At 47.1% G+C, this 57,671-nt stretch carries 41 protein-coding genes (1 of these 41 running past the window's edge); 31 read left to right on the top strand and 10 right to left on the bottom strand.

The window, feature by feature from the left end; all coding sequences use genetic code 11:
* The first annotated feature begins 195 nt into the window (after positions 1 to 195).
* The 6 genes from DWU89_RS02600 (at position 196) to DWU89_RS02625 (ending at position 13,672) form a co-directional block, all read left to right on the top strand.
* On the top strand, positions 196 to 3,240 hold the full coding sequence (locus DWU89_RS02600) for a SusC/RagA family TonB-linked outer membrane protein (RefSeq protein WP_115498118.1): 3,045 nt from the start codon (positions 196 to 198) through the stop codon (positions 3,238 to 3,240).
* 14 nt (positions 3,241 to 3,254) lie between these two features.
* The gene (locus DWU89_RS02605; RefSeq protein WP_115498119.1) at positions 3,255 to 4,976 is read left to right on the top strand and encodes a RagB/SusD family nutrient uptake outer membrane protein; all 1,722 of its coding nucleotides are present in this window, start codon (positions 3,255 to 3,257) and stop codon (positions 4,974 to 4,976) included.
* A 106-nt stretch (positions 4,977 to 5,082) separates the two neighbouring features.
* Positions 5,083 to 6,855 carry a DUF6057 family protein gene (locus DWU89_RS02610; RefSeq protein WP_115498120.1) on the top strand — a complete coding sequence of 591 codons (1,773 nt, stop codon included), beginning with the start codon at positions 5,083 to 5,085 and terminating at the stop codon, positions 6,853 to 6,855.
* Positions 6,856 to 6,858: 3 nt separating this feature from the next.
* Positions 6,859 to 8,319 (top strand): TolB family protein, encoded by a 1,461-nt coding sequence (locus tag DWU89_RS02615; protein ID WP_115498121.1) that lies wholly within the window; start codon positions 6,859 to 6,861, stop codon positions 8,317 to 8,319.
* A 572-nt stretch (positions 8,320 to 8,891) separates the two neighbouring features.
* Positions 8,892 to 11,924: a SusC/RagA family TonB-linked outer membrane protein gene (locus DWU89_RS02620; RefSeq protein ID WP_115498122.1), complete on the top strand. Its 3,033-nt coding sequence runs from the start codon at positions 8,892 to 8,894 to the stop codon at positions 11,922 to 11,924.
* A gap of 32 nt (positions 11,925 to 11,956) precedes the next feature.
* On the top strand, positions 11,957 to 13,672 hold the full coding sequence (locus DWU89_RS02625) for a RagB/SusD family nutrient uptake outer membrane protein (RefSeq protein ID WP_115498123.1): 1,716 nt from the start codon (positions 11,957 to 11,959) through the stop codon (positions 13,670 to 13,672).
* 693 nt (positions 13,673 to 14,365) lie between these two features.
* Here the strand turns inward: DWU89_RS02625 and DWU89_RS02630 are convergent.
* Positions 14,366 to 15,652, bottom strand: a complete 1,287-nt coding sequence (locus DWU89_RS02630) for a M64 family metallopeptidase (RefSeq protein ID WP_115498124.1) — start codon at positions 15,650 to 15,652, stop codon at positions 14,366 to 14,368.
* Between the two features lie 157 nt (positions 15,653 to 15,809).
* Positions 15,810 to 16,442 (bottom strand): peroxiredoxin, encoded by a 633-nt coding sequence (locus DWU89_RS02635; RefSeq protein WP_115498125.1) that lies wholly within the window; start codon positions 16,440 to 16,442, stop codon positions 15,810 to 15,812.
* A 164-nt stretch (positions 16,443 to 16,606) separates the two neighbouring features.
* Here DWU89_RS02635 and DWU89_RS02640 point away from each other — a divergent pair, with 164 nt between their 5' ends.
* The gene (locus DWU89_RS02640) at positions 16,607 to 18,460 is read left to right on the top strand and encodes a PAS domain-containing sensor histidine kinase (protein WP_115498126.1); all 1,854 of its coding nucleotides are present in this window, start codon (positions 16,607 to 16,609) and stop codon (positions 18,458 to 18,460) included.
* 15 nt (positions 18,461 to 18,475) lie between these two features.
* Positions 18,476 to 19,252 (top strand): SGNH/GDSL hydrolase family protein, encoded by a 777-nt coding sequence (locus tag DWU89_RS02645; protein ID WP_115498127.1) that lies wholly within the window; start codon positions 18,476 to 18,478, stop codon positions 19,250 to 19,252.
* An 81-nt stretch (positions 19,253 to 19,333) separates the two neighbouring features.
* On the opposite strand, the gene DWU89_RS02650 is transcribed toward DWU89_RS02645, so the two are convergent.
* Positions 19,334 to 19,816 carry a ferritin gene (locus DWU89_RS02650; protein WP_115498128.1) on the bottom strand — a complete coding sequence of 161 codons (483 nt, stop codon included), beginning with the start codon at positions 19,814 to 19,816 and terminating at the stop codon, positions 19,334 to 19,336.
* A 152-nt stretch (positions 19,817 to 19,968) separates the two neighbouring features.
* On the bottom strand, positions 19,969 to 20,397 hold the full coding sequence (locus DWU89_RS02655; RefSeq protein ID WP_115498129.1) for an Hsp20/alpha crystallin family protein: 429 nt from the start codon (positions 20,395 to 20,397) through the stop codon (positions 19,969 to 19,971).
* 242 nt (positions 20,398 to 20,639) lie between these two features.
* Here DWU89_RS02655 and DWU89_RS02660 point away from each other — a divergent pair, with 242 nt between their 5' ends.
* A complete protein-coding gene (locus DWU89_RS02660) occupies positions 20,640 to 22,133 on the top strand; it encodes a DUF4153 domain-containing protein (protein ID WP_115498130.1) in 1,494 nt (497 codons plus the stop codon).
* Between the two features lie 5 nt (positions 22,134 to 22,138).
* Positions 22,139 to 23,371, top strand: a complete 1,233-nt coding sequence (locus DWU89_RS02665; RefSeq protein WP_115498131.1) for a sugar MFS transporter — start codon at positions 22,139 to 22,141, stop codon at positions 23,369 to 23,371.
* 507 nt (positions 23,372 to 23,878) lie between these two features.
* Here the strand turns inward: DWU89_RS02665 and DWU89_RS02670 are convergent.
* Both DWU89_RS02670 and DWU89_RS02675 read right to left on the bottom strand, forming a co-directional pair.
* Positions 23,879 to 25,168, bottom strand: a complete 1,290-nt coding sequence (locus DWU89_RS02670) for an ATP-binding protein (protein WP_115498132.1) — start codon at positions 25,166 to 25,168, stop codon at positions 23,879 to 23,881.
* Positions 25,169 to 25,463: 295 nt separating this feature from the next.
* Complete coding sequence (locus DWU89_RS02675) at positions 25,464 to 26,300, bottom strand: OmpA family protein (protein ID WP_115498241.1); 837 nt, start codon at positions 26,298 to 26,300, stop codon at positions 25,464 to 25,466.
* Positions 26,301 to 26,462: 162 nt separating this feature from the next.
* On the opposite strand from DWU89_RS02675, the gene DWU89_RS02680 reads away from it, so the two are divergent.
* From DWU89_RS02680 to DWU89_RS02690, 3 genes are all read left to right on the top strand, one after another.
* Entirely contained in the window at positions 26,463 to 27,803 is a 1,341-nt protein-coding gene (locus DWU89_RS02680) for a sigma-54-dependent transcriptional regulator (RefSeq protein ID WP_115498133.1), read from the top strand.
* 1,046 nt (positions 27,804 to 28,849) lie between these two features.
* Positions 28,850 to 29,644 (top strand): DUF6261 family protein, encoded by a 795-nt coding sequence (locus DWU89_RS02685; RefSeq protein ID WP_115498134.1) that lies wholly within the window; start codon positions 28,850 to 28,852, stop codon positions 29,642 to 29,644.
* Positions 29,645 to 29,650: 6 nt separating this feature from the next.
* Complete coding sequence (locus tag DWU89_RS02690; protein ID WP_115498135.1) at positions 29,651 to 31,288, top strand: sensor histidine kinase; 1,638 nt, start codon at positions 29,651 to 29,653, stop codon at positions 31,286 to 31,288.
* A gap of 70 nt (positions 31,289 to 31,358) precedes the next feature.
* Here DWU89_RS02690 and DWU89_RS02695 read toward each other — a convergent pair whose 3' ends face one another.
* Together DWU89_RS02695 and DWU89_RS02700 are read right to left on the bottom strand one after the other, a co-directional pair.
* Complete coding sequence (locus DWU89_RS02695) at positions 31,359 to 32,096, bottom strand: HNH endonuclease family protein (protein WP_115498136.1); 738 nt, start codon at positions 32,094 to 32,096, stop codon at positions 31,359 to 31,361.
* Complete coding sequence (locus tag DWU89_RS02700) at positions 32,083 to 33,372, bottom strand: AAA family ATPase (RefSeq protein WP_115498137.1); 1,290 nt, start codon at positions 33,370 to 33,372, stop codon at positions 32,083 to 32,085. The genes DWU89_RS02695 and DWU89_RS02700 overlap by 14 nt, the downstream gene beginning before the upstream one ends.
* Positions 33,373 to 33,735: 363 nt before the next feature.
* On the opposite strand from DWU89_RS02700, the gene DWU89_RS21240 reads away from it, so the two are divergent.
* The 7 genes from DWU89_RS21240 (at position 33,736) to DWU89_RS02735 (ending at position 41,977) form a co-directional block, all read left to right on the top strand.
* A complete protein-coding gene (locus tag DWU89_RS21240) occupies positions 33,736 to 33,816 on the top strand; it encodes a potassium-transporting ATPase subunit F (protein ID WP_115498138.1) in 81 nt (26 codons plus the stop codon).
* Between the two features lie 21 nt (positions 33,817 to 33,837).
* On the top strand, positions 33,838 to 35,550 hold the full coding sequence (kdpA, locus tag DWU89_RS02710; protein WP_115498139.1) for a potassium-transporting ATPase subunit KdpA: 1,713 nt from the start codon (positions 33,838 to 33,840) through the stop codon (positions 35,548 to 35,550).
* Positions 35,551 to 35,587: 37 nt separating this feature from the next.
* Entirely contained in the window at positions 35,588 to 37,630 is a 2,043-nt protein-coding gene (gene kdpB / locus DWU89_RS02715; RefSeq protein ID WP_115498140.1) for a potassium-transporting ATPase subunit KdpB, read from the top strand.
* A 116-nt stretch (positions 37,631 to 37,746) separates the two neighbouring features.
* The gene (locus tag DWU89_RS02720) at positions 37,747 to 38,340 is read left to right on the top strand and encodes a K(+)-transporting ATPase subunit C (RefSeq protein ID WP_115498141.1); all 594 of its coding nucleotides are present in this window, start codon (positions 37,747 to 37,749) and stop codon (positions 38,338 to 38,340) included.
* Between the two features lie 72 nt (positions 38,341 to 38,412).
* The gene (locus DWU89_RS02725; RefSeq protein ID WP_244205838.1) at positions 38,413 to 39,105 is read left to right on the top strand and encodes a TorF family putative porin; all 693 of its coding nucleotides are present in this window, start codon (positions 38,413 to 38,415) and stop codon (positions 39,103 to 39,105) included.
* Positions 39,106 to 39,121: 16 nt separating this feature from the next.
* The gene (locus DWU89_RS02730; protein ID WP_115498143.1) at positions 39,122 to 40,243 is read left to right on the top strand and encodes a sensor protein KdpD; all 1,122 of its coding nucleotides are present in this window, start codon (positions 39,122 to 39,124) and stop codon (positions 40,241 to 40,243) included.
* A gap of 3 nt (positions 40,244 to 40,246) precedes the next feature.
* A complete protein-coding gene (locus DWU89_RS02735; protein ID WP_115498144.1) occupies positions 40,247 to 41,977 on the top strand; it encodes a sensor histidine kinase in 1,731 nt (576 codons plus the stop codon).
* Positions 41,978 to 42,034: 57 nt separating this feature from the next.
* Here DWU89_RS02735 and DWU89_RS02740 read toward each other — a convergent pair whose 3' ends face one another.
* A complete protein-coding gene (locus tag DWU89_RS02740; protein WP_115498145.1) occupies positions 42,035 to 43,348 on the bottom strand; it encodes an anaerobic C4-dicarboxylate transporter family protein in 1,314 nt (437 codons plus the stop codon).
* Between the two features lie 85 nt (positions 43,349 to 43,433).
* Between DWU89_RS02740 and galB the strand changes: the two genes are divergently transcribed.
* Together galB and DWU89_RS02750 are read left to right on the top strand one after the other, a co-directional pair.
* On the top strand, positions 43,434 to 45,938 hold the full coding sequence (galB, locus tag DWU89_RS02745; RefSeq protein WP_115498146.1) for a beta-galactosidase GalB: 2,505 nt from the start codon (positions 43,434 to 43,436) through the stop codon (positions 45,936 to 45,938).
* A gap of 169 nt (positions 45,939 to 46,107) precedes the next feature.
* Positions 46,108 to 46,434 (top strand): hypothetical protein, encoded by a 327-nt coding sequence (locus DWU89_RS02750; RefSeq protein WP_115498147.1) that lies wholly within the window; start codon positions 46,108 to 46,110, stop codon positions 46,432 to 46,434.
* Between the two features lie 163 nt (positions 46,435 to 46,597).
* Here the strand turns inward: DWU89_RS02750 and DWU89_RS02755 are convergent, their stop codons facing one another.
* The gene (locus tag DWU89_RS02755) at positions 46,598 to 47,458 is read right to left on the bottom strand and encodes a PepSY-like domain-containing protein (RefSeq protein WP_115498148.1); all 861 of its coding nucleotides are present in this window, start codon (positions 47,456 to 47,458) and stop codon (positions 46,598 to 46,600) included.
* Positions 47,459 to 47,664: 206 nt separating this feature from the next.
* On the opposite strand from DWU89_RS02755, the gene DWU89_RS02760 reads away from it, so the two are divergent.
* From DWU89_RS02760 to DWU89_RS02800, 9 genes are all read left to right on the top strand, one after another.
* Complete coding sequence (locus DWU89_RS02760) at positions 47,665 to 48,909, top strand: efflux RND transporter periplasmic adaptor subunit (RefSeq protein ID WP_115498149.1); 1,245 nt, start codon at positions 47,665 to 47,667, stop codon at positions 48,907 to 48,909.
* 1 nt (position 48,910) lies between these two features.
* Positions 48,911 to 50,179: an ABC transporter permease gene (locus DWU89_RS02765; RefSeq protein ID WP_115498150.1), complete on the top strand. Its 1,269-nt coding sequence runs from the start codon at positions 48,911 to 48,913 to the stop codon at positions 50,177 to 50,179.
* 20 nt (positions 50,180 to 50,199) lie between these two features.
* Positions 50,200 to 51,468 carry an ABC transporter permease gene (locus DWU89_RS02770; protein ID WP_115498151.1) on the top strand — a complete coding sequence of 423 codons (1,269 nt, stop codon included), beginning with the start codon at positions 50,200 to 50,202 and terminating at the stop codon, positions 51,466 to 51,468.
* Positions 51,469 to 51,480: 12 nt separating this feature from the next.
* Entirely contained in the window at positions 51,481 to 52,755 is a 1,275-nt protein-coding gene (locus DWU89_RS02775; RefSeq protein WP_115498152.1) for an ABC transporter permease, read from the top strand.
* A gap of 17 nt (positions 52,756 to 52,772) precedes the next feature.
* On the top strand, positions 52,773 to 54,044 hold the full coding sequence (locus DWU89_RS02780) for an FtsX-like permease family protein (protein WP_115498153.1): 1,272 nt from the start codon (positions 52,773 to 52,775) through the stop codon (positions 54,042 to 54,044).
* 21 nt (positions 54,045 to 54,065) lie between these two features.
* Positions 54,066 to 55,334 carry an ABC transporter permease gene (locus tag DWU89_RS02785; RefSeq protein WP_115498154.1) on the top strand — a complete coding sequence of 423 codons (1,269 nt, stop codon included), beginning with the start codon at positions 54,066 to 54,068 and terminating at the stop codon, positions 55,332 to 55,334.
* Positions 55,335 to 55,340: 6 nt separating this feature from the next.
* Positions 55,341 to 56,615 carry an ABC transporter permease gene (locus tag DWU89_RS02790; RefSeq protein WP_115498155.1) on the top strand — a complete coding sequence of 425 codons (1,275 nt, stop codon included), beginning with the start codon at positions 55,341 to 55,343 and terminating at the stop codon, positions 56,613 to 56,615.
* A gap of 184 nt (positions 56,616 to 56,799) precedes the next feature.
* Positions 56,800 to 57,465: an ABC transporter ATP-binding protein gene (locus DWU89_RS02795; protein WP_115498156.1), complete on the top strand. Its 666-nt coding sequence runs from the start codon at positions 56,800 to 56,802 to the stop codon at positions 57,463 to 57,465.
* A 15-nt stretch (positions 57,466 to 57,480) separates the two neighbouring features.
* Positions 57,481 to 57,671, top strand: the 5' portion of a protein-coding gene (locus DWU89_RS02800) for an ABC transporter permease (RefSeq protein ID WP_115498157.1). 1,117 nt of this gene lie beyond the right edge of the window; the window shows 191 of its 1,308 coding nt (coding positions 1-191); its start codon is at positions 57,481 to 57,483; its stop codon lies off the right edge, out of view.

Genomic DNA, 57,671 nt, shown 5'->3' on the forward strand with positions numbered 1-57,671 from the left:
CTTAGTTCTGTAGAGACTATGGTAACTTTTGGTTAAGTATATTATATGAAAATGCGTGTAAAATTCTAAAAAACGATAGGCCTATGAGATGAATGTGTAAAAAACTTATCAAGAGGTTGATTCCTCTACAATGAGCTGATGAAGCTTTGGATTTTAAATCTATTTATTATTAACCTTTTTATAATAATACGAAAAATGCAACAAAAACAGAATTGTGACTTTCCCTCAGGATGGAATGGTTCAATATCTCGAGTAACGAAAATCACTTGCGGACTACTCTTTTGCTTGACTACAGGAGTCTTTGCAGCGGGTGAAAATGTTGAATTGTTAACTTCAAATCGAATCGAAAATGCAGCGCCTGATCAGGTAGGAAAAACTGTTACTATTATGGTTCAGGACGAGATGGGGCCTGTTGTGGGTGCCAATGTTGTAGTGAAGGGTACGACAAACGGAAACATTTCGGATGTAGACGGAAAGGTCATCCTGCAAAATGTTCCGAACAACGCGACCTTAGTGATTTCTTATATCGGATATATCACTCAGGAAGTAAAAGTCGGAAGTCTTTCAACAATCAATGTGAAATTGGTTGAAGATGCTAAAACACTTGAAGAAGTAGTCGTAATCGGTTATGGCTCTTTGGATAAAAAACAGGTAACAAGCGCTATCACTTCTTTGAAGGCAGACGATCTGATGGTTGGTGTCAGTGGCGCCGATATTTCGGCTTCCCTGCAAGGTAAAATTGGCGGTTTGGTGATGTATAATTTAGGTAGTGCTAATGCCGGAACAACTTTCCAGTTACGTGGTATGACTTCTATCAATTCCGGAAAATCACCTCTTATCGTGATTGACGGTTTCCCGGGTGGTGATATTCGTTCGTTGACACAGGATGATATCAAGTCTATTGATGTTCTGAAAGATGGTTCTGCCGGTGCTATTTACGGTACTCGTGCGGCTGCCGGTGTGATTTTGATCACTACCAAGAGCGGTTCGGACACAAATGGAAAAGTGAAACTCACATATAGTAATGAGTTTACGAAAAAACAAAACTACAATGCTCCCGAAATGTTGTCCGGGCGTGAATATGCCGAACATAATATCGGTACGGATTACGGTTCGGACACAAACTGGTGGGACGAGATGATCAATAAGGATAATTTCTCGCAAAAACACCATTTGGCATTGGAAATGGGTACGGAAAAAGCACAGGTTTATACCTCTTTCTTTTATGAAAAGAATCAGGGTATCGCTTTGCAGGACGAACGCCAGGATTATGGCGGACGTGTGAATGCATCTTTCAAACTGTTAGACGACTGGTTGGAAGTTCGTCCGGCTGTGGACTATCGCCAGGCTGCCCGTAACAACCACTTCCCGAATTTCCAACAGGCCATGCGTAACAATCCGACCCGTTCGCCGTACGATCCGGAAAGCGAGACCGGTTATAATGTGTGGAACAACGAATCGTTGGACTATAATGTAGTGGCGGATGTTATGCTGGAAGATTTTTATGGATTGGATAAATGGTTCAAGCCGGAAGTAAACCTGAAATTGAATATCAAACCTATTCCGGGTTTGAACTATCAACAGATTGTCGGTTATGAAAACCGCCAATGGGAAGAACATAAATATTGGCCCAGAACGCATCGTAGCGAGATAGACAACTCCCGTAAGGGGCATGGCTATTTGGGTTTCAGCAAGACAGAAAATCTGACTTCGGAAGGATATTTCTCTTATGTAAAAGACTTTAGAGGAGGGCATAACCTGAATGCGACAGCCGGTTATTCTTATTTTGAGAAAAATGGAGAAAGTTTTGGTATGGATAACTATAATTTCTCAGTCGATGGTATCAAGTATTGGGATATGGGTCAGGGTAGCTATCTGTCTGATGGAAAGGCCGGAATGAGTTCCAGCAAATCGGTAACGGAACGTTTGTTCTCTTTATTTGCCCGTGCCAATTATTCTTATCAGGATAAATATATGCTTTCCGCCTCTATCCGACATGAGGGTTCTTCCAAGTTTGCTGCAGACAACCGGTGGGCAAACTTCTGGTCTGCAACGGCAGGTTGGCGTATTTCGAACGAAGAATTTATGAAAGACTTTACTTGGCTGGATGACTTGAAGGTTCGTTTTGGTTATGGTGTGACTGGTAATAACGACTTTAGTGCGACTTATATGGCTAATATGTTAGGCTCGGATACGAACTGGATGATGCCGAACGGCACGTGGGCTTATTCGTATGGAAAGTCGCAAAATGTCAATCCGAATTTAGGATGGGAAGAAAAGAAAGAATGGAACCTGGGTGTCGATTACTCTTTCTTTAACGGTCGTCTGTATGGAAAGTTCGACTACTATCGCCGTAAGGTGGAGAACTTGCTGTTCAGCGTAAAAGTCCCGCAGCCTCCTTATACACAAGGTAGCCAGATGCAGAATATCGGTAGTATGGAAAGTAAAGGTTGGGAATTTGAAGTCGGTGGCAACATTATCCGTACGAAAGATTTCACTTGGTCTTCCAATCTCAACTTGAGCCACAATACCGGAAAAATCCTGACTTTGGAAGGCGATAACTCGTATCATAACGGCAACGGTTTCGTAGCTCCGGGTACTCCGGGCGATGCCGCTCGTATGGAAGCCGGCTCGACAATCGGTTCATTCTATATTTGGAAGTTTGCCGGATTTGATGATGATGGCGGTTTTCTGTTGTATAACAAGGATGGCGAAGTGATCCCGGCTGCCCAGAAAACGGAAAACGACAAACAGTATATAGGTAACTATACTCCGAAATTGGTTATCGGATGGAGCCATACGTTAACGTATAAGAATTTTGATTTAGGTATTAACCTGCGTAGCTGGATTGATTTCGACGTGTATAATACTATTAATATGTATTATGGTATCCAGGGACAAGGCAACCTGAATGTGTTGAAAGACGCTTATGGCAAGTTCAACCATATCAAGGGTGAAAAGCAGGTTTGCGACTATTACCTGGAAGATGGTACATTCCTGAAGATCGATGCCATTACTTTGGGCTATACACTCCCGATGAAGAAATATACGAATAATTTGATCGATCGCATCCGTATCTACGGTACGGTTGGAAACGTATGTACGATTACGGGTTATAGCGGTATGAATCCGGAAGTCAATATTACCGGTTGGGATCAGGGTACGGAAAAATTCTGGGATACAGAACGCTTCTATCCGGTTACCCGTACTTGGACATTAGGTATGCAGTTTAACTTCTAATACAAGATTGTAAGATGAAAAAGAAAAATATATTCCAATTGTTTTTAGCCGGAGTGATCTGTCTGCTGTACACTACTTCGTGTAGCGTTGATCCTGAGTTTTATTCGCAGGTGGTTCCGGAAACATTCTATAGTTCTCAAGATGCCGTATGGCAGCGTTTCAACCGTCCGTTTACACACTGGCGTTGGTATATTGCCCATGATAATCCCCGTTGGGCGTTGCAAGAGTTGGGAACGGATGAATATTGCCTGCCGACACGCGGTAGCGACTGGTATGACGGGGCGAACTATCAGAAGTTCCACCATCATGAATATACGGAAGATATGACACGCGTAGAAACAGGCTGGACCAACTTCGCGATGGGTGTCGCTTTGTCTTGGGATGCATTGGAAGATTTGGAAAATGTCGATTTCGATGCGTTGGGTTTTCCTGAAGGTACACGCGAATCCATGTTGAACCAGCAGCGTACGTTGGCTGCCTCATTCTATATAGACGGCTTGGATTTCTTCGGTGGAGTACCTTTGTACACGACGACTCAGAGCGAGGTGAAAGGACGTTCGACGGATGTCGAGACTTTTAACTTCATCGATTCGTTGTTGAAAGTCGCCGTTCCGAATCTCCCGATCAAAGAAGAATTGGGTGGAATGGAAACCGGTTCGATCAACCGTGCTGCCGGGGCTGCTTTACAGGCTCGTCTGTATTTCAATGCAAAGTCTTATATCGGCAAGGAGATGTTTACGGAAGCGGCCCAGATTTGCCAGGATATTATTGACGGTAAATACGGCCAGTATGCTTTGGAATCGGATTGGACCAACATTTTCGGGTTCGATAATGAGAGATGCCCGGAAATAATCTGGTCTGTACCAAGCCAGAATGCAAAGACCGAGACAGATGCTATGTACTGGGGCTGGCAGGTTCCTTACAATTATAAGAACTATTTAGGCGGTCTGGAAGGTTCCGGTTCAGATAATGGTATCGGTTTGACTCCGAGTTTGGACCCGACCGGCAAGCGTTATCCGTATAAGTTGGGTGGGGCTTATGCCAAGTTCAATGATAAAGATATCCGGAAACAACCGTATGTATATGAAGGTAACGGCAAATATCGTGGAATGTTTATCGTTGGCAAATTGGTGAATCCGTTGAATCCTGAATGGGTTTGTACAGGTACGCGTGAGTATGCCGGCGAGGTCATCACGGTTGTCGACCAGGTAGCTTATTTTGCCAAAGTGGGAAAAGACCCGCAGTATCCGGATCTGGCATCCTTGCCTTCTACGATTGCAACTGCAGAAGAAAACTCTTGTGTACGTGTGACGAAACGCAGCCCGCGTCCTAATCAGGATGAGTTTAAGCGTAAAGGTGATCCGGATTGTCCTGTTATCCGTTTGGCTGAAATCTACTATATGTTGGCAGAATGTAAAATGCGTGCCGGTGACAAGCAGGGAGCAGCCGATCTGATCAATACGGTTCGTAAACGTTACTTTGAAGACGGAGTCGATCCGGATCCGGTGACTGCTGCTAATCTGGATAAATACCGTATGCTGGATGAATGGCAATTGGAGTTTTTAGCTGAAGGACGCCGCCGTACGGACTTGATCCGCTGGGATGCCTATGTGACGGAAGACTGGTGGGATCATAAGGCGACTAACAATCCGAACTTCAACCGTTTCCCGATCCATTACAGTTTGATCGGCGCTAATAACCTGTTGGAACAGAATCCGGGTTATGGTAGTAAATAAGACATAAATAACGATCAGTTCTTTAGATCTCTGAAAGGGAGAGGAATGGCTGCGGATAAGCGGCATCCTCTCTTCTTTTATTTTCAATCTGAAATAATGTTGCTATATGAAATGGAAAACACTTGCTTTCTGGTTGTTTGTCTTTACCGGGATTTACTTTTTCTTCTGCTCTTTTAATCCTTATTTCTATGGGCGGCAGGAAGAAGTGCAATTGTTTTTTCCTGAATGTAAAATCATTTGGGAGATGCTACGTGAACCAGGTGGTTTTTGTACGGTTTTAGGGCAGGCAATTGTGCAATATTATCCTGATTTGTCAGTGGCTTTGATTATTAATAGCTTTTTACTTTGTACTATCGGTTTTCTTAGTTATTCACTCCTGCAGGAAATAGCACCACGTGTTTATAACTTATTTTTAGCTTTAGTTCCGGTTTTCGGATTGATGAAGGTTCATATTCTTTCCGAATACGTGTTGGACGGGACGATCGGGCTCTGTCTGATGATGCTATTATTGTATGTTTTTGTACGTGTCCGGAGGGTGAGGACGCGATTTTGGTTTGGAATAGGCAGCACTGTGGCGCTTTATTTGTTGGCCGGGCAGTTGGCGGCGCTTTATGGGATCCTATTGGTTGTTTTGAGTTATTTATGCGGACGGGAGAAATGGTATCATTTGTTTGTTGCCTTATTGGCCGGGGTAGCCTTGACTTATGCCGGTATTCGCTTGGCTATCTGTATTCCGTTGACAGACGGCATTTATTCGGAGCGCTACCAGGAGGTGCAGATGCAGCCGGATTCTTATATCTATTTTGTATGGATACGTTTTACACTTCTCCTTTTTCTTCTTCTTTTGATTGGAACGGGTATGAAATATCTGCCTTGGAATAAAATTTTACAAAAGGTAATTGTGACTGGTTGTACGGTTGTTGTCCTTTTCTTTTTTTCCTCTTTCTGTTTACCGAATCAATATGATGTGCAAAACATGTTGATGGATAAATTGTCCGACCTGCAGCAGAAAGGAAATTGGGATGCGATCATTCAAATGCATCAGGGGGAAAAAGTAAGAAATTATATTAGCCTTAATTATCTGAATATGGCATTGGCGCAAAAAGGTCGTTTAGGGAATGAGCTGTTTCATTATGACCAGAGAGGCCCGCTAAGTCTTTTGGCTTCCTGGAACAGGACTTACTATATGAGCTGCCTGTTAAGCGATATTCATTATATGATCGGCGATATCAGCCTTTCCGAAGGATATGCAATGGAGGGCCTGACGCTTGCTAAACGGGGCGGGAGTCCGCGTATGCTTCAGCGATTGGTGAAAATCAGCCTGATACGGAATGACTTTGATCTGGCAAATAAATATTTGGATATACTCGACCGGTTACCCCATTATCGCCGGTGGGCGGAAATATATGAGGATTATGTTTACCACCCTGAAAGAATAAAGCAGGATAAAGAACTTTCGGCAAAAACTCTGTCTTCATCCCGGCCGGATAATTTGCTTTGCCTGATTGAACTCGACAGTCTTTGGATGGGACATATTGAGGAATCTGGCACAAACCGGATTGCATGGGAGTATTTAGGTTGTTCTTATCTGTTGGCAAAGGAGATGGAGAAGTTCAAGACGTTTTTGCTACGTACAAGACAACTTCCGGAGGGGCAATCTCTTCCTGTCCATTTTCAGGAGGCTGCTTTAGTCTTGGCTGTAGAAGATGTTTCCATTCTCGATACCGTACCGGTTCGCACTGAAATCTTACAGCGATATAAACAATTCCAGAAAGATATTTTGAAGATCAAAAATAGTAGCGACGGGTTCGTCTGGCTTTATCAGCAATATGGGGATACTTTCTGGTTCTATTATTATTGTAAAAAATTGAATGGATAGCATATGAATTACCTGTATTCTATATTATTGGCTTGTGCGGTTCTTTTTTCTGCTTGTAACGAGGTCTTACCCGATGCGAAAATGGCGGAAGGAGAAGTTGAGATATTTCCGGACTATAAGGAAGTCACTATTCCCTGCAATATCTCCCCTCTGAATTTTAAACTGAAAGAGCCTTCCAAAGCAATCCTTCATTTATCGGGGAAAGATCGGCAAATACAGGTGAAATCCGATCAGGGCTCTTTTCTGATACCGGAGAAAAAGTGGCGTAGGCTGTTGGAATCATCGGCTGGCGGAACAATAATGGCCAAAGTCTATATCTATAAGCATAATAATTGGTATCAATATGAAGCTTTTCCCATTCATATTGCTAAAGAAAAAATAGATCCGTATCTGGTCTACCGCCGTATCGCTCCAGGTTACCGGATGTGGAACGAGATGGGCATATATCAGCGTAATCTGGAAAATTTTACAGAGACTGCTTTCCTGAGTAATAAGCAAACGAACAATAGCTGTATGAATTGCCATTCCTTCTGTATGCAAAGCCCAGACCGGATGCTTTTTCACCAGCGTATGACACATGCGGGGACCTATATACTAATAAATGGCAAAATCGAAAAACTCGATACGAAACTGGAACAAACCATCTCTGCATTGGTTTATCCCTATTGGCATCCCTCCGGACGTTTCGTGGCTTTCTCAACGAACGAAACGAAGCAAGATTTTCACCTTTCGGATGCCAACCGGATAGAAGTGTTCGACAACAGATCGGATATCGTCGTTTATGACGTCGAAAAACATGAGGTTTTTACTACTCCGCTACTGTTTTCCGGGGAGAACATGGAAACTTTCCCTGCTTTTTCGCCGGATGGGAAGCGATTGTATTTTTGTTCTGCACCGGTTAGGCAGATGCCTGAATCTTATCGGGAAATCAAATATAATCTGTTGAGCATTGCATTTGACCCGGAAACCCGCGTGTTCGGACATGAAATAGATACGCTTTATAATGCTGTCCAGGAAGGTCGGAGTGCTAAATTTCCACGTATCTCTCCCGATGGTCGTTATTTGATGTACACGCTTTCGGATTACGGTAATTTTTCTATTTGGCACAAAGATGCCGATTTACGTCTGTTGGATTTGACTTCAAATAAAACAGATACTTTAGCGCAGGTGAATAGTGATGATGTAGAAAGCTACCATTCGTGGAGTAGTAGTAGCCGGTGGTTTGTGTTTAGTAGCCGGCGGGAGGACGGATTATATACGCGTCCTTATATTTGTTATGTCGATAAAAATGGCGAAGTAGGGAAGCCTTTTTTATTGCCTCAAAAAGAACCGGACTATTATGAGTTGTCACTCTTTTCTTTTAATATACCGGAGCTTGTTAAGGGGAAAATCAAAACAGATACTTATAAGCTGATCGATATTAGCAAATATGGAGCAACGACCGGAATCTCCTTTGTAAGGTAAATTGACTGTCTATACGCTGTTAAATATCTTGTGAATGCAATTAATACCGTAGTTTTCATAGGACTATGGCTTTTTAATAAATGCGTCATTTATCGTAAATGAAAATTAATTAAAAACACTTTTATTCATCTTGCTCTAAGATGATCGTTAGGGTTATATCCTCTATCGGATGCAAAATTAAATAAAATACTTAAATAAAATAGCCGAATCCGAAAAAAGTTTAGAGATAACAACTCTTCTATTTCTGTTTATTGTGTATAATATACTATTAAGTAGATACTTATGTGTGTGTAAACTTTTTGTGTTGATAAAAAAATAGACCTTTATTCTTCTTCTCTCATCTAAACAACATCCTTATTAAAGAATAAAAATACCATAGTCCTATGAAGACTATAGTCTTTTTTCTAAAATGTATTTATTAAAAATAGTTTGTGTTAACAATTTAAATTTACGGGCCTATGATATAAAAATAGAGATGACTTACCCAAAGGTTTTATGCCTTTTTATTAAGCTTATGAAGCTTATTGTTTAAAAACTATTTATTATTAACCTTTTTATAATAATACAAGAAAATGCAACAGAAACAGAATTGTGGCCTTCCCTTGTTGCGGAATGGTTCAATATCTCGAATTACCAAGATTACTTGCGGATTGCTTTTTTGTTTGACGACAGGAGTTTTTGCCGCCGGTGAGAATGCAGAATTACTAACCTCTAATCGAATCGTGAATGCTGCTCCCGACCAGGCAGGAAAGACTGTAACTATTACGGTGCGGGATGATATGGGGCCGGTTGTTGGCGCCAATGTTGTGGTAAAAGGAACAACGAACGGGAATATCTCGGATATGAACGGTTTGGTCGTGTTGGATCATGTCTCCAACAATGCGGTATTGGTTGTTTCCTATATCGGCTATGTAACCCAGGAAATCAAAGTCGGAAATCAAAAATCCATTAATGTCAACTTGGTTGAAGACTCACAGGCTTTGGCCGAAGTCGTCGTTGTCGGTTATGGTACGTTGGATAAGAAACAGGTGACGAGTGCTGTCACTTCTTTGTCAGACAAGGATTTGACTGTCGGTGTCAGCGGATCTGATATCTCGACGGCATTGCAGGGCAAGATCGGCGGCTTGGTGATGATCAACAATGGTGACCCTAATGCATCGACTACTTTTCAGCTGCGTGGTATGACTTCCGTGAAGGCGGGCAAATCACCGCTTATCGTAATTGATGGCTTTCCCGGAGGTGATATCCGCTCCCTGAACCAAAATGATATCAAATCCATCGACGTATTGAAAGATGCCTCTGCCGGCGCTATTTACGGTACACGTGCCGCCTCGGGTGTAATCCTGATCACGACAAAGAACGGCGCGAACACGGACGGTAAAGTCCGGATGACTTATAACACGGAACTTCGCAAGCGCCAGTCCTTTGGAAAGCCAGAAATGCTTTCTGCATCGGAATATGTGGAACATGGTTGCGGTATTGATTACGGAGATGATGTGGATTGGTGGGATGAACTGTTGGAGAAAGGCAATTTCTCGCAGAAACATAATCTTACACTGGAAGCCGGAACCGATAAAGCGCAGATATATACCTCTTTTTTCTATGAAGACAATGAAGGTATTTCGATCAATAACTCCCGTAAGGACTATGGCGGACGTATGAACACCAGTTTCAAGATGTTTGACGACTGGTTGGAAATCCGCGCAAATGTTGACTATCGCCAGGCAGATCGAAACAATAACTATCCGAATTTCCAGCAGGCCCTGCGTAATAACCCGACCCGCTCGCCGTATGATCCGGAAAGCGAAACTGGCCTGAACGTCTGGACGAACGAATCACTGGATTATAACGTTGTGGCAGATGCCCGCCTGAGTACTTATAACGGTCTGGACAAATGGTTCAAACCGGAAGCTACCTTTAAACTGAATGTGAAAGCAATTCCCGGATTATCCCTGCAGCAGGTTCTCGGCTATGAAAACCGCCAGTGGGAATACCACTATTTCCGTTCCAAGAATCATCGTGATGAGATCAATAACTCCCGCAAAGGATATGCCAAGCTGGAATTTAACAAAACAGAGTACCTGACATCGGAAGGTTTTGCTACCTATATCAAGGAGCTCAACGGCGGACACAGTCTGAACGTTGTCGGCGGTTATTCCTATTTTGAAAGAAACGGTGAAAGCTTTAGCGAAGAGAACTATGATTTCCCGGTAGATGGCGTTAAGTACTGGAATATCGGTTCGGGTACTTACCTGAGCGACGGTAAAGCCGGTATGAACTCCAAGAAAGAGATTACCGAACGCTTGTTCTCTATCTTTGCACGTGCCAACTATTCCTACCAGGACAAATATATGTTGATGGCTTCTATCCGCCACGAAGGTTCTTCCAAGTTTGCCGAAGACAATCGTTGGGCTAACTTCTGGGCGTTGTCTGCCGGTTGGCGTATCTCCAATGAAGAGTTTATGAAAGATATCAAGTGGGTCGACGACTTGAAAGTCCGTTTCGGTTATGGTGTAACCGGTAACAATGACTTTGGTGCCGACTATACCGCTAATACGTTATCTTCAGATGCCGACTGGATGCTTCCTAACGGCTTGTGGGCTAAATCATACGGAAAATCCAAGAACCTGAACCTTCAGTTAGGTTGGGAAGAAAAGAAAGAATGGGACGTAGGTCTCGACTATTCTCTTTTTGACAACCGCTTGTATGGTAAGTTCGACTACTATCGCCGTAAGATCGACAATATGCTGTATGAAATTAAAGTGCCGCAGCCTCCTTATACGCAAGGTAATATGTGGAAGAACATCGGAAGCATGGAAAGTAAGGGATGGGAGTTTGAAGTCGGAGGCGAAATTATCCGCACAAAAGATTTCAGCTGGAGCTCGAACCTGAATTTAAGCCACAACACGGCTAAAGTTCTGACAATGTCCGGAGATAACACGTACTTGAGCGCTTCCGGTTTCCCTTCTCCGGGTAACCCGGGAGACGCCCACCGTCTGGAAGCCGGTACGACTATCGGTAGTTTCTACATTTATAAGTTTGCAGGTTTTGACGACGACGGAAACTTCCTGCTGTATAATAAGAATGGCGAAATAATCCCTGCCGACCAGAAAGTAGAGCAAGACAGAAGATACATGGGTAATTATATGCCTAAGGTGATTTTAGGCTGGAACCATACGCTGACTTACAAAGAATGGGATTTAGGTATCAATCTGCGTAGCTGGCTGGATTTTGATGTCTATAACACAATTGACATGTATTTCGGTATCCAGGGGGTAGATAATTGCAACGTGCTGAAAGACGCTTATGGCAAGTTTAACAATATCAGAGGCGAAAAGCAGCAGTGTGATTATTACTTGGAGGACGGTTCGTTCCTGAAGATCGATGCGATCACGTTGGGATATACGCTTCCGCTTCGGAAATATACGAAATTTGTGGATAATCTGCGTGTATATGGCACCGTGCATAATGTTGCGACTATTACAGGATATAGGGGCATTAATCCGGAAGTAAACGTTTCCGGTTGGGAAGGCGGTATCGACTGGTTCAGCGGTATCTATCCGCAAGTGCGCACCTATACATTAGGTATTCAGGTTAAGTTCTAATGAGTTGTAAACAGTAAAATGCTAAAAGAAAAATGAAAAGGAATAAATTAAATTATATAGCAGCTGTAGCACTTTTTCTGGTAGCCGGTGCTTCATGCAGTATTGATCCTACTTACTATTCAGAAGTTGTGCCCGATACGTTTTATGCCTCACAGGAAAATGTCTGGCAACGGTTCAACCGCCCTTTTACCCATTGGCGCTGGTATCTTGCCCATGATGCACCCCGGTGGAATATGCAGGAGTTCGGTACGGACGAGTTTTGCTTGCCTACGCGCGGTAGCGACTGGTATAACGGAGGTGTCTTCCAGAAATTCCACCACCATGAATATACCGAAGATATGACCGAGATTGAAACTGGTTGGACAAACTTCGGTATGGGCGTTGCATTAGCTTGGGATGCACTGGAAGATCTGGAGAAAATAGATTTCGACGCCTTAGGCTTTAAAGAAGGCGTTCGCGAATCCATGTTGAACCAGCAAAAGGCACTGGTTGCATCTTTCTACATAGACGGTCTGGATTTCTTCGGAGGCGTTCCTTTGTACACGACGACCCAGACGGAGGCAAAGGGACGTGCCACCGCAGAGGAAACATTTAACTTCATCGATTCCCTGCTGACGGAAGCGATTCCGAACCTGCCGTTGAAAGAAGAACTGGGCGGATTTGAAAAGGGTAGTATCAACCGCGCTGCCGGTGCGGCTCTGAAGGCCCGCCTGTATTTCAATGCGAAGTCTTATATCGGTAAAGAGATGTTCAGCGAAGCGGCTGTGATTTGCCAGGATATCCTGGACGGGAAGTATGGCCGGTATGCCTTGGATACGGACTGGACCAATATTTTCGGTTTCGACAATGAAACATCTCCTGAAATTATTTGGTCCGTGCCGAGTCAGAATGCAAAACTGGAAACAGACGGTATGTTGTGGGCCAACATGGTTCCCTATAACTTCAAGAACTATCTGGGAGGTCTGAAAGACTCCGGTTCCAACAACGGTTGCTGTCTGATACCCAGCCGTGATCCGGAAGGAAACCTTTACAAGTTCAACCTCGGTAATCCTTACGAATCGTTCAACGATAAGGACGTGCGTAAGCAACTCTATGTCTACGAAGGAAACGGTAAATACCGCGGTATGTTTATTGTCGGCGAGCTGAGAAATCCGTTGAATCCGGATTGGGTTTGTACGGGCGACCGCGAGTATAAAGACCAGGTGATCGTAGAACGCGACCAGATTGCCTATTTCGCCAAAGTCGGAAAGGAATATGCAAGCGTGAAAGACCTGCCCTCGACAATCGCTACGGCTGAAGAAAGTTCCGGCGTACGTGTGACGAAGCGCAGTCCGCGTCCGAACCAGGATGAATTCAAGCGTATGTTCGACCCGGACGTTCCAATCATCCGTATCGCAGAGATCTATTATATGCTGGCCGAATGTAAGATGCGCGCTGGTGACAAGCAGGCTGCTGCCGATCTGATCAACACCGTCCGTCGCCGTTATTTTGCTGATGGAGTCGATCCGGATCCCGTAACTGCCGCTAATCTGGATAAATACCGGATGCTGAAAGAATGGATGGTGGAATTCTTGGGTGAAGGCCGTCGTCGTACGGACCTGATCCGCTGGGATGCTTACGTGACCGAAAACTGGTGGGATCATCAGGCGACAAACAATCCGAACCTGAACCTCTTCCCGATCCATTACACGATCATCGGAGCTAATAACCTGATCGAACAGAACCCGGGTTATGGCGGCAAAAAATAAGAAACAATAAATATTCTTTAGGCCTTGACATGTGGGGGGAGAGACACCGATTGGCTGTCTCTCCTCTTTTTTTTCGTTCGGCATGTCTTATTGGTCGAAGAAGCTACTTTTGCGTGAAGGATGTGAATGATGATTTAGCGACGTTGTTTTAGGGCTTACGAGGGAGCCTTATTGTATAAAACGTGTTTTTTATCTCCAAAAGAGATCCGAAACCGAACAAATGTCGCCCCACTTTTCAGCTATCAAAAAGGGGCCTTTTCCTATGATCCGGCACCTTATCGCCGTGAAGAGGGACTTTACCCCTCTGATCCGGAACTTTATTGCTCTGAAGTCGGACTTCATATAGCACAAAGTCAACCATCAGAGCGATGAAGCGTTACTTCACGGCAATTTTCTGCGCACCTCACGGCAACAAGCCTCCAAAATTTTCTTTGGATATTTGGAACGCCGTCCGCCTTCGTTCGCAAATATTCGATTCTCCGGGAGTTAAGCTTTATCACATTGACGGTGTTTCCGGTTTCCGGCAATCAAATTGCACGCTTTTCGGAATGGGCTCGGCACCTCATTTCAGCTATTGTCAGCCGAGCCGGTTAAAACAGTGAAAAGAGTCAATCCAAAATTGATCAGGATTTCGGACGAAATAGAAAAATGGCTGAAATAGGGGTTATTGTATTTTTTTAATTTGCAGAAGGTCTAAAATTCTTTATCCGTCAGGAAATCGATCATCCGTATGATTGCGCGGCTACATGCCGGGCAGAACGGGGCGTAATCGCGCATCATGCAGTGATCCATAGGACGGTAGATACCTTTGGAGATGTAGCCACCGCCTTCGAATACACCGGCTTTATCCTTGTGTGCTGCGTCGAGTGGGGTCGGAACAGGAGTATTGGCCGGCAACAGGTCTTTCCATTTGCTGTCGAAGTCGACCAATGTCGTGATGTTCGGTTCCCACGGTTCGTATTTCAGGTTATAAAAATCCTGGTAAGCCACTTCCGAGGAGAAATACTCGTCAGCTAATCCGGCGAAACTATGTCCGAATTCGTGTGTAAAGACATCCGGTGTGCGGGCATTATCAGCCGTTCCGCAAGCATAGAAGTTATACATACCGCCACCGCCGTACATATCCGTATTGATCAACAGGAAGACCGCATCGCAGGGTACGTTCCAAACGGCATCGCGGATCGGTTTCATATCCTGGGTCGTCAGGTAGCGGTCTACTCCGAACGTGTAATAGCCGGAGTTGAGAGCCGTGTTCTTGAAAATGCCTTTGCCGGAAATATCTGTGCCTGATTCTTCTGAAACCAGTTCGACAGCCCAGACATTGAAGTCATTGCGACGTGTTGTGAAAGGAGGTGTTGCGAATAATGCTTCTGTGAAGCGCTTGGCATCGGCTACGAATTTTTCCTGTTCGGCAGCCGTGTAGCCTTCCGCGATAAAGACGAGGTCTACTTTTTCCGATGAATCCCCGTTATTTTGTATCTGATAGACTTTGTTCTCTTTTAGTTTTCCCCTGTCAATAAAGATACTTTTCGGATCGACTTCCTGTTTCAGCAGCGGGTGGAACTGCATATCGGCTTTGTCCCGTGCCGTGATTTCTACATAAACGGGAGCTTTTGGATAAGGGATGGAAGCGCTGTTCGTCCAGGACTGTGTTTCCGTTTTAGCCTGTTCCGTCGAACGCCATTCTTCAAACAAGGTGTTGAAGCCACGTGAATAAATCAACTTATTGCTCGTTTTGTCATACACGTTAATATAGTAACCGCCATAATTGAACTTGTCGATCAGGTTCTTTACCGGACCGCCCCATGTCGGCTCTTCGCGTAGCTGCTGGATGGCGGCTGCCTGGAATTTGAGATTACCGCTTAGTGCAAAGTCTACCCGGAGACTTTTCTTTTCAAAATATTTATCGAAGTCATTCTGCGCAAATACAGAAATGCTACAGAGAATGGCGATAAGCAAGAGTGAAATCTTTGTTTTCATATTAGTATGCGTTATATGTGTAATTCATATTCGCAAATATAAGGTTTTTTGTAGAATTGGCAGTGACAGCCGACTGCTTTTCCCAAAAAGGTTTGGCGACCAAAACAGAATATACCAAATGAACGGCCAACTGTCAACTGCTTTTCTCTATTGTGAATCAGTGTTTGCTCAGATATCCGGAAACACCTTCGTTCGTTGCCTTCATCGCGTCTTTGCCTTTCGACCAGTTTGCCGGACAGACTTCGCCGAACTCTTCGAAGTGCTGCAAGGCGTCTACCATACGGATCGCTTCGTCCACGTTACGTCCTAACGGCAGGTCGTTGATTACATAGTGACGGATTTTGCCCTCCTTATCGATCAGGAACAGACCCCGGTAAGCAACAGGGGCGCCTGTGGCAACCAGTTCGCCTTCTTCGTTAGTCAGATAGTCGGCTGCCAATACGCCGTAGTTTTCTGCAATTGTTTTGGAGAAGTCTGCAACGATCGGATATTTCACCCCATGAATACCGCCTTTGTTCTTATCCTGATTCAACCATGCAAAGTGAGAAAATTCGGAGTCGACGGAGCAGCCGACCACTGCAACATCGCGCTTCTCAAATTCACCCAGCTTTTCCTGGAAAGCGTGAAGCTCGGTCGGACAGACAAACGTAAAGTCCATCGGATAGAAGAACAGGACGACATATTTCTTCCCTAAGTATTGTTCCAGGGAAAAGTCTTCAACAATCTGATTACCGTTGATAACGGCGGGAGCATGGAACTCCGGCGCCTTTTTACCTATTAATGCTTTCATATTACTAATGTGTATTGTGTATTTAATATTGTCATAACAAAGTATATGCTTCCTTTGTTCCTTGGGACTTTTTCTTTTGGTAATGTTATTTAAGTCCAATATGTGTCCATTGTATTCAAACTTTGATTTACTTTGCATAAATCCTATACAAAACACAGAATATCATGGATGAGACTTCAGCTAAACAAATACTTTTAACAGACTTCTTTACTTATTATCCGGCAGGGGGAGCCTTGTATGACAGTGAGGGAGCTTTGTTGGAAATAAATAAAATCATGTACGAGAAGTTTGCTATTACGGATAAGCATGATTTCGTGTTGAATAATCTTTTTGAAACGGATTATTTATCAGACTTGCAGAAGAATCATCTGAGGAGTGGAAGTGTGTTGGCGGGTAATCAGCCGCTTGGATATTCCATTATTCCGGGGTTTGACAGCGAGGGGAATACTATCGGTTACACCTTGTTGTTGACTGATACCGAATCTTACAATCCGGATCGGGATATGATGCGGTATGACAGCAAGATGAAGGAACTGAAAGATATTTCGGATAAGGTCGCCCAGTCTGTCCCCGATACGATCCTTTTGATTAATAATCAGTTGGTGGTAGAACGTATTATCACTTATGCTTCCGAAACTTGCATTACGCCGGAGGCCTTGAACCGTCGTATAGATGACCTTCCCGGATTTATCTATCCCGAAGCCATAAAAAGGAAGATCGCTTCTGTTGTTCAAAAGAGCCTGGACACTTCGGAAACGGCCAATATGGAATTTTCAATTCCCGGGCACGATGCACCGGTTGTCTATTTTAAGTTGAGGCTGGTCCCGATTCAGCACAAATATGTGGTGGCTTATATCCGGAATGTCTCGGATATGGTGGAGAAGGAAAAGGAAAACCGGCATTTGTCTCACCAACTATCCGAAAGCCGCAGCATGATGGAACTTGCTCTACGGAACAGCCATATTTCGACTTATTCTTTTAATTTCGACTTGTTCCGCGCCTGTGATAAGGAGAGTTGCAATCATTGCTTTCAGTTTTACGGTGCAAATAACGAATTGTTGGAACGAAACCGGTATATCTGCCGTGCCTTGTCTGTGTTGCGCCATCCGGAAGACCGGCAGGACTTCTTTCTTTTGTTCAATGAGATCCGCGATAAGAACCTGGAGGAACATTCGGTTAACTTCCGTTTGAAAAACGATTATGATGATCAATACCGGAGTTATGAAGTTATCGGTAAAGCGTTGGAAAAGGATGCTGAAGGCAAAACGAATCTGATTGTCGGTTGCGTGATCGATAACCAGAAACATGTGGAATATGAAAATTCACTGATTAAAGCCAAAGAGAAAGCTGAAAACGCTGATCTGCTGAAATCGACATTTCTTGCAAATATGACACATGAGATCCGTACTCCTTTGAATGCGATTGTCGGCTTTTCCGATCTGTTGAGTCTGGAAGAAGATCCTGAGCTTCGGGAGACTTATACGGGACTGATCAAGGCAAACAACGAATTGCTTCTAAACCTGATCAATGATGTCTTGGACATATCGAAAATCGAGTCCGATATGCTGACATTTACTTATACAGATGTTCATTTGCCTTCGATGATGCATGAAATACATCAGACGATGCAATTTCGTGTCCCGGAAAACGTCATGCTGATATTGGACCCTTGTCCGGTAATAACTTTAAATGCAGATAAAAACAGGGTTATGCAAGTGCTGATCAATTTACTGACGAATGCAACCAAATACACGGAGAAAGGAAATATCCGCTTCGGTTATGGTATCCGGCGTAACTTTGTCCGCTTTTATGTTACCGATACAGGCCGGGGCATCCCGAAATCCGAATTGGGAAATATCTTCGGCCGTTTTGTCCAGTTGAAAGGAAATAAACAGGGGATCGGTTTGGGCTTGGCCATCTGTAAAGGGCTGGTAAGTAAAATGGGAGGAACGATATCCGCTACTTCTGATGTGGGAAAAGGATCGACGTTTAGTTTTACGTTACCGTTAAATCCGTGATAATCATTAAATGTCATGAAAAGAATTCGAGTAATAGTCAGCTTGTTGTTATGTATAACGTTCTGTAGTTATGCGTTGGGAGAGGAAAAGAAAAATCTGAATATTGTCTTTATCGGGAACAGTATTACGCAAGGAGCCTTATTGGAAGATCCCAGGCATGATGCGCCCCCTGTGAAAGCAGCCCTTTTTCTGCGTAAACAGCCGACGGGCGGAACTGTCCGTTATTCCAACCAAGGTGTGAGCGGAAGCACGACTCTCGATTTTCTGCCCCAAAACGAATCTCTTTTCCCGAAAGTTGTACAGGTAGCCGATCAGTTCAAGGATGAGACTTGGGCAACTTTGATTTTTTCCATTATGCTCGGAACGAACGACAGTGCCATTACCGGACCGAACGGTGCTCCCGTTTCTCCTTCCGATTATTACGGGAATATGAAGTCGATTGTTGACAGGCTGTTAGCTCTGTATCCGGATTGCAAGATCGTATTGCATCGTCCGGTCTGGTACAGCCCGAATACTTACAACGGCGCTAAATATCTTGAAGAGGGATTGAATCGTCTGCAAAGCTATTATCCGCAGCTGCAAGCGTTGGTGCTCGATTATTCCAAACGTTTCCCCGGACAGGTCTTTATGGGTGATACGGAAGGCTTCGATTATTTCAAAACTCATTATGAAACTGAATTATTCCCCGAAGAAGGAAATGCCGGTACTTTTTACCTGCATCCCAATAAAAAAGGCGCAGCCGCCTTGGGGGAACTTTGGGGGAAAGCCATACAGAAAGTAATTGGAAATTGACAATGGACAATTGACAATTAAAAATGTGAGCGCGAAGCTAATTGTCCATTGTCAATTATCCATTGTCAATTGGAAAAAGATTTATCTTTTTCCCAGTCTATGGTCAAGGATGCCGACATGGCATTCGCCATAATTCTTCAACTGTTCTACGATTTCTTTGGCTGTGGATTCTTCTTCAACCTGTTCGCGAACGAACCAGAAAAGGAAGTCTCTTGAAGCGTGGTCTTTATCTTTTTCTGCGATATCGACCATTTTGTCGATCAGTTCGGAAACGTAGCATTCGTGTTTGTAGACATGTTCGAATACTTCTGTGACGCTTCCCCATGCAGTCGGAACAACATTGATCTGGCCGATGGTGACGTTGCCGCCCCGGTCGATAGCATAATCGATCATTTTATGGGCATGTTCCAGTTCTTCTTCCGCTTGTTTTTTCATCCAGTGAGCGAAACCGTTCAGTCCCAATTTCTTGAAATGTACGGACATGGAAAGATACAAGTTTGATGACCACATTTCTGCATTAACCTGTGCGTTAAATGCTTCAGATAATTTCTTGCTTAAAACCATAATTCTGTTTCCTTTCTTTCAGTTAGATTTATAATACAATACAATTTTATACAGGCAAAGATATAGATAAAAAAATAATGGTCTGCTTTAACCGGATATTATTTTTCCTATAAAACAAACCATTATAAGCTTTAGTTTATACGGGCGGACGATTATTTGATTTCAATAATCTTTTCAGCCTTCTTAATGTCTTCCTCACTCTTTTTCGGGATGATGATGTTCAACACACCATTCTCTACCTTTGCTTCGATTTTATTTTTCTCGGCATTGTCAGGAAGAACCATTGTCTGTTGGAACTTGCTATAAGAGAATTCACGTCTCAGATAGCGTCCGTCTTTCTTGTCTTCGTTCTTTTCTTCTTTTTTCTCCATCGATACGACCAAATTGTCGTTTTCGTCGATACGGATGTTGAAATCATCTTTTGTCATGCCCGGAGCAGCAACTTCTACTCGATAGTCCTTTTCCGATTCAATCACATTGATGGCTGGAGCTGTAGAGTTTGCTTTAATCATCCAGTCGTTGTCAAACAAATCATTGAATACATACGGTAACCAATTTTGACTTCTTCTCATCGGTGTCATAATACAGTCCTCCAATTATTTAGTTAAACATTTATTTTATTTCTGCTTTCGTCTCGTTTCCGACCCGGAAGCATTATACTTACTTCAAACAATATGCCAAAGCAAAAGGATGAAAATCTGACAGTTAAAGAATGTTTTAGTATGAGAAAGATTGACAGAAAATGAACCATTTTGGCAGATAGATAGAGGTGGAAAAGTAATAACTCTTATCTTTATCCCCTGATTCTTATATTATCAAGAGTATGAAAAAGAAAATAGAAGCCTTCATCGGGCGTTTGCATATTGCAGTCCGGCATAATCCGGTCGAAGTGATCCTTACAGCTTTGTTTTGCTGTTTTGGCTGTGCATTGTATGAGACGAATAACACAAGACTGATGGCCGTAGTTCCTTATTTTCCGGCTTTCTTCCTGATTACTTACAGTCTAAATTCCCTGACGGAAGGAAAACGCTGGCGGTTTGCTTATTATCTGTCTTTGCTATTCTTTATACCGTTTTTCTGGAGGGAGAAAGATGCCTGGTCTGCCTTTTACTTGGTGACACTCGTCGTGGTCCAACTGCTTTATCTGGTTTGTGACTGGAGACGTGATAACGAGAGATTTGTCAGGAAAGGGCTTCGTTATCTCCGGGCTATGTGCTCGGCGGGATTATTAGCGATGATTGCCTGGCTATTGTCCGTGTCCATCTATTATTCGATCCAGTATATTTTTGAGATATGGCAATATGGAGACCGCCGGTTTATGGCATATTCGTCGAGTATTGCGTTTGCCGGTATAATGCCGTTGCTATTCCTTCTGTTTAACCAGGGAAAAGAAGAAGAAGGGAGTGCAGATAAATTGTTTAATGTATTGCTCAACTATGTCCTCTCGCCGGCACTGTTGATATATGCGGTCATTTTGTATCTCTATTTTATTAAGGTGGCGGTTTTATGGTCTTTGCCTAAAGGGGCGGTTGCGTATATTGTCGTCAGTTTTATATCGGCTACCTTTATTCTGAAGGGTTGTCAGCCATTCCTGAAAAGAAGATATTATGACTGGTTCTACCGGCATTCCAGTTGGGTGGTGTTTCCTGCACTGGCCATGTATTGGATAGGGGTTTTCTATCGGATTAATCAGTATGGATATACGGAAGCGCGGGTTTATCTGGTGGCGGTGGGAGCTGTCCTGACAGGGATTGCCTTGTTGTTTTTGACCAGGCGTACGGGGCATTATCTGTATGCGGCCGTGCTTGCCGTCATTTTGCTATCGGCGGTAACGTATATACCGGGCATAACAGCAAAGGATATAGAACGGATTTCACAGGAGAAACGGGACAATTATCCGATCCGGGAAAACTTCGGAAATTATTATGAATACATCTCCATTTCCGATTATTCGCCTTTGGATATTACAGGCTATGAAACGCTTCAAGCCGTAGGCCGTTATGACGAAGGCCCTATAAACAGCATGATGCAGGCGGATACCTTTTATTTATGCGACAAAAACTTACAGGTGATTTTTGAAGAGGAAAAGGATTCCCTTCTTGTCCGGCAGATGGAAAAAGCAGGACTGGCTCCGACCGATTCGATTCCGGAAGATTTATATCCGTCTATCCTTCGACTGGATATGGATTCAGCCCTGTATGTATTTGGGGAGATTTCTGCTTATCGCAGTTCGCCGGATTCAGCTTATACAGTCTCGCATATGGGTGGAGGTTATTATCTGAAAAAAAGCTTACCTTTGCCGACTGATAACAAATAGCAAGCATGAAAAAGAATAATCAGAAAACTTTGTTTTCCGCACCCGACGGGAAGTCTTATCTGGTCCCGTTTCTGTTGATCACCAGCCTGTTTTTATTATGGGGCTTTGCTCACGGGCTGTTGGACGTATTGAATAAACATTTTCAGGGAGTCTTTACCATGACAAAAGCGGAGAGCGGTCTTGTGCAGTTCTCTACTTATATCGCCTATTTCCTGATGGCGCTTCCTGCCGGTATGTTCATGAAGCGGTTCGGCTATAAGAAAGGAATTATTTTAGGATTATGCTTGTTCGCCATAGGGGCGTTCGCCTTTATTCCGGCGGCTTATCTGCATTCGGCTTCCCCGTTTTTAGTCGCCTTGTTCGTGATTGCCTGCGGGCTGTGTATTTTAGAGACGGCGGCGAATCCTTATTCCACGGTTTTAGGGCCGAAGGAGTCGGGTGCGCAACGATTAAATCTTTCCCAGTCGTTTAACGGATTAGGTTGGATTTTAGGTCCGCTGGTTGGCGGTATGCTGATTTTCGGTGGGGCGGAAGATGATCCGTTTACGCTGACAAAACCTTATATCCTGGTTGGTTCGATTGTCCTGCTGGTCGCTATTCTTTTCTTCTTTACCAAATTGCCGGAAGTGCAGGTGGAAGAAGAAACGGATGGGCATGTAAATGAAAATGCATGCCCATCCGCCGGAATTTTCATGTGGAGGCATCCGCAGTTTGTCCGGGCCATCGTTGCGCAGTTCTGCTATTGTGCGGCGCAGACGGGGATTTTTAGTTTCTTCATTAATTATGTGACGGAGGTCGATTCCTCTATGACGAATATCGAGGCTTCGCGTATCTTAGCTTTCGGAGGAATGGCATTGTTTATGATCGGTCGTTTGTCCGGCAGTTTTACGATGAAATGGATGAAGCCTGCCCGTCTTCTGACCTGGTTTGCATTGGCGGATGCGGTTTGTATGGCGCTGGTAGTCGTTTCCATAGGTACTATTTCGTTGTATGCCCTTTATCTGTCTTTCTTTTTTATGTCTATCATGTTTCCGACAATTTTTGCCCTCGGCCTGGAAGGAATGGGTGCTTATACGAAGAAAGCCTCTTCTTATATTGTGATGGGAGTGGCTGGCGGTGCCTTTGCCCCGATGTTGATGGGGTATATCGGTGCGGAAAATATGGCGATCGGATTCGTGATTCCGCTTGTGGCATTTCTATATATCCTGTTCTTTGCACTGAAATGCAAAAAGGGGTAGCAAAAAAGGGGGTTATTGTAAAAAACGTATTTTTCAGGCTCGAAAGACAGTTGAAAGCAAACAAATGTTAACTCGCTTTTCAGACGTCAAAAAGTAGCTTTTTCCCTTTTTTCGGGAGTTTTTTGCCATTGCGACCGTCCTCTTTGCCATTACGACCGTGCTAATCTTCGCGAGCTGCCGAGTATATCACCCATTAGGACGGTCATCGTGGCGATTACGACCGTCCTCTTTTGAAAAACGACCGTTTTCATGGCAAAAAAGCCCCTAAATTTCCTTTGAATATTTGAGACGCCGTCCGTTTTATTTTGCTACAGGCGATTCTCCAGGAGTTAAGCTTTATCACTTTGACGGCATTTTCATCTTTCGATAATCAAATTGCACGCTTTTTAGAATTGTCCTGGCACCTCATTTCTTCTGTTGTCAGCCATAAAGACGAAAACCGCAAAAAGAGTCAATCCAAAATCGATCAAAATTTCGGACGAAATAGAAAAATGGTCAAAAAGGGGGTTATTGTAATTTTGTTTCGCATTGCAACAACCAATCATATACAGGTCTGACAGCGATGGCATAGCCATTTTCTTCCATATCCTCATATTGGTGGTCGGTAAGCAACAGTAGATTTTTGCAACCGGTTTTTTTGGCTGCAAGGAGTAAACCGGAAATTTCACGCTTTCGGGTCTTGGCATTTGAAATGTCGTAAGAAACCTGGATGCAAAGGACAGTCTCATTTTCTTGGCATACTACAAAATCACATTCTCCGGAACGATCATTGTAATAGTAAATATCCAAACCTTTGTTCCTGCACCTGCGTAACAGTTCAATATAGGTAATGGTTTCCAGGCGCCATCCCAGGTTTTTTCCGACAAAAGCATCTGCCCGTTTGTTCATCAATGCAACATCAATCGGATAGACTTTTTCCCCCACAATACGTTGCTTGCTCTTATGCGAGTATTTACGAAGCCCCACTAAAAGGTAAGCTTGGCGGAGATAGTCGACGTAATTCTTGGAAGTATGTTCTGATTTGAAACCAAACAGTTCTTTCAAGGTATTATCTACCACAATGACAGGAGACACATTTAATAAATGTTGTGCCATTTGCTCAAAAGCTGCTTTGTGGGAAATCTTGAAGCGTTGTTCTATATCTCGTTTTAAGATATTATCCACAAGCGTATCGATATATTCACGGTCACCTGTAATATTTTGCAATTCAGGAAATCCTCCTTGTTGCATATATTCATCGAATGCTGCCCGGCGGAGTGCGATTGCCTGTGTAGTCTGCTTCTTTACATCCACCTGTTTATAGTCACAATATTCGGCGAAAGAAAATGGAAAAAGTGGGATGGAATGATGACGTCCGGTCAGATGGGTGGCTAATTCTCCGCTTAGCAGTTTGGCGTTGGATCCTGTAATGATAATATGCATATTCCGGCGTAAAAGCCTGTTGACAAACAAATACCATTCCGGGATATTTTGAATTTCATCTATGAAAAGATAATTAAAGTCACCGTGTATTTTGTATAAGACCTCCAGCACATCATTCAGGTCTTCTCCCTTTAAGTTGACAAGACGCTCATCATCAAAATTCACATAGGCATATTTGACCCCGGCTCGATGAAGGATATTGTAACACAAGGTTGACTTGCCACTTCGTCGTACTCCGATGACAACTTGCGCCTGCGTGCTTTCCAAATCTACCAGATCTTCCTCTTTTCTTCGGCAGAAACGAATGGACTGTTTCATTTCCAATTCTTCCGACTGGTCGGAAAGGATGGTTTCAAGAATACGTTTATCTATCATAGCTTTAAAAATTGTCCTGTAAAGATACAGTTATTTTCTTTAAATGCGATATTTTACATGTTTTCTTGATTTGGAATACGATAATATGCATAATATTTCATTTCTGAATGCGATATTTTACATGCTTATCCGTGTACGGCTGTCGATATTGTCGTTATTTCGATAGATGGTAAATCTATTTTCAGGGGTAAGATAGAAGGGACGAAGACCTCTCGAAAAGTGAGTGTTTTCTAAACTTGATTTTGGATAGGTTGATAAAGGTATGTTCCGGTGGTGAAGCATACCTTTATTGTTTTTACTGATTCAACATCTGATACAGCTTATCTAACTTCGGAGCCATGATGATCTCCGTGCGGCGGTTTTTGGCGCGTCCGTCGGCCGATTCGTTGTCGGCAACAGGCATGAATTCGCCACGGCCGCAAGGTTGTATCTGCAATGGGTTGACACCGTAGTCTTTTGTCAGGATACGAACGACGGAAGTAGCACGTATCACGCTCAGATCCCAGTTATCTTTGAACTGGACAGTGTTGATCGGCTTGCTGTCGGTATGGCCTTCGATGTAAACGTCGATGTCGGTCTGTTTGTTGAGGACCTCGGCCAGTTTAGCCAAAGCCTCTTTCCCACGTTTGTCTACGCGGGCGCTTCCCGATTCGAACAGGAGTTTGTCCGACATGGCGACATAGACTTTCCCGTCTTTTTCACGCACAGTCAGTTCGTCGCTGCTGAAACCTAACAGGGCGTCTTTCACGCTGTTCAAGAGATTTTGCACCCGTTCGTTCTGGGCGTTGATCATGTCCTGCAATTCGTTGATGGTACGTTCGCGTTCATCCAGTTCACTCATTTTCTGGCTCAACAGGGAGTTCAGTTTTTCCTGCTCCGTCATGTTGGTGTTGAGCATACTCTGGTAGTTACGGATGTTTTTCCCCATACGGGTGGTGTCTCGCTCGAGGGCGGCAAGGCGCGATGAGAGCTGGTCGCCATTGTCGCGGCAGTTCACAAGTTGGTTTTGCAGGTCGTCTCCCCGGGCGATGGCTTCCAGGCGTCCGTTCTCGGCCAGCAGATATTTTTTCTTCGTCACGCAAGAGGTGCAGACAAGCAGTGCGGAGACTGCAACTAATAGAACCTTTTTCATTGCATTCATATTTTCTGCAAAGTAAAAATATATACCTATTACTTGTATCCCCTTTTTAGGGAATTTGGTTGTATTTAATGATTAATAGGTGGTGATAGTCCATTTATTATTGTGGTTTACAAATAATTTATACTTTTGTGCTTCTCTATTGGATGTAAAAAGATGGGAAAAGTATTGATTATCGATGATGAAAAGCAGATCCTGAGCCTGTTGTCCCGCATTATCGGGCTGGAAGGTTACGAGGTGCTTCAGGCGGCAAGCTGCAAGGCCGGGATCAGGCAATCCGAACAGCATAGTCCCGAGGTGATCCTTTGCGACGTCTGCCTGCCGGACGGGAGCGGGGTGGAGCTTGTCTCCGAGCTGAAACGCCTATGCCCCCTTTCGGAAGTGATTCTGCTCACGGCACACGGGAACATCCCCGACGGCGTGCAAGCCATCAAGAACGGCGCATTCGACTATATCACCAAAGGCGACGACAATAACAAAATCCTTCCCCTGATCGCCAAAGCCATGGAAAAGGCTACCGCCGCCTGCAAGCAGCAGAAAGCCGCCACTTCGGTAGTCGGTAAACAATACTCCTTCGATACCATCATCGGCCAATCGCCCGCCATACAGGAAGCCATTGCCCTGGCCCGTAAGGTGGCCGCCACCGATGTCCCCGTCCTGCTGACCGGCGAAACCGGCACGGGCAAGGAGGTCTTCGCCCAGTCCATCCACCAGCACAGTTCCCGTAGCGATAAAGCCTTTGTCGCCATCAATTGCTCGTCCTTCAGCCGCGACCTGTTAGAAAGCGAGATGTTCGGCCACAAGGCGGGAGCCTTCACCGGCGCCCTGAAAGAGACGAAAGGTTTGTTTGAAGAAGCCGACAACGGAACGATCTTCCTCGACGAGATCGGCGAGATGGCGTTCGACCTGCAAGCCAAGCTGCTCCGCATCCTCGAAACCGGCGAATTTATCAAGATCGGCGACACGAAGCCCCTTAAAGTAAATGTGCGCGTGATAGCCGCCACCAACCGCGACTTAGAAAAAGAGATCGCCGACGGCCATTTCCGCGAAGACTTGTTCTACCGCCTTTCCGTTTTCCAGATACACCTGCCGCCGCTTCGTGAACGGACGGGCGACATCCCGTTGCATGTCCGGGCATTTGTTTCCTCCCTCTCCTCCAAGATGGGAAAAGATATCCGGACGATCTCGCCCGATTATATCCGCATCCTGAAGCAGTACCCCTGGAAAGGAAACGTACGCGAACTACGCAACGTCGTGGAGCGCAGCTTGATTATCTCCGAAGGCGACACCCTGACGCCCGACACCTTGCCCCTTAACATGCAGTCCCCGCAGACCGCCGCCGACGGAAGCTATTCAGGCTTCGACCTCAGCGGCGTCGAAAAGATGCATATCCAGAAAGTCTTGAAATATACCAACGGCAACAAGACGGAGACATCCCGTCTGTTGGGTATCGGCCTGACCACGCTCTACCGAAAGATCGAGGAATACGGCCTTTGACCTTCCGCAGTCTTCCTTATTCTTATTATAAACAGTTCTTTCCCCTATTCATATGACTAATATGTCAGAAGTATCCCGTTCCCGCGCTTGACGCGGGATCGCACGAGAGTAAACCTCATCAATTAGTTATTTATATGGTCAGTTTTAATGCGATCCCGCGTCAAGCGCGGGAACGGGATATCTATGAAATATCTCGGTAAAATTGCCTGAAAACGCAAAAGCTGCTTTTTTGCCCTGATTTCACCTTTTTACAGAAGAGTGGTAATTGAAAAGTCCTACCCATCAAAACCCTTTCTACATCAGGGTTCCAACAGATAGGACATCACAAACTGGGAAAGGGGGGCTTTCCCTAAAATCCACAAAAATAAAACGTTAAAAATGGTGGGATGGGGAGTTTCATGCGTTGAAAAACAACGGATGAAATGTTAATGTTAAATGACTAATGAAAACGTTCTTTTTTTTTAGTCATTTGCAAATGTAGAATAAATATTTTAATAATCAAGGGATATCGAAAATAAAATGCGCTTGTAGACTATATTTTGTACATTTTTGTTCCATGATGAATGAAGATATGTAGATATGATTTTTCAACGGAAAAAATGACTAAAAAAAAGGAACGTTTTCGTTAGTCATTTTAGTGTTAACAAACATAAAACAAATAACAGACAAAGGCTCGCAAGGGTCCACCTTAAAAACAAAAAATATGGAAAACACAACAGATGACAGCCCACCCAACCATTCGTAACCTTATCGAAGGGTAAACAGGTAGTCGGTAATCCTTCGATAACCCTATCAATCCGCAAAAGACAAGTCAAAAGCATTTCGATAACCTTACCGAAGTACAAACAACCTGCCGAATACGTATTAATAGTCTTATCGATTGATAAACAGCCTATGCTTAGCGTCTAAAAACAGTATCGAAAGATAATATGACCGGTCTGTGGCGCTATTGTAAGCTTATCGGACTATTTTTTTATGATCCGCCTCCCGATAAACCATAGGCGCCGGAAATAAAACATGAATGGATAATAAAATAGGGTATATACATGTCAAAAATACAGTCATTCGGAACAAAAACACGATTAAAGGTTAACGAACTGTTGGCCTTCGGCAGAGAGATAGAAGATGCCATATTAGATAAAGAGGCTGATACGCTTAAAATTGCAGAGCAATTTTCCGAATATCAGAGGAAGCTTAAGGATTTGGACGACGGGATCGTGATCGTCGCCAAAAGTGCCTATACGGCAGAGATGAATAGCGCCGGAACTTACCGGAATAATATTCATATCGGTATCATCGAACATATCCGTACCGATATGCGTCATTTTAAAGTAGAAATAAAAGAGGCGGCTACCCGTTTGCAACCTCTTGTCTCTACCTATACAGGAGCGCAGACCAGAGGGTTTGACGACCAGACGGGATTTGAATACAATTTCTTACAGGAATTAAAATCAGATAAATATAAGGCGGACGTGACATTGCTTGGACTCGACGAATGGGTTGCGGAACTGAGGAAGGCTAACGACCAATGCGCCCTTCTAACCTCGAACCGTTCAAAAGAAAAAGCTGAAAAAGCCGTCAAAAGCAGTACGGCGGTCAACCGTCCTATTTTTGAGAAGGTATATGATGCATTGGTCGAATATCTGAATGCTCTTGCTTTAGTTAATGGTGACGAACTTTATAAAGATCTGTTTTCTTGGTGGAATGCCCGCATAGACCATTACCGCGTTGTTATTTCTAACAACTTGGGCGCTGGAAAGGGAGGTCAGACAGGCGGCGGTAACAAACCGTCTCTCCTTCCAGACGGGGGAAGCGGTATAGATCGACCAGGAATATTATAAGAATATATGCAGGCCAAAGTTGTTGATATTATGCCCCTAAGCCATCTCCCGATGGCCACCACCAGTTATGATTATGCTTATATCATACAACTGGCCTGCATTTTTATTCTCTTTATCCTTTTGTTTTTCCTTTATCTTGAAAGGAGAAAGTTCATACATAAAGTGAAGGACCTGAAGAGTATCGAGGAAGCGGTAATCACCCGTTTACTCGACTCTATGTCTGCCAATTTTGCTTTCGTAGACCTCGACGGGACTATCCGGTATGTGAATCAACGTGTTTTCAAATATCTGGATATCAACAGGAAAGGTTTGATTGGAAAAAAGGTTACGGATGTGCTCTCGATCTTTCATGGGCAGTCGGATATCCTTCCGGATATATTGGAGGAATTAAGACAGGGGAAGGATTATATAGAATTTAAAACGGACACCTATCTAAGCGAGAAAGATCAGGATGCGGTCCAGTTAGTCGGGGGAGCGGCCTTTGGCATACGGGACCGGAACGGACGCTTGTTGTATATCCTGTTTTTCTTCCGGAATATAAACAAGGAAAAGAGGCAGCAATACACGATGGATATGATTTTGAACCGGACGCATATCTTCCCCTGGACAATCGAGATAAATACCGGCATACTAACGATCGATCCGCGTTATTTCGAATATTTGGGAAGGTCGGTCGAGAATAATACGATTACAATTGATGACTTTCGGGCGATTATCCATCCTGATGATGCTAATGCGGTGTTTGAAGCATTGACGGGACAGTTCTACGGGGCATCGTTGGATGCTTACGTCTCCTACAGGCTTTTGCGTGGCGATGGCACGTGGGAATGGTTTGAGGCCCAGTCCACCTATATGCAGAGCGTGTCGGGGTCCCCTTTCCAGCTTATCGGCATCTGTATGAGTACGCAAAAATACAAGGAAACGGAAATCAGGCTACAGGAGGCATTAGAAAAGGCGAAACAAAGCGAAGAGCTAAAAACCGCGTTCTTAGCGAACATGAGCCACGAGATCCGGACGCCTCTGAATGCGATATTGGGCTTTTCAAATCTCCTCACCGACGAGGATGTAAAGTTGGGTAGTGACGAAGCGAGGGAGTTTTCCAATATCATCAATCAGAACGGGCAGCATCTGCTGGCGCTGATCTCCGATATCCTGGATCTTTCGAGGATCGAATCGAACGAGATGGTGTTCAACATGCAATCGTATTCTTTGAATGTATTGTTGACGGATATCTATAAGGCGCAATCTCTCCGGATGACGCCAGAGGTCGAGTTGATCTTGCAGATGCCGGAATATAACACCTATCTGACGACAGATAGCATGAGATTGACACAGGTGATGAACAACCTGATTAATAACTCCCGTAAATTCACGAAAGAAGGTTCCATCCGGTTTGGCTACCGTCTGGATGACGACGGTAAAAGCGTCTACATCTTCGTGCACGATACGGGATGTGGTATGGAACAGGCAGAGCTCTCCCAAATCTTTAATCGCTTTTACAAGGGAAGCCCGCACGTGCAGGGAACGGGCCTGGGACTCTCTATCTGTAAAACGATTATCGAAAAATTAAATGGAAACATAACAGTTATATCAGAAAAGGGAAGAGGAACAGAGACAATTTTACATTTATTATTGAATCGATGAACTATGTGTCTTTACGTTTTTCGATCACTCAGAGAGCCGCGCCTGCGAAGGTGCGGCTTTTTTCATTTTTTCAGCGTGTCAGGGAACAATATTGTAGCTCGCTTTTTAGAGAATCGCATTCTGTATCCCAATATCGTTTCACGGTCAGATAATCTTCTATCTCCGTAAAGTCCGGACTGGAAAGAATGGTTGTCGAAACAAGTGCTGCATATTCTTCCTGTCTGCGTCCCTCTTTCATCAGGCGTTTGAGCCGCCGGGCGTATGTCGGTAGCTTTTCGTCGGATGAGGCGAGGATGTCTTCTTTCAAATCAGAAAGTGTCCCGTTTATCTTTTCATAAATTCGGTTGCGGGGTTTGACGAAATGTTCGATATCGTTCAACCCTAATTTCCGGATGGTACGTCTGGCGATGTCGGAGTTGTTTTTTACCCGGTAGAAACCATTTTCCATATAGAAAAAGTCTTTCGGATCATCCTCGAACGGATTTACGACCGGCTCCGCTATGGTGTCGTGTTCGCCTTTTGTCGCATTGCATTTCTTACAACTTGGCAGGAGGTTTCCCCACAACAATACTTCATCCGGATAGCGGCTTTTAGGATGGAAATGTTCTATTTCCATATACTTGCTTTCCTCGCCGAGACGTATCTCGGTATAACAGCATTTACCGAACGAGAGGTCGGCAATAGCGACTTTCAACCAGTCAATGTTCCATACCTGCTGCGTGTTGTCGGCATTGTATTTTTCGGTTTTGGATTTGACCAGTTCGTCAGTAAGTTTTTCCGGTTTGGGTTTTAGTTCAAGCTTGATCATCTGGTATGAGTTGTGAGAATTGGATGTCTAATAGTTTTCTTTCTTCACTTTGAGGGTGAAGTATCTTCATGAGTCTGTCGTAGGCTTCTTTACCGGATTTGTAATCGTCGGTATCGATTGCCGCCTCGAACTGTTTCATTAGCTCCTGATAAATGTCTGTCTGTATATTGTCTTCCAATCCCATGATCTCACTGAGGATTTCCTCTATCCGCCAACCGATGAAGGAGCGGACACCGAAGTGTTTGACTTTCGTATGATCGCCCTCGCGTTGCAAAGCATAAAGATTGACCTTTTCCATCGATTGGATGATAAAGGGACTATGCGTTGTCACGATAAATTGGGTTTGGGTAAAGATATCGGACAGATATTTGATGATGCTACGCTGCCATTGCGGATGGAGGTGCAGGTCGATTTCGTCGATTAAAAGGATGGCGGGTTCTTTGAGAGGATTCGGGCTATCCGGGTAACGGTCGAAAAGCTTCTTGCAGAAGTCGACCATCCAGGATAAGGTTGCCTGATAGCCGTAGCCTAAGTCAGAAAGTTTATGCCAACCGTCTTTTGTTCGAAATTCGATATAGTTGTATAGATTAGCATCCGAGATAAAACGGATATCTTCAATTTCGGGGAAAAGATCACCTTTTAATATAGAGATTAATAAATTTCTTCGTTCAATGGCTTTCTGGCGGTTCTCAATCGGTGCGCTGTCGTTTTTCGCTGCATAATCTAATTGGAACAGCCAGTCTTCGAAGTTAAGGAGATCTGTAGTATGAAGTAAGTTACTTACGTTGGATATTTTATCTATTTTTGAATTAATTCCTTTACTCTCGATATTTCTAACGACTCCATATCCGTAAATCAAAAGATTTTTACACCTGCCAGAAGTAGAATTTCCTGACATCAGATATGATTCCATAGGATTTTCCACATTATATTTTAAGGCAATATATAAGTCATAATCAGCTGTGTTATTTATTTTAGAAGCTTTATTACATAATTCAGGAATAGTACTTATTCCAACAAGAGTATCAGAGGATACATTAACAACGAGGAAATAAGGTTCAATAGTGTAATTTTTCGATTTGGGATCAAAATGAGGTTCCATATTTGCAATAGCCTTCAAAAGATTCGTCTTTCCTGTATTATTATCCCCAAGAAAGACCGTCCATCTGTACCAGTTATCATTTTCATCAACAAATTTGAACCTATTTTCGCCAGTGAAACATCTATAATTAGTCACCCCGACCTCTTTAATATAAACAGGAGTATGCTCTGCCATAACTTTGATATCTTTTATATCACAAATTTACAACATTTATTCCATATACTACCGAAATGATAAACTTTTCCATTCTGGAAAGGCAACCTTTTCAAAATGGAAGGGTTTGCATCGTCCCGAAATTTCATACTGAAAGCTTAACTCTTTGATATTCTTCTCTTAATCAAAACTTCCTCCTCTTTGGCACGCCGTTGGCATATAGAACGGCGAGACGATGAATAGTATTAACTCTAAAAGTATTTTGATATGTTGGAAAATGAATTTGTGTCTTTTGGATTCTTGTGCGTGGTGGGGGTGGCCTGCTACTGGTTTTTCTTTAAGTGTGTGGATTGGTTCGAGAAAATTTAGGAAAGGAGGAAGATTATGTTTGCAGCACTGTTTGTACTCTGCTTGGTTATCTTCGGGTATCTGATGTATGTGTTGGTCAGGCCCGAAAAGTTTTAAACAATTAGTTTAGGTGAAAAGATGAATACGGAATTATTAGGTAGCATTATCCAGATCATTTTGATGGTCGTTTTAGCTTATCCGTTAGGTAAGTATATTGCAAAGGTATATAAAGGGGAGAAAACCTGTTTTGATTTTCTGGCCCCGGTAGAAAGATGGATCTTTAAAATCTGCGGGATCGACCCGAAGGAGGAGATGAGTTGGAAAAGTTTCCTGAAGGCGCTCCTGACGGTCAACCTTTTCTGGTTCTTTTGGGGTATGATCCTGCTATGGACGCAACAGTACCTGCCACTGAACCCGGATGGCAATGCCGGACAGTCGTCCCATTTGTCATTCAATACATGTATCAGCTTCATGGTGAACTGTAACCTGCAACATTATAGCGGAGAAAGCGGGCTGACCTATTTCACGCAATTATTCGTCATTATGCTGTTCCAGTTCATTACGGCCGCTACGGGAATGGCCGCCCTTGCCGGTATCTTCAAGGCGATGGCTGCCAAGACGACGAAGACGATCGGTAACTTCTGGGACTTGCTGATGAAAAGTTGCACCCGTATCCTGTTGCCGTTGTCGTTGGTTGTCGGGTTTATCCTGATCCTGCAAGGGACGCCGATGGGATTCGACGGAAAGATGCAGCTTACGACATTGGAGGGCCATGAGCAACAAATCTCGCAAGGTCCTGCCGCCGCCATCATCCCGATCAAGCAGTTGGGGACAAACGGGGGAGGCTACTTCGGCGTAAACTCTTCGCATCCGCTTGAAAACCCCACCTATCTGACCAATATGGTGGAATGCTGGGCGATCCTGATCCTCCCGATGGCGATGGTCTTTGCATTGGGATTCTATCTGAAAAGGAAGAAGTTGTCTTATACGATTTTCGGTGTCATGCTCTTTGCCTACTTGGTTAGTGTGGGTATTAATACCTATTACGAGATGAACGGCAACCCGAAGATCGCTGAAATGGGGATCGACCAGGCAGCCGGAGCCATGGAAGGCAAGGAAACACGGCTCGGTGCAGCCGCCACGGCCCTGTGGAGTTGTACGACGACAGTCACTTCCAACGGCTCGGTCAATGGGATGCACGACAGCACGATGCCGCTAAGCGGGATGATGGAGATGTTGAACATGCAGATCAATACCTGGTTCGGCGGCGTCGGGGTAGGATTTATGAACTACTATGCTTTTCTGATTATCGCCGTCTTTATCAGCGGTCTGATGGTCGGCCGTACGCCTGAGTTCTTAGGGAAGAAGGTGGAGGCGCGTGAGATGAAGATCGCCACGATCGTGGCGTTGGCTCATCCGTTTGTGATCCTGATCGGTACGGCGGTGGCTTGCTATTATTACGTCTATAATCCGGCCTTCGTGGAGGCGGAGGGAGGTTGGTTGAACAATCCCGGCTTTCATGGGCTGAGCGAGATGCTTTACGAATATACTTCTTCATCCGCCAATAACGGTTCGGGCTTCGAGGGGCTTGGCGATAATACCTGGTTCTGGAACTTTACGACAGGTCTTGCGCTGATCATCTCGCGCTACCTCCCGATCGTCGGACAGGTTGCCATTGCCGGTCTGCTGGCGCAGAAGAAGTTTATACCGGAAAGTGCGGGGACATTGAAGACGGACACTGCGACATTTGCCGTGATGACCTTCAGCGTGATCTTTATCGTGGCTGCCCTGTCTTTCTTCCCTGCACTGACCTTAGGGCCGATTGCCGAATATTTTAGCATTTATCTTTAAGTTGAATATCGAGTATTGAAAATTGAAAAGTAATACGATGAAAGAGAATCGATCTGCTTCTTTGTTTCCGAAGGAGCTTGTTATAGAAAGCCTGAAACAGTCGTTCGTCAAGTTGGACCCCCGGACGATGTTCCGCAACCCGATTATGTTTATCGTCGAAGTGGTGACCTTCGTGATGTTGATCGTGACGGTTTGGGCGGCGGCTACAGGCAATACCGCACAGGGGTTGGCCGGGTATAATATAGTTGTTTTCATTGTGCTGTTCCTGACGCTGCTCTTTGCCAACTTTGCCGAAGCGATCGCCGAGGCACGTGGCAAGGCGCAAGCCGACAGCTTGCGTAAGACCCGCGAGGAGACGCCTGCAAAACGGGTGGATGCTAACGGTACGGTCACGACGGTGAGCAGTTCGCAGTTGAAAAAAGGCGATGTCTTTATCTGCGAGGCTGGCGACACGATCCCTTCCGACGGCGAGATCATCGAGGGGTTGGCTTCGATCGACGAGAGTGCCATTACGGGCGAGTCGGCTCCGGTCATCCGTGAGGCCGGGGGCGATAAGAGCTCTGTGACGGGTGGTACGAAAGTGCTGTCCGACCAGATCCGGGTGATGGTGACGACACAGCCGGGCGAGAGCTTCCTCGACAAGATGATCGCCCTTGTGGAAGGCGCTTCACGGAAAAAGACGCCGAATGAGATTGCTTTGACGATCTTGTTGGCCGGTTTTACACTGGTGTTTGTGGTTGTATGCGGTACGTTGAAGCCGCTTGCCGACTATTCGGGAACACAAATCACCATTGCGGCCTTCATCTCCCTGTTTGTTTGTCTGATCCCGACTACCATCGGTGGGCTGCTGTCCGCGATCGGTATTGCCGGTATGGACCGTGCCTTGCGGGCCAACGTAATAACCAAATCCGGCAAGGCTGTAGAGACAGCCGGCGACATAGACACCCTGTTGCTTGACAAGACCGGCACGATCACGATCGGCAACCGTAAAGCGACACAGTTCTATCCGGTGGCCGGGGTCGACGAACATTCTTTCGTACAGGCTTGCCTGATGGCTTCCCTGTCGGACGAGACGCCCGAAGGCAAATCGATCGTCGAACTGGGACGCGAGCGCGGCATCCGCATCCGCGATCTGAGCACTTCGGGTTCCCGGATGATCAGATTCACTGCCGAGACGAAGTGTTCGGGTGTCGATCTGAAAGACGGAACCCGTATCCGCAAAGGCGCTTTCGATGCCATCCGCCGAATGAGCGAGGCGGCCGGAAACAAGTACCCGGAGGAGGTGGCCGGACTGGTCGGGAAGATCTCTGGCAACGGCGGGACTCCGTTAGTGGTTTCGCAAGACGATTTCATCATCGGTGTGATCGAGTTGCAGGATATCATTAAACCGGGCATCCAGGAGCGTTTCGAACGGTTGCGCAAGATGGGTGTCAAGACGGTGATGGTGACGGGTGATAACCCTTTGACAGCTAAATATATCGCCGAAAAGGCCGGTGTGGACGATTTTATCGCCGAAGCCAAGCCGGAGGATAAGATGAACTACATCAGGAAAGAACAGGAAGCCGGCAAACTGGTGGCTATGATGGGCGACGGGACGAACGACGCCCCGGCACTGGCGCAGGCAAACGTCGGTGTAGCCATGAACAGCGGTACGCAGGCGGCTAAGGAAGCCGGCAATATGGTGGACCTGGACAACGACCCGACGAAGTTGATCGAGATTGTGGAGATCGGTAAGCAGTTGCTGATGACGCGCGGTACGTTGACGACCTTCAGTATCGCAAACGATGTGGCGAAATATTTCGCAATCGTTCCGGCCCTGTTCATGGTGGCGATCCCGCAGTTGGCGGCTCTGAACGTCATGCGTTTGCATAGTCCGGAAAGTGCGATCCTGAGTGCGGTGATTTTTAATGCCGTCATTATCCCGATCCTGATTCCGTTGGCTTTGCGGGGGGTGGCTTATAAGCCTATAGGGGCTTCGGCCTTACTGCGCCGTAACTTATTGATCTATGGGGTGGGCGGCGTGATCGCTCCGTTCATTGGAATCAAGTTGATCGACATGATGGTCTCTCTTTTTTTCTAAGTATAAATATCTCTTGACACTGCGCGCCGCCTGGCGGATGTTTCTGCGTGATCCGGAAAGGCTGCCGGGCGGGAGCGGGTGTTTCGCAATTAAGAACGTAAAGAAAATCAAATCATATGATATCGAATCTGTTTAAATCATTCAAGCTGACGATTGCATTTTGCATCCTCTTCAGTGTCAGTTATATCTTCATCCTGTGGCTTTTTGCGCAGGTAGCCGGTCCGAATAAGGGCAATGCCGATGTGGTCGAACTGAACGGCCGTATAGTAGGCGCAGCCAACGTGGGGCAGCAATTCACAAAGGATATTTATTTCTGGGGCCGCCCGTCGCATGCGGGTGACGGCTACGACGCTTCCAGCTCGGCGGGCAGCAATAAAGGACCGTCCAACGAAGAATATCTGGCGGACATACAGGCGCGTATCGACACCTTCCTCGTGCATCATCCTTACCTGAAACGCGAACAGGTTCCTGCCGAAATGGTCACCGCCAGCGGCTCCGGCCTCGATCCGGATATTTCCCCGAAAGCCGCCTATGCGCAGGTGCAACGGGTAGCTGATGCACGTGGCATCTCTCCGGAAAAGGTGATGGCCATTGTCAACGCGAATGTCGAAGGTCCGCTGTTGGGATTGTTCGGCCCGGAAAAAGTCAATGTCCTGAAGTTGAACGTGGCTTTAGAGAAGTTGGAAACAAGTAATCAACAAACCAAATAAGAATAAAATATGAACGCAATAATTAAAAAGGCATTAGCCGCAGTAATAACAGTTTCTTTCTGCTCCTTCGGGATGATAAAAGCGCAGGATGACGAAAGCGGAGCTACATTCAACGTCCAGGGCGACCTGGTCAGCTCCTATATCTGGCGTGGTATGTACCAGACGGGTGCCAGTTTCCAGCCTACATTTTCCTTCGGCATCGCCGGCTTCTCGCTGACAGCCTGGGGATCGACCGACTTCGACGGGTATCAGGCTTCGGAAGGACTTGCCAACAAGGAAATCGACCTGACGGCCGCTTATACGTTCGGCAATTCCGGCCTGACCTTGTCTGTCGCCGACCTCTGGTGGGGCGGACAAGGGGCTAACAAGTACTTTAACTTTAAGAGCCATGAGACGGCACATCACTTTGAGGCAGGCTTGGCTTACACCCTTCCCGTGGAGAAGTTCCCGCTGTCGGTGGCTTGGTACACGATGTTTGCCGGACAGGACAAGGATGCGGAGGGCGGTCAGAACTATTCCTCTTACGTCGAGTTGAACTATCCGTTCTCGGTGAAACGTGTCGATCTGAACGTCACCTGCGGGTTGGTCCCTTACAAGGCACCCCAGTATTATACCAACGGCTTTGCCGTTACGAACGTGGCGTTGAAAGGAACTACCGCGATAAAGGTTACGGATTCGTTTTCTTTACCTATTTTTGCACAGGCCATCTGGAATCCCCGGTTGGAAGATGCGCACCTGGTCTTCGGCTTTACATTGAAACCGTAAACAGTAATTCAGGCAAATGAACAGAGAAGAGAGCGTACAACACTTTTTGGATTTGCTGAAAAAGTCCCGTCGCGGTAACTTCAAAATCTACATCGGCATGATTGCCGGTGTGGGCAAGTCGTACAGGATGTTGTCGGAGGCACACGAGTTGCTTCGCAGCGGGATAGATGTGCAGGTCGGCTACATCGAGACGCATGGCCGGGCCGAGACAGAGGCGTTGGTTAAGGGGCTTCCCCTTATCCCGCGCCGTAAGTCGTTTTACAAAGGCAAGGAGGTCGAAGAGATGGATCTGGACGCTATCCTGAACATCCGCCCCGAAGTGGTGATCGTCGATGAACTGGCCCACACCAACGTGGAGGGCAGCAAGAACGAAAAACGCTGGCAGGACGTGATGGACATTCTGGAGGCGGGGATCAGCGTGATTACCGCCGTCAACATCCAGCACCTCGAAGGACTGAACGAAGAAGTGCAGGATATCGCCGGCATCGAGGTGAAGGAACGCATCCCCGACAGTGTGCTGGAGCAGGCGGACGAGGTGGTGAACATCGATCTTACCGCCGACGAGTTGGTGGCACGCCTGAAAGCCGGTAAGATTTATAAGCCGGAGAAGGTGCAGACGGCGCTGAACAATTTCTTTAAGTCCGAAAACATCCTGCAGCTCCGCGAACTGGCTTTGAAGGAGGTGGCTTTGAGGGTGGAAAAGAAGGTTGAAAACTCTGTCCCTGTCAATACGGGCGTCCGTCATGAAAGATTCCTCGCCTGCATCAGCAGCCACGAGAAGGCGCCTCGGAAGGTGATCCGTAAGGCTGCACGCTTGGCTACGCGGTATAATTCGAAGTTTTTTGTCCTGTATGTCCAGACTCCGCGTGAAAGTATAGACAGGATACCATTGGCTAACCAGCGGTATCTATCGAACCATTTCAAACTGGCTACCGAGCTGGGCGGTGAAGTGATCCAGATCCAATCGGAGAACATCCCGGAAAGTATCGTGCAAGTGTGCAGGGAGAAACAGATTACAACGGTGTGCGTGGGAAAACCTTCGTTTGGCCTTCGTTCTGTACTGGTGTCGATCTTTCAGTACAGGACCTTGTTAAATAGTTTGTCGCAGTTGAATATTGACCTGATAATAATAGCATAGTGTATGGATAAGCTCTTTAGTCTGAAAATAAAAACGAAACTGACCTCCGGTATCGGTTTGTTGTTTACGTTGATTGTCCTGCTTGGCGGTGTGGCGGTCAAGAACATTACGGATATGTCTGCCGACACGCAGAACATCCTGGCGGATAATTATAATTCGCTTCTCTATTCCCGCCGGATGCTGGATGCCCTCGAACGGATTGAGACGGACCCGACAGCACGTGCGGAGTTCGAAAGGAACCTGGAACTGCAAAAGAAGAATATCACCGAGGTCGACGAAAACGTGGCGACGGCGCATCTAATCACGCAGTATGAGGCAATGCATCGTAACCAGAACGACACGACTATCCGGCGTGTCCGGACAGCCCTCAATGACATCATGACCCTTAATATGGCGACGATCTACAGGAAAAGCCAGGTTGCCGGGCATACGGCGGACCAGGCATTACTCTGGATATGTATCATTGCGATGGCTTGTATCCTGATCGCTTTTGCATTCCTGATCCGCCTGCCCCGTTCCATCACGACGCCGATCCGCAAACTGACCGACGGCATAATGGAGATCGCAAACCATAATTACGAAAAGAGGCTTGACTTAGGCGATAATCAGGAGTTCGCCGGAGTTGCCGCCTCCTTCAACCGGATGGCTGAACGGCTGACGGAATACCGGAAGAGTACGTTAGCTGATATCATCCAAGCCAAAAAATACATCGAAGCGATTGTCAACAGCATCACCGAACCGATCATAGGGCTCGACCGCGACCGTTCCATCCTCTTCGCGAATGACGAAGCACTCACCATCCTGAATTTAAAACGGGAAAACGTGATGGGAAAGTCCGCAGCCGAGCTGGCGTTGAAAAATGACTTGCTCCGCCGTTTGGTTCGCGAACTGATCCAGCCCGACGAGAAGAAGGAGCCTCTGAAGATCTATGCCGACAATAAAGAAAGCTATTTCCAGGCAAAATACATCCCGATCCATGTGACGGACAGTGACGGACGCGAAACCGAGTATGCCGGCGATGTCATCCTCCTGAAGAATATCACCGAGTTCAAAGAGTTGGACTCTGCGAAAACAACCTTTATCTCCACCATCTCCCACGAGCTGAAAACTCCTATCTCGGCCATCTTAATGAGCCTGAAACTTCTTGAAGACAAACGGGTGGGAGACATGAACGACGAACAGAAGGCGCTTGCCGAAAGCATGAAGGAAAGCAGTGACCGCCTACTCGAAATCACCGGCGAACTCCTCAAGATGACGCAGGTGGAAACGGGCAAACTGCAACTGAATCCGAAGATCACGAAGCCGATTGAACTGATCGATTATGCTATCAAGGCGAACCGGGTACAGGCGGAGCGTTTCAATTGCCATATCGAGGTGGAATATCCGGAAAAGATTTCCAAACTCTTTGTCGATAGCGAGAAGATCGCCTGGGTGTTGACAAATCTCCTTTCCAACGCTATCCATTACACGCCGGAGAACGGCCGTATCATTATCGGTGCACGCCAGGCAGACAAGACGGTGGAAATATTCGTCCGGGACTTCGGCAAAGGCATCGATCCCCGTTACCATCAAAGTATCTTCGACCGTTACTTCCGTGTCCCCGGCACAAAAGTACAAGGGAGCGGCCTCGGCCTCGCCATCAGCAAAGACTTCATCGAAGCGCACGGCGGCACGATCCGCGTGGAGAGCGAGGTGGGCAAGGGAAGTACGTTTATCATTACCTTTAATGTATAATATCGTTTAGAAGTAACAAAAATACTCTGATAGCCGGTCGGGAAGATCTCGGATCAGTTAGAACAATTGTATCATCAGCAGCCCCAACGCCACCGACACCCCGGTTGCGATCAGTCCCGGCATCATGAACGAATGGTTGAGGATGTATTTGCCGATGTGGGTTGTTCCGGTACGGTCGAAATTGATGGCGGCTACGACTGTCGGGTAGTTCGGGATGAAGAAGTAACCGTTTACAGCCGGGAAAAGCGCGATAAGCATATACGGGGAGATGCCGAGGGCGATTCCTAACGGCAGTAATGCACGGATAGTCGCAGCCTGGCTGAACAGCAGGATGGACATCACGAACAGGGCCAGACCGAACAGCCAGGGCATTTCCGTCACGATATGTTCGATCGAACCTTTCAGTTCGGCCATATTCCCGCCGATGAACGTGTCGCCCATCCAGGCGATACCGAAGATGGCAACTACCGCTTGCATACCGGCGGAGAAGACAGAACCTTGTACGGCCTTTATCCCGTCCGTCCGGGTGATGAGCAGGATCAGGGCGGCGGCCGAAAGCATCAATATCTCGATGATATGCGCCATCTGCATCTGCCGGGTTGCCCCGTCGGCCAGCGCGAACACCGGACGCAATGAATCCATCGAACCGAAGAGGACGATCCCGATGGTCGCCGTAATGAAGATTACCACTGACAGGAGGGCGGCACGATGGTTCTCGACGCCTTTTGACACATATTTGTCATTCGTAAACTCTCCGTTGGCGACGCGGCGCAGGTATTCCGGATCGTCCGTCAGTTCCTTTCCGACGCGGAGGGAATAGAATGCACCAGCCAGAACACCAACCAGTGTACAGGGAACGGAAATCATCAGAATGTTCATCAATGAAATATTATATCCCGCTAACATACTGAGCAGAGCCACCGTTGCCGCCGATATCGGACTGGCGGTAATGGCCTGTTGGGAAGCGATAACGGCAATCCCTAACGGGCGTTCGGGGCGAATCTTTGTCTCTGTTGCGACTTCTGCGATCACGGGAAGGACGGAATAGGCCACGTGCCCCGTTCCGGCAATGAAAGTAAAGACGTATGTAACTAACGGGCTCAATATCGTGATCTTGGAAGGATTCCTGCGTAACAACTTTTCCGCCCACTTCACCATCAGGTCCAGGCCGCCGGCTGCCTGCATACAACTGGCTGCCGCGATGACCGCTACGATCATCAGCATTACGTCGATGGGTGGGGAAGTCGGCTCCAGTCCGAATACGAAAGTAAGGACTGCTAATCCCAGACCGCCCAATACACCTAACCCGATGCCTCCGAGGCGGGCTCCTATTATAATTGCAATTAAAACGAATAGTAATTGTAACAACATGGCTGTAAAATGCAGATTTAGTTTGTAAAGGTCGCAAATTTAGTTATTTTTGTCCTGCTAAGTACTACAAAAACACTAAATACAAATGAAAAGAATCTATTTCGCAGCTTTAGTAGGGTTGTTCGGGTGTGTGTCGGCAATGACGGCGCAGGTCCGTAATGAGTTCTTGTTGGAGAAAAACTGGAAGTTCACCCGCGAGGATAACAATGAGTTTATAAAGCCTGCTTTCGACGACAGCAAGTGGCAGTCTGTGACCGTCCCGCACGACTGGGCCATCTACGGCCCTTTCAGTTCCCAGAACGATAAACAGGAGGTGGCGATTGCGCAAGACGGACAGAAGGAAGCGATGGAGCATGCCGGACGTACCGGCGGTCTTCCCTTCGTCGGTGTGGGCTGGTACCGCACCGAGTTCGAGGTTCCGCAGTTCCAGGCAGGCAAGCGGGCGACGATCCTGTTCGACGGGGCGATGAGCCATGCCAATGTTTACATCAACGGGCAGAAGGTCGGCTACTGGCCGTATGGTTATAACTCGTTTCATTTCGATATCACGAAATATCTGAAAGCCGGACAGAAAAATACGTTAGCCGTCCGTTTGGAGAACCTGCCGGAGTCTTCCCGCTGGTATCCCGGTGCCGGACTCTATCGTAATGTCCATGTGATCGTGACGGACGACGCCTATATCCCGGTTTGGGGAACTTACGTGACGACTCCCTCGGTAAACGAGAAGTTTGCCAAAGTGAACATCCGTACCAAAGTGGTGCTTCCCGAAGGGGCCGATCCTGCTAAATACAGCGTGGAGACCAGCGTCTGGAATCCGAACAAGCAGAAGCTGACGGCTGTCCGCACCTCTCTTGAACAGATGAAATACAACAACGATCAGGCGGAGCAGGAATTTATCATCCAGAGCCCGTCTTTATGGTCGCCGGATATGCCGGCTTTGTATTCGGCTGAAACCCGCCTCTATGAAGGTGACCAGCTGAAAGACATCTATACCACACCGTTCGGCATCCGTTCGATCGAGATTATTCCTGACAAAGGTTTCTTCCTGAATGGTGTGAAGACTGTCTTTAAGGGCGTCTGCAACCATCATGACTTAGGTCCGTTGGGCGCAGCTGTTAACGATGCAGCCATCCGCCGCCAGGTGCGTATCCTGAAAGACATGGGCTGCAACGCGATCCGTACATCCCATAATATGCCCGCTCCCGAACTGATCCGGGCCTGCGACGAAATGGGGATGATGATTATGGCGGAGAGCTTTGACGAATGGAACGTGGCGAAATGCAAGAACGGCTACAACCTGCTGTTCGATGAATGGGTGGAGAAAGATCTGGTAAACCTGGTTCATCACTACCGGAATAACCCGAGCGTGGTGATGTGGTGCATCGGCAATGAAGTGCCTAATCAGTGGAACGAAGGAGATTGCAAGATTGCCAAAAGATTGCAGGATATCTGCCACCGCGAAGACCCGACTCGTCCGGTAACGCAAGGGATGGATGCCCCGGATGCCGTGGTGAACAATAACTTTGCCGCCGTCATGGATGTGGCCGGCTTCAACTACCGCCCGTTCAGATATAAGGTCAACTACAAGAAGTTGCCGCAGCGGATCATCTTAGGCAGCGAAACGGCCTCGACAGTCAGTTCCCGCGGCGTGTATAAATTCCCGGTGGAACGTAAGGCAATGGCGAAATACGACGATCACCAGAGTTCCGGTTACGACGTGGAACACTGCGGCTGGTCCAACCTGCCGGAAGACGACTTTATCCAGCATGAAGACCTGCCGTATTGCATCGGCGAGTTTGTGTGGACCGGTTTCGACTATCTGGGTGAACCGACTCCGTACTATACGGATTGGCCAAGCCATAGCTCCCTGTTCGGCATCATCGACCTGGCCGGTATTCCAAAGGATCGTTACTACCTCTACCGCAGCCATTGGAACAAGGTGGAACGTACGCTCCACATCCTGCCTCACTGGACATGGCCCGGACGTGAAGGAGAAGTGACACCCGTCTTCGTCTATACCAATTATCCTACCGCCGAACTCTTTATCAATGGCAAGAGCCAGGGCAAACGCACGAAAGACCTGAGCGTGGAACTGGACAGCAGCTATACGGAAGCCGCCCAGAAGAGTTTCGAACGCCAGAAGCGCTACCGCCTGATGTGGATGGATACCAAATATGAACCGGGAACGCTGAAAGTGGTTGCTTATGACAAGGACGGCAATGCCGTTGCCGAAGAAGAGGTGCACACGGCCGGCAAGCCTCACCATATCGAACTGACAGCCGACCGGAACCGCCTGACGGCCGATGGCAAGGATCTTTCCTTCATCAATGTCCGTGTTGTCGACAAGAACGGCAACCTTTGTCCGGATGCCACCCATAAGGTGAAGTTCAATGTGCGCGGTGCCGGCACCTATCGTGCGGCTGCCAATGGCGATGCGGCTTCCCTCGAATCTTTCCAGGCCCCGCAAATGTCTCTGTTCAAAGGACAGCTGACCGCTATCGTGCAGACCGAAGAGCAGCCGGGCGTCATCATGTTCGAGGCTTCGGCTCCGGGTGTGAAGAGTGCGAAGATAGAACTGATCAGCGAATAATAAATGAAGATTTATCGGTTCAGTTATGATTCACGTTTCATGCCCATGGAAATCGGATTGCATGGGCATGAAATTCCGAATGGATGGGCATGGATACTTTTTCAATATCCAGGGGCTTATTGTATAAAACGCATTTTTTAGGCCCTAAAAGAGCCCCTAATTTAAACAAATGTTAATCCTCTTTTTAACCGCCAAAAAGGGGAAAAAGCCCTTTTCCAGGGAGTCTATTGCCGGGAAGTCAACCTTTATTTCATTTTCCCGGAACTTTATCGCCCTGAAGACGGTCGCCGTACCCTATGAAGACGGTCGCCATTCCAATGAACACGGTCATTATCGCGATGAAGACGGTCGTCATGGCGACAAGGCCCTGAAACTTCCTTTGCATATTTGGAACGCCCTCCGTCTTCGTTTTGCTACAGGCGATTCTCCGGGAGTTAAGCTTTATCACTTTGCCGGTGTTTCCGGTTTCCGGCTATCAAATTGTACCCTTTCCTGAATGGGCTGCGCACCTCATCTCCTCTGTTGTCAGGCGAACAGGTTAAAACCATGAAAAAAGTCACTTCAAAATCGATCAACTTTTCGGACGAAATAGAAAAACATCCCGGGAAGGGGGTTATTGTCAGTTTTAACATATTTGAAATATAAAAAAGCCATCTTATTTATGAAATATTACCCTTTCTGTTTGTAACAATATTTCCGAATACATCAAACTCCACTGTGACAGCCTGTCCGTTGTGGACCACATTGAACTTATAGAAGGCACCGTTGGCGTCTACATACATATAGATGGACTCCACGGTGTCATTCCTATATTCGGAAGTCCTGAATGCGTTCATGATAACGGATGGGACTTCCTGCTTGGAGAGTTTCCAGGTTGTGCTTTCCCAGGTGTATATCTGGGTTAGTTTGACAATCTTCAATACGGTTTTGTCCAATACGGCCAGTTGTACGCCGAAAGTCGTGTTTTCGATATCTAACAGTTCTGCGCCTTGAAATGTCTGTTCCATCAGGTTGACGACCTTTTCCGGGATGGTGACCGGCTGGTCGGCATCGTCTTTATCGGCTGCGGCTTTGATCAGGTCGCCGTATGCCGTGTAATATAGTGCTGTGTCCTGTTGTCCTTTTTCCACTTCCACTTTGTAGACGGTTCCCATGCCGGCCCGGCCGATCGTATCGGCTTCCTCTATTTTCCAGCCGGCGTATTTCCCTTGCCGGATATCTGCCGTGATGGGGGCGGGCAATTGGTTGAGGGGCAATTCCGTCTTGATCATCGCCCATACACCTAAGTGGTCGAACCAGGCGGTGTTGTCGAGGGCATTGTTTTTGAAGTCGATCACGTAATAATCGTCGTTGACGGTCCATTCCGTGTCGCGTGCATCCGGATATTTGGCATCGAAAGCTTTCAGAATGGTTTCGGGCGGCTCGATGCCGCCGGGGATGTCATGGTCGTGCCTGTCACAGCCGGTAAAGAGCAGGGTGAGACTTGTGAAGAGTGTAAAGATTGAAATTTTAGCGTTCATAATTTATCATTTTAAGTTGTTAGGGGATAAACAAGGGGAAGTAGGGAAAAGTTCTCTCAAAACCGAACACACTGTCCGATATTGAACACTTATTCAGGGAGGATATTTCCACTAAATCAGTTGCTTAGGTTTTTGGCACGGAGTTTGCCCTGTAGATGCCAACCGGACAGTAATGCCGGTAAACGTGAATTAAAACAATACAAAATATGGACAGAGAGATATCAAAAGAAGTACAGAAGAAAGAACAACGCAAGCAGTTTCTCAAAATAGGAGCAGTCGCCGGTGGTCTTATCGTCCTGGTCGTGGTGGTGATCTCCATGCTTCAGACGAGTCTGAAACGGAAGGATCTGAACATTTCGACAGTCGACAAGGGCGTGATCGAAGTATCGGTTAGCGCCTCCGGTAAAGTGATCCCGGCGTTTGAAGAGATTATCAACTCGCCGATCAACTCGCGTATCGTGGAAGTCTACAAGCGTGGCGGTGACTCGGTGGATGTCGGCACGCCTATCCTGAAACTGGATTTGCAGAGCGCCGAAACAGAGTATAAAAAGCAACTGGATGAGGAACAGATGAAGAGTCTGCAACTGCAACAACAGCGTGTAGTGAACCATAACAAGTTGTCGGAAATGGAAATGAACCTGAAAGTCTCCCGCATGGAACTGGACCGTAAGGCCGTGGAACTCCGGAATGAACGCTATTTAGATAGCCTCGGAGCCGGTACGACCGATAAGGTCCGCCAAGTGGAACTCGATTATAACGTGAGCCTTCTTAAACTGAAAGAAGATGAACAGAAGTACACGAACGAACAGGCCCTGACTGAAGCAGATTTGAAAGTAAAGGAACTGGAACTGAATATCTTCCGCAAAAGTCTTGCCGAAACCAAGCGGACCCTGGACGATGCCCAGATCCGTTCGCCCCGCAAAGCGATCCTGACATATGTAAATAACGAGATCGGTTCGCAGATCGGGCAGGGGGCGAAGGTGGCAATCGTTTCCGACTTGTCCCATTTCAAGATCGAGGGTGAGATTGCCGACACCTATGGTGATCGCATTGCTGCAGGCAGTAAAGCGGTCATCAAGATTGGCAGCGACAAGCTGGACGGTACGGTGAGCGACGTCACGCCACTCTCGAAAAACGGGGTGATCTCCTTCACCGTACAGTTGGATGAGGACAACCACAAGCGCTTGCGCTCCGGTTTGAAGACAGACGTCTACGTGATGAACGCTGTGAAAGACGATGTGCTCCGCATTGCCAATTCCTCCTATTATGTGGGGAAAGGGGAATACGAACTCTTTGTCGTCAACGGCGATCAGCTGCTCAAACGCAAGGTGCAGTTAGGCGACAGCAACTTTGAATACGTGGAAGTGGTCAGTGGCCTGCAGGAAGGCGACCAAGTCGTAGTTTCCGATATGAATGCTTATAAAGACAAGAACAAACTGAAATTAGAATAACATGATTAAGCAATACGTTAAACAAGCCGTTCAGATGCTGAAAGAGAACCGTCTCATCAGCGTCATATCCATAGCCGGTACGGCGATCTCCATTGCCATGATTATGGTGGTAGTACTGGTGTTCCAGATACAGTTCGCCAACTTCTATCCGGAGAATGACCGCGACAGGATGATGTATGTGGACAGCGGTACGGAAGTTCGGTCGAACGACGGCTGGAACCGCGGTAATATGTCGCCCGAAGCCGTAAAGGAATGCTTCTATTCCCTGAAATTGCCTGAAGCTGTCTCCGGATATGCTTCACAGGCGAAACCGCTTTCCATACCGGGCAAACGGATGTATAAGGCCTATGATATCAAATATACAGACCCCGGTTTCTGGAAGATATTCTCTTTCCGCTTCGTGGCCGGCAAGCCTTTTACACAGGCTGATTTTGATTCGGCCATTCCGCAGGCAGTCGTGTCGACAAGTATCGCGAAGCATCTGTATGGGACGACCGATGTCGTCGGGAAACCTGTTATCATCGATTTGGCTACTTATACGATTTGCGGCGTGGTGGAAGACGTCAGCCGGGCGGCCGATACGGCCTATGGAAACGTGTGGGTTCCCTATACATCCGATCATATCCTGATGTCGAATGTTTATTCGGAAAATATGTCCGGATCGCTCTCCGTATGTCTGTTGGCAAAGGATAGCCATGATTTCGACGCTATCCGCCAGGAATTGCTCGGACAGACGGCCCGCTACAATGGCACAAAGAAAGATGCACAGATCAACTTCTTCGAGAACCCGATCACCCGTTTTGATGTCGCGATCGGTTCTATCGGGCAACGTAAAGTGAAATTGAAAGACTATCTGATGGAGACAGGCGGCTTGCTGCTGTTTTTGTTGCTCGTCCCCGCCTTGAACCTGTTGGGTGTAACGCAGTCTTCCGTACAGAAACGGCGTTCGGAGATGGGTGTGCGCAAGGCGTTCGGAGCGACCTTCGGGGTACTTGTCCGCCAGGTGTTGTATGAGAACTGCGTCATAACCCTTTTGGGAGGTGTTTTAGGGCTGGCTTTGTCGTTGTCGTTCCTGCCGCTTTGTAAAGACTTCCTGTTGAAGGACAGCGGAACGTTGTTGAGCGGTGACATGATCTTTCAGCCTGCTATTTTCTTACTGGCTCTGCTATTCAGCCTGCTGATCAATTTGCTTTCGGCCGGTATTCCGGCTGTACAGGTCGCCCGGCAACAGATTGTGACCTCTCTGAAAGATGGAGAAGATAATAGATAAACCATTAATACGATAAGACGATGATTAAGCATATACTGAAAATAATATGGAACCAGCGCAGAAGTAATGTCTGGATCTTTATGGAGCTGCTGTTGGTCGTAGCCATTTTTTGGGTTATGATGGATTCCCTGTTTGTGGATATTTGTACCTATAAAACCCCTTTAGGCTTTGATATAACAAATGTCTACAAGGTAAATTTCGGGAAGATAAGCCCGGATGTACCCGGTTATGTTCCTGATGAGCTCCACCAGACGTCTGACGGGGAAGATGTGATACGTCTGGCAGATAACCTGCGGCAGAACCCCGAAGTGGAAAATGCCTGCCTCGCCATAGCTGCCTGTCCTTATTCCTGGAATACATCCTGGGTTAACCTGATCCAGGCAGAAGCCGATACGACTCAGAAGGCCGATGTATTCCAACGTTTACAGGTAGAGCCTGCCTATTATGATGTTTTCCGAATCACGGATCAGGAGGGGCATCCCTTGCGTCCGATCGTAGAGCAGCATACGGGTGATCTTGTTATTACCGCCGATCTGGAGAGAGACTTCTGGAACGGGCAATCGGGAATCGGCAGACAGGTGAAATGGAACAGTTCTTCTACAGAATCGATAACTGTGGCTGCCGTTTCCACTCCGCTCCGGCGGACAGAATATGATAAGAGCAGACCTTGCTTCTATGTCCTGTGGCGCAGTGATAAGGATATCATTGAAACTGTCGAGTGGGCGCAGGCGCAGAATTTAGAGTGTTTCATCCGGATGAAAGACGGCTTCCGGTCGGAAGATATGGAGGCGCTGTTGCAGCAGATGAGCGACCGTCTGACCGTGAATAACCTTTATGTCTCCAGCATAACGCCTTTGCAGGAAATGCGGACCTCTTTCCTGAAACCCCGTACGGATAACTTGACGAAGAAGTCTGTTCTTATCGGTTTCATGTTGCTCAACGTCTTTTTGGGTATTGTCGGGACCTTCTGGCTTCGTACGCAATACCGCCAGGGCGAATTTGGTCTGCGTGCCGCTCTTGGAGCTTCCCGGAGTAAACTGAAGCAATTTATGAATGTGGAAGGTCTCTGTTTGTTGTCCTTCACCGTGCCATTGGTTCTGATCTTTATTGTCAATATGCTTTACTTCGATATGCCGGACACCTATCGTCAGCCTTATTCCTTGTGGCGTTTCCTGGTTACCTTTGGCGGAACCTGCCTGCTGTTGGCCGGCATGATCTGGGTCGGCATCTGGTTTCCGGCACAGAAGATCGCGAAGATGGATCCGGCCGAGTCATTGCATTACGAATAAAACACGACGAACATGTTCAAACAATATCTCAAACAAGCCCTTCAGATGCTGAAGGAGAACCGCCTCACCAGCGTGATCTCGATTTTAGGAACAGCCCTCTCTATCGCAATGATACTGGTGGTTGTGCTTCAGTTCCAAATCCGGCTGGTCGGCTTCCGGCCGGAGTCGAACCGTGACAGGATGCTTTATATCCTCGGCATACGGGCCGATTCTCAAACCGATCCGAACAACCGTAACTCCACAGCCATGTCGGACGGTGTCGTGAAGGAATGTCTTTATCCCCTTCAGACACCCGAGTCTGTGACTGCTATGGCAAAGGACAGGTCGATCGTTTCCCTGCCGAACCGGCGGTTGTTCGAAGAGTATGTGATCTGCTATACCGATCCCGGATTCTGGAAAGTCTTCGACTTCCACTTCCTCTCCGGCAAGCCTTTTACGGAGGCTGATTTCAGTTCGGGCCTGCCCCGTGCCGTAATCACGAATACGCTGGCCCGCAAACTGTTCGGCTCGGAGGAACCTGTCGGGAAGGAGATCGAGATGGGATATGTTTCTTATGCGGTTACAGGCGTGGTGAAAGAGCCTTCGCGGGCGGCCGGTAGTGCTTATTCCGATGTCTGGGTGCCTTATACCAGTAATACCAATTACGTGAATAATCAGTCGTGCGGAGGCGTTTGTGGCAACTTCCAGGCTGTGATCCTGGCGCATAGCTCCGGCGACTTCGATGCTATCCGTGCGGAGATCAAGCAGGCGGTCGCCCGATATAATGCTGGCGGACGTGACTTTGTGCTGGGAATCAACTACATTTTCTCCCGTGTGGATGTGGCGTTGGGCTCGAACGACATGAACGGAGGCATACAAGTCGGCTGGCTGGAATACTTGACCCAGAAGGTGCCCTTGCTGCTCTTCCTCTTGCTGGTACCGACGTTGAACCTGACGGGTGTCATCCAGTCGTCTGTCCAGAAACGCCGTTCCGAGATGGGGCTTCGCAAAGCTTTCGGGGCGACGAAAGGGCGTCTGCTGACGCAGGTGTTGTGTGAAAACCTGATTACGACGATGATAGGAGGGATCATCGGGATCATCCTCTCCGTCGTGCTCCTTCATCTTTGCAAGTCGTTCTTACTGTCCAGAGAGATGGTGATTACGTTCGAGATGCTGTTCAAACCCGCTCTCTTTGCCGCTGCCCTCTTTTTCACTCTGTTGCTCAACCTGCTGAGTGCCGGTCTGCCGGCAATCCGCATTGCCAGGGAACAGATTGTGGATGCCCTAAAAGACAACGATAATTCATAATTCACAATTCATAATTCATGATCAAGCATATACTGAAAATAATGTGGAACCAGCGTCGCACGAACGGCTGGATATTTGCGGAACTGCTGATTGTTGCTGGCGTCCTCTGGGTGATGGTGGATACTTTCTGGGTGGACAACCGCACCTATCACGCCCCGCTGGGATTCGACATCGAGAACGTCTGGCGTTTCAAGCTGGGCAAACTGAATGCAAAGGCGCCGGGTTACGTCGTCGATTCGCTTTACCATTCGTCCGATCCCGAAGATCTTACACAACTGATGAACCAGATCCGACAGAACCCCGAGGTCGAGGATGTCTGCGTCACCTTCTACTCCTGTCCCTATTCGAACGGCAACTCCTGGCGTCCCGTCAAGCCGGTGGATGGCGATACCCTCTATGCCAAGACGATGGAGTCATTTCAGATGCGCAACGTTACGCCTGAGTATTTCCGCCTTTTCCGCATCCAAACGAACGACGGTGGGCAGGTCTACGACAAAATCAAGGGCCGCCACAACGCTATCGTGATCACGCCGGAGATGGCAGAAGGTTTCTATCACGGAGCCCCCAACATCGTCGGCCGCCGCGTCTACCATAGCGAGAACGAACAGACTTCTGAGATCGCCGCTGTCTCCACTTCCATCCGGTCGAACGAATACGAACGTCCGGAAGCCAGCTTTTACCAATGTCTCGAAGGAGAAATCTTCAACTCGGTTGTTAGTGGTTTCGGAGCCGAACGGGCCGAGTTCTGCGTCCGCATGAAACGGGCTTACACGCAGGACGAGATGAACCGCTTCCTCGACGGCATGGGCGACCGGCTGACGGTGAACAACCTCTACGTCTACGGTGTCACCCCCATCTCTTACTTTCGTGAAGGCCACCTCGAATATTACGAACGGGAGGCAAGCAACAAGATGTCGCTGATGGCTTTTATGTTAGTGAATGTTTTCTTCGGCATTATCGGTACCTTCTGGCTCCGGATGCAGAACCGCAAGGGCGAGATCGGCCTCCGCATGGCGCTGGGCGCCCACCGTATCACACTCCAACGCTATATGTACACCGAAGGCCTTTGCCTGTTGGCACTGACCTTGCCGCTGATCATCATTTTCGCCTTCAATATGGTGTATATGGACCGGCTCGATACGTATCGCCAGCCACTCACCGCAATGCGCTTCCTCGTGACCTTTGGCTTGACTTACCTGCTGATGGCCGCCATGATCTGCATCGGCATCTGGTTCCCCGTCCGCAAGGCAGTCCGGCTGGCGCCAGCGGAGGCGTTGCACTATGAATAAACACTGCAAAAACACTATAATATGATAAAACAATATCTCAAACAAGCCTTCCGGCTACTCGGGGAAAACAAGCTCCTGAGCGTGATCTCCATTATTGGGACAGCTTTGGCGATCTGCATGGTCATGGTGATCGTGATCTTGTATATAGCAAAGACTGCCGGCTTCCGTCCCGAGGTGAACCGGGACAGGACGTATTATCTTTCCGTTGCCATGTCAGTGGGCAAAGACGACGGGCGGCGCCTTTCCTTCGGAAGCATAGGACTGCCGCTCATCCGTGAATGTTATTATCCCCTGGAATGTGCAGAAGTGACGACCGCCATTATCCGGGACCGCTGGAATAATCAATCTGCACTCAGCATGGACGGTTTGAAGAGCAGCAACGGCAAAGTGATCCAGACCGATCCTGCTTTCTGGAAGCTCTTCTCGTTCGACTTTATCGAAGGCAAGCCATTCACGGAAGCTGATTTCGACAGTGGCATCCGTACGGTAGTCCTGAGCGAGCATGTCGCCCGCGCTCTTTTTGGCAGCGAACGGGCGGTGGGGAAGGAGATGAAACTTAACTTCAATGTTTTCCGCGTCTGCGGAGTGGTGAAAGACGTCTCCCGCTTTGCTAACACGGCATGGGCGGAGATGTGGATTCCCTATACGGCAGGTACGGAGTACAATACGTATTGGTCCGAAGGCATCAACGGACATTTCAACTGCTGTGTCCTACTGAAAGAAGGTGTTACGGAGGAAGAACTTTGTCAGGAAGTGCAGAGCCGTATTGCAAAATTCAACTCCACCCTTTCCGATTGTAAAGCTGATATCGGATATCAGCCCAATTCGCAGATTATGGAGTGGCTAAACGGAGGCAACGAAGGGAAGGCGGATATGGCAGGCGCTTTTCTCCGTTACGGCATCATCCTCTTCATCCTGCTTCTGGTACCGGCTTTTAACCTTTCCGGCATCACCCTGTCGAGGATGCGCAAGCGGATAGCCGAGTTGGGTGTGAGGCGTGCCTTCGGTGCGTCGAAAGGCAATATCATCGGGCAAGTCCTGTTCGAGAACCTGGTCTTTACGTTGGTAGGCGGGTTGCTGGGGCTTTGCTTCTCGTACGTTGCCATCTGGCTGTTGCGGGACTGGTTGCTGGTCACATCCCTGGGCGACGCAGGTCTGTCGGGTGGTATGCTTAACGGCTATGTCTTTCTCGCAGCCTTCCTGTTTTGCCTGGTGATGAATCTTATGTCGGCCGGCATTCCGGCCTGGCGGGTGTCGCAGGTGAATATTATAGACTCCATAAACAATTGATGCCTTATGTTAAGAATGATCTTTATACAACTTTGGAATGAGCGCAAGGGTAATGTGCTTATCTTTCTGGAACTGTTAGTCGTCTCCGTCTTCCTCTGGTATATGGTGGATACGTTGTACGTCAATTATAAAGAATATGAAAGGCCGTTGGGTTTTGATATCTCGCATGTCTATCACGTACGGCTGGCAACGGTTCCGCAGAGTAGCGTCGACTATGACACGACCGCCATCCATAGCCATTACGGTGGGGGCGATTTCCTGACGCTTTATGATCGTCTGGCCCATAATCCATCGGTCGAGAGTGTCTGCTACACCAGCAACAACCATTTCCATTACAGGGGAAGTAACTCTTTCGCCACCTTCAAGAACGACTCATTGGCCCGTCAAGGTTATTTGCGCCATGTGGACCCCGCCTATTTTCGCGTCTTCCGGGTGAAGACGGCACACGGAGAATCGTGGGAAAAGTTGGAACAGGCTTTGCGTGACAACCAAATTGTGGTGACGGGAACCGTTGCCGAAACCTTCTTTGGCGATGCCGGGAAGGCGGAACGGAAGGAGATATGGATCACCGACCAGGGCCGTACCGATAGTATGGCCTATCGCATCGGGGCTGTTTCCGAGCCGCAGCGCTACGCTGATTTCAGCAGTTATGACTATGCTTATTATAAGCCGGTGGGAACGGAGGAGGCTTTCCGCAATTCGAGTGCCGGGGTGGCTGACGTACTGAACCTCTTTATCCGTGTGAAGCCTGCGGCGGACAACAGCCGTTTTGCTGACGACTTCACCCGCGAGATGTCGCAACAGATGCGTCTCGGCAATATTTACCTGAAGGAAGTGATTCCGATGACCTATTACCGGAACGAGTTCCTCCGTTCCTGGGTCGATAATATCCGGATGTACGCCTCCTGCATCCTCTTCTTCCTGCTCAACGTCTTCTTAGGGATTATCGGCACCTTCTGGTTCCGCACCCAGCAGCGTAGCTCGGAGATAGGCCTTCGTATGGCGATGGGAGCTTCGCGCCGCAATATCTTCCGGCATCTCTTCACCGAGGGTTTCGTCCTGTTAGGGATCGCGTTTGTCCCAGCGGCTATCATATTCGCCAACCTGGCTTATATGGAGGTGACGACGCAGACCGAAATGCAACTCTCCATCGCTGCTCGCATCCTGTGGGGCATGGGACTGACGCTCGTGATGATCGGCCTGATGGTCGTCATCGGCATGGGCTTCCCCGCCTTCCGCGCCATGCGGATGCAGCCGGCAGACACGTTGCACGATGAATAACACAAAAACGGACAATGTGTTCAATATCGGACACTGTCTTGTTTTGAAAATAATTGATTAATAATAATTTACTTCTTTGGCACGCAATTTGCCTATCGGAGGATATACCGGGTGAACGATCCCGGTTAAACACAGAATATAATAACAACGGTCGGCTCATCCCGCCCAACAAACAATAACGATTATGATTACACTTACAAATCTTGAGAAGATCTACCGGACGAAAGAGATCGAGACGGTAGCTTTGGAAAATGTGAACCTGACAGTCAATAAAGGAGAGTTTCTCAGTATCATGGGCCCCTCTGGTTGTGGTAAATCGACACTGCTGAACATCATCGGCCTGCTGGATTCCCCGACTTCCGGATCTGTCGAGATCGCCGGCACTAACACCGTCAACATGAACGACAAGCAGCTGGCGACATTTCGTAACCAGAAGCTCGGCTTCGTTTTCCAGTCCTTCCACCTGATCAACTCGCTGAACGTACTCGATAACGTCGAGCTTCCGTTGCTCTACCGCAAGGTCAGTGCCAAGGAACGCCGTGCCGCTGCCGAAGCTGTGCTCGAAAAGGTCGGCCTCTCGCACCGTATGCGCCATTTCCCGACACAGCTCTCCGGTGGTCAGTGCCAGCGTGTCGCCATCGCCCGTGCCATCGTCGGTAACCCCGCCATCATCCTCGCCGATGAGCCGACCGGTAACCTGGACTCCAAAATGGGAGCCGAAGTCATGGAACTGCTCCACAAACTGAACAAGGAAGACGGCCGCACCATCGTTATGGTAACCCATAACGACGAGCAGGCCAAGCAAACCTCACGCACAGTGCGCTTCTTCGACGGACGGCAAGTGATGTAACTTATAATTCGTAATATGTATAAACAATATCTCAGACAAGCCTGGCAGTTGATGAAGCAGAATCGCTTCTTCAGCGCCGTATATATCATCGGGACGGGACTGGCGATCTCGATGGTCATGGTGATGGCGGTGGTCTACCATATCCGGACAGCCAATATCGCCCCGGAGGTGAACCGTGACCGGATGTGCTACGTGACGAATGTTTC

This window comes from Parabacteroides acidifaciens (genome assembly GCF_003363715.1).
GTDB classification, from domain to species: domain Bacteria; phylum Bacteroidota; class Bacteroidia; order Bacteroidales; family Tannerellaceae; genus Parabacteroides; species Parabacteroides acidifaciens.

What these genes read in the sequence shown, in the direction of transcription:
- galB (WP_115498146.1), top strand. Translation starts at nt 43,434, where the DNA reads ATGAAAAGAATCTATTTCGCAGCTTTAGTAGGGTTGTTCGGGTGTGTG.
- DWU89_RS02785 (WP_115498154.1), top strand. Translation starts at nt 54,066, where the DNA reads ATGATAAAACAATATCTCAAACAAGCCTTCCGGCTACTCGGGGAAAAC.
- kdpB (WP_115498140.1), top strand. Translation starts at nt 35,588, where the DNA reads ATGAAAGAGAATCGATCTGCTTCTTTGTTTCCGAAGGAGCTTGTTATA.
- DWU89_RS02645 (WP_115498127.1), top strand. Translation starts at nt 18,476, where the DNA reads ATGAAAAGAATTCGAGTAATAGTCAGCTTGTTGTTATGTATAACGTTC.
- DWU89_RS02655 (WP_115498129.1), bottom strand. Translation starts at nt 20,397, where the DNA reads ATGACACCGATGAGAAGAAGTCAAAATTGGTTACCGTATGTATTCAAT.
- DWU89_RS02695 (WP_115498136.1), bottom strand. Translation starts at nt 32,096, where the DNA reads ATGATCAAGCTTGAACTAAAACCCAAACCGGAAAAACTTACTGACGAA.
- DWU89_RS02750 (WP_115498147.1), top strand. Translation starts at nt 46,108, where the DNA reads ATGTTAATCCTCTTTTTAACCGCCAAAAAGGGGAAAAAGCCCTTTTCC.
- DWU89_RS02610 (WP_115498120.1), top strand. Translation starts at nt 5,083, where the DNA reads ATGAAATGGAAAACACTTGCTTTCTGGTTGTTTGTCTTTACCGGGATT.
- DWU89_RS02640 (WP_115498126.1), top strand. Translation starts at nt 16,607, where the DNA reads ATGGATGAGACTTCAGCTAAACAAATACTTTTAACAGACTTCTTTACT.
- DWU89_RS21240 (WP_115498138.1), top strand. Translation starts at nt 33,736, where the DNA reads ATGTTTGCAGCACTGTTTGTACTCTGCTTGGTTATCTTCGGGTATCTG.
- DWU89_RS02685 (WP_115498134.1), top strand. Translation starts at nt 28,850, where the DNA reads ATGTCAAAAATACAGTCATTCGGAACAAAAACACGATTAAAGGTTAAC.
- DWU89_RS02690 (WP_115498135.1), top strand. Translation starts at nt 29,651, where the DNA reads ATGCAGGCCAAAGTTGTTGATATTATGCCCCTAAGCCATCTCCCGATG.
- DWU89_RS02795 (WP_115498156.1), top strand. Translation starts at nt 56,800, where the DNA reads ATGATTACACTTACAAATCTTGAGAAGATCTACCGGACGAAAGAGATC.
- DWU89_RS02700 (WP_115498137.1), bottom strand. Translation starts at nt 33,372, where the DNA reads ATGGCAGAGCATACTCCTGTTTATATTAAAGAGGTCGGGGTGACTAAT.
- DWU89_RS02760 (WP_115498149.1), top strand. Translation starts at nt 47,665, where the DNA reads ATGGACAGAGAGATATCAAAAGAAGTACAGAAGAAAGAACAACGCAAG.
- DWU89_RS02735 (WP_115498144.1), top strand. Translation starts at nt 40,247, where the DNA reads ATGGATAAGCTCTTTAGTCTGAAAATAAAAACGAAACTGACCTCCGGT.
- DWU89_RS02675 (WP_115498241.1), bottom strand. Translation starts at nt 26,300, where the DNA reads ATGAAAAAGGTTCTATTAGTTGCAGTCTCCGCACTGCTTGTCTGCACC.
- DWU89_RS02635 (WP_115498125.1), bottom strand. Translation starts at nt 16,442, where the DNA reads ATGAAAGCATTAATAGGTAAAAAGGCGCCGGAGTTCCATGCTCCCGCC.
- DWU89_RS02790 (WP_115498155.1), top strand. Translation starts at nt 55,341, where the DNA reads ATGTTAAGAATGATCTTTATACAACTTTGGAATGAGCGCAAGGGTAAT.
- DWU89_RS02775 (WP_115498152.1), top strand. Translation starts at nt 51,481, where the DNA reads ATGTTCAAACAATATCTCAAACAAGCCCTTCAGATGCTGAAGGAGAAC.
- DWU89_RS02625 (WP_115498123.1), top strand. Translation starts at nt 11,957, where the DNA reads ATGAAAAGGAATAAATTAAATTATATAGCAGCTGTAGCACTTTTTCTG.
- kdpA (WP_115498139.1), top strand. Translation starts at nt 33,838, where the DNA reads ATGAATACGGAATTATTAGGTAGCATTATCCAGATCATTTTGATGGTC.
- DWU89_RS02740 (WP_115498145.1), bottom strand. Translation starts at nt 43,348, where the DNA reads ATGTTGTTACAATTACTATTCGTTTTAATTGCAATTATAATAGGAGCC.
- DWU89_RS02765 (WP_115498150.1), top strand. Translation starts at nt 48,911, where the DNA reads ATGATTAAGCAATACGTTAAACAAGCCGTTCAGATGCTGAAAGAGAAC.
- DWU89_RS02770 (WP_115498151.1), top strand. Translation starts at nt 50,200, where the DNA reads ATGATTAAGCATATACTGAAAATAATATGGAACCAGCGCAGAAGTAAT.
- DWU89_RS02670 (WP_115498132.1), bottom strand. Translation starts at nt 25,168, where the DNA reads ATGATAGATAAACGTATTCTTGAAACCATCCTTTCCGACCAGTCGGAA.
- DWU89_RS02780 (WP_115498153.1), top strand. Translation starts at nt 52,773, where the DNA reads ATGATCAAGCATATACTGAAAATAATGTGGAACCAGCGTCGCACGAAC.
- DWU89_RS02725 (WP_244205838.1), top strand. Translation starts at nt 38,413, where the DNA reads ATGATAAAAGCGCAGGATGACGAAAGCGGAGCTACATTCAACGTCCAG.
- DWU89_RS02650 (WP_115498128.1), bottom strand. Translation starts at nt 19,816, where the DNA reads ATGGTTTTAAGCAAGAAATTATCTGAAGCATTTAACGCACAGGTTAAT.
- DWU89_RS02630 (WP_115498124.1), bottom strand. Translation starts at nt 15,652, where the DNA reads ATGAAAACAAAGATTTCACTCTTGCTTATCGCCATTCTCTGTAGCATT.
- DWU89_RS02680 (WP_115498133.1), top strand. Translation starts at nt 26,463, where the DNA reads ATGGGAAAAGTATTGATTATCGATGATGAAAAGCAGATCCTGAGCCTG.
- DWU89_RS02665 (WP_115498131.1), top strand. Translation starts at nt 22,139, where the DNA reads ATGAAAAAGAATAATCAGAAAACTTTGTTTTCCGCACCCGACGGGAAG.
- DWU89_RS02755 (WP_115498148.1), bottom strand. Translation starts at nt 47,458, where the DNA reads ATGAACGCTAAAATTTCAATCTTTACACTCTTCACAAGTCTCACCCTG.
- DWU89_RS02660 (WP_115498130.1), top strand. Translation starts at nt 20,640, where the DNA reads ATGAAAAAGAAAATAGAAGCCTTCATCGGGCGTTTGCATATTGCAGTC.
- DWU89_RS02600 (WP_115498118.1), top strand. Translation starts at nt 196, where the DNA reads ATGCAACAAAAACAGAATTGTGACTTTCCCTCAGGATGGAATGGTTCA.
- DWU89_RS02620 (WP_115498122.1), top strand. Translation starts at nt 8,892, where the DNA reads ATGCAACAGAAACAGAATTGTGGCCTTCCCTTGTTGCGGAATGGTTCA.
- DWU89_RS02730 (WP_115498143.1), top strand. Translation starts at nt 39,122, where the DNA reads ATGAACAGAGAAGAGAGCGTACAACACTTTTTGGATTTGCTGAAAAAG.
- DWU89_RS02615 (WP_115498121.1), top strand. Translation starts at nt 6,859, where the DNA reads ATGAATTACCTGTATTCTATATTATTGGCTTGTGCGGTTCTTTTTTCT.
- DWU89_RS02605 (WP_115498119.1), top strand. Translation starts at nt 3,255, where the DNA reads ATGAAAAAGAAAAATATATTCCAATTGTTTTTAGCCGGAGTGATCTGT.
- DWU89_RS02720 (WP_115498141.1), top strand. Translation starts at nt 37,747, where the DNA reads ATGATATCGAATCTGTTTAAATCATTCAAGCTGACGATTGCATTTTGC.